The following is a 57671-nucleotide window of genomic DNA, read 5'->3' as shown; positions in this document are numbered from 1 at the left end:
TGTTTTTTTGTCTGGGATAAGGAGAAGGCCCTAAAGGCGCTGCGCTTGCCGATCCAGCGTCCAGCCGAACAAAAGGGCTGCTCAGGTCTCGTTGTCCGAAAATACTTCTGCAATATCCAGATCTTGTTCCAGAGACAGATCGATGAAGCGGTCGCTGACCCGGATCAGAGGTCTGAAAAAGTCGGTCGGATGGTTCATTACGATGTAGCCGTATTCCCCGTTCGTCAGCCGAACTTTCTTGTTGATGAAATAAGGAAGCATATTGCGGATAAAAGTATGGGTCGGTTCCGGAGCCAATTGTCCGAAGCTGAGCGCGTACAGTTCCTTAAGGACGTTGATCAGCTCCTGTTTGTCCTGATAGACGCGATTGCTCGTCATGGCGCTGTAAACGTCGGCTACCGCGATAATCTTCGACCAAGGATGCATTTCGTCTTCTTTGATTCCGTAAGGGTAGCCGCTGCCGTCGCCGCGTTCGTGATGCTGCAGCGCCGCCGTCGCCGCGATCGTATCGCCCAGCGAGTTGCGGATGATCTCATAACCGTTTACGGTATGCGTTTTGATGATCTCGTATTCTTCGTTGGTCAGTCGGCCCGGTTTATTCAGAATCTCGCCCGGAACCGTCGATTTGCCGATATCGTGCAGATACCCGGCCTGACAGATCGCGGATGCCTGATCGTGGGGATAACCCAGCCAGAGAGCAAGGTAATACGACAGCATGCCTACCTGCATCGAGTGCACGTACGTATAGTTGGCGTCCCGGTTCAGCAGCAGAAGCAGGGCGACGGCATCTTTTTGGGAAGCCAGCACGTTAAACAGCGGCTGCATGATGTCTTCGACCAATTCGCTGTCGAACTTGCCTGTGGTCATCGATTCATGGAAAAGGGATTCGAACATAAGTACCGCATCGTCAAACGTAGATTTGATTTCCGGGAAAAGGAAGGCGTTCAAAGGAGCGGAGGGAGAAGGCACCTCCTCGATCTGCTGAACTTCGACATAATCGATGCTGTGCTGAACCAGCCGTGCGATTTCAGCGTCATGCAGAGCGGTACCTTTGGCGAGAATATGCACGCCGTGCCGATTGAAGGTATCGGCGAGCAGGCGGTCACCGGTTTTGAGATCGGTCACATGAACTTTCAAAAGCGATGTCTCCTTTCTGTAACGAACGAATACTGTGAGCAAACGAGGATCCGATCCGGGAACACCGATTCCGGACGGTTTCGTCAACCTCCGGAATTCCGGTATGCAGATCGGCACAATCTGGCCGCTCGGGCACGTCGCCCGATTCGAGTCGAAAAAACCCGGTCGGGGAGCGTTTTGGGCGCAGAATAGAGGATAACTTCGACCCCGGGTCGGTAGACGCAGGGATCGTTTGATTCGTATATCGGCAGAATAGGTCCAATTTGTTTGCGACTTCACTCTTTCCGTAAATTGGGATACTGACCCTATTAATATAGCATACTCCGCCTTCGAAATGGTGCACAACGAACCAGACAATTTTATCACACAAGTGCAAAATATCCTTATTTTTCATCGTGATTGCTAAGCAAGCTGGCGATAATTTGAATCAAACAAGCGGCTTATTCTTTTCGGGGACCCGGAGGCATGTTAAAATACTTGCATAGGCCGCGCAAGCGCCTCGGCATTTCCTGGGCTCGACGCTGCTTCCCGACCGGAATCGCGCTTGTCCGTTTGCGGGTAAGGCTTTATGATCGAAAGAAGGAACGAATACGATTTCGCAGCGAACAGACCCGCACAGGCGGATTTTGCGCTGTACAGGATGCAGGGTCCGAAGGAGGACGGCTTCAATGGTCTCAAAGACGCAAGAGCGGGATACGCTGATTCTGCTGCATACCAACGACCTTCACAGCCACTTTGAGCAGATGGGCCGGATTGCCGCGTTTATCGCTGCCGAAAAAGCGCAGGGGAAGCCAGTATGCACACTCGATGTCGGCGATCATATGGATCGTATGGCGATCGAGACGGAAGGCAGTTTGGGAGCGGCCAATGTCGACATTTTGAATCGTTCCGGGTACAATGCCGTAACGATCGGAAATAATGAAGGATTGACCTTTACACCGGAACGTCTCGGGGAAGTGTACGCGTCGCTGAAGTGTCCGGTCGTCTGCAGCAACGTCCGTATGCAAGACGGCTCCCTGCCCGAATGGCTGCACGAAACGGCGGTAGTGGAAACGGGCGGATTCAAAGTCGGAATACTGGGTCTGACCGCTCCGTTTTCGGATTTTTACCGGCTGCTGGGAGTCGAAGTATCCGATCCGTTCGCCGGGCTGCAGGATCGCGTGAACGAGATGCGCGGACGGGCCGACATTGTGGTGCTGCTGTCTCACCTAGGCCTTGCTTCCGATGAGCGGATTGCCGCAATGACAAACGGGCTCGACCTGATTCTGGGCGGTCATACGCATCATCTTCTGCCGGAGCCGGCTGTGATCGGAGGAGCTGTCGTATGTGCGGCCGGCAAGTTCGGCCGCCATATCGGCCGGATCGTGGTTGAACGCGATCCGCTCTCGGGTCTGTGCAGCGTCCGGGAAGCCGGATTGGTCGAGCTGACCGATACCGACCCTTCGGATGCCTCGATCGACCATGCGATTGCGCGGCATCACGAAGAAGCGGCGGAGCGGCTGCGAAGGGTGGCTGCCGTATCCGAATGCGAACTGCCCATCGATTATGAGAAAGAATCGCAGCTCGGCAATTTGCTTGCCCAGTCGGTTCGGAACTTTGCAGGGGGGGAGTTCTCGCTGGTCAATTCCGGACAGGTACTCGGTCCGCTGCCGCCGGGCGAGATCACGGAGGGGATGCTGCATGCCCTCTGTCCATCTCCGATTAATCCGTGCGTGGTGACGCTGCGGGGCAGCGATATTCTGCATAGTCTCGAACAATCGCTGCTGCCGGAATATACAGGCAAGAAGCTGACCGGTTTCGGTTTTCGGGGCGAAAGGCTGGGCGGACTGTGCGCCGACGGCTTGACGATCCGCTATGATCCGCAGGCGCCTCCGCATGCCCGGATTATAGAAGCCCGGACGTCCGAGAGAACGATCGAGCCCGACGGCGAATACCGGGTGGGTACGCTGGACATGTTCACTTTCGGCGCGGGTTACGAATCATTGAGCCGCGGAACGGACAAAAGCTTTATGCTGCCCGAATTTTTGCGGGACCTGCTTCGTCTGGAATTGGGTCGTCCCGGCGCTGTCGAAGAGGCTTTTGTCCTGCGCTGGACGGAAGCCTAAAGGATCTTTGTGCCCAGTGCCTGCTTTTGTAAGGTTCAAAATATCAACGGCCCTCGCCGACGTGAACGCCAAGCAGCACGGTCCGGATGACGAGACGGCTTAAATGGAGTGGAAGTTTGTGCGCCTGCTGTCGATCGGACAAATACGCCCGGGCATGAAGCTGGGCAAACGCATTTACAATGAAGAGGGTCTGACGTTATTGGCCGAAGGGGCGGAGCTTACGGCTTCGATTCTTCGCAGGTTGGAAAAGATCGGAATCGACATGCTGTATATCCGGGACGAAGTGACGGACGATATCATTGTGCCGGAGATGGTGGCCGACGAAACGCGCCGCCAGGCGGTCAAGCAGATTCGGACGGTTTACCGGACGATGATGAACGATACGATGGGGCGGATGTCTTATCCTCATCTCGGCTATAGTTTTCGCAAAATGACCGAGGAAATTCTGGATGATCTGGGTTCGCGCGAAGACGTTCTGATTATGCTCGGCGATATCCATACCACGGATCATTATTTGTACACCCATTCGTTTAACGTTTGTCTGTACACACTCACGCTCGGCATGGCGGCCGGCCATTCCCGGGACGATTTGTTTACGCTTGGGATGGGTTCGATGCTGCACGATATCGGCAAGACCAAAATCTCTCCCAAAGTGCTGCTCAAACCGGGCCGGCTGGACGACGAAGAATTTGCCGAGATGAAAAAGCATACCGAATTCGGGTTTGCGATTTTGAAAGACGAACCGTTTGTGCCGCTGCTTGCCGCGCACTGCGCGTTTCAGCATCATGAACGGTTGGATGGCAGCGGGTACCCGAGAGGGATTCAAGGCGGCGAGATTCATGATTTTGCCAAGTGGATCGCCATTACGGACTCGTACGATGCCATGACGACCAATCGAGTCTATCGCCGGGGCATGCTGCCTCATCAGGCGGTAGACATTCTCTACGGAGGCTCCTGTATCCAATACGACCAGCGCAAGCTGGAAGTGTTCCGCGACAAGGTGGCGCTGTATCCCGTCGGCTTGACCGTCAAGCTCAGTACGGGCGAGACGGGCGTGGTGACCTCGGTACCTCCTAAAACGCCGAATCGGCCGATCGTTCGCGTGATCGAAGATGAAGAAGGCGCGACCGTGCAGCCTTACGAAATCGATCTTTCGCACCATCTGTCGGTTATGGTCGAGCAGATCGCGGATAAATAAATTCCGCGATTCCGCGCAAAATGCGGGGATACGGTTAATAACAAGAAAGAAACGGGTTATATCCTTGAGGGCCGTTCCGGCAGCTGCCGGCGATTCCAAGGAAGTTCTTAATCATAAAGGTGGTCAACATGACAGTAATCAACAACGGTGTTCCCCGGCTTCCCGATTTATCCCCAAGCTACGATCCGTGGGACCCGATTCGCTCGCTGCGCAAACACGGACGGCACCGTCTGACGAGTGTGGAAATGACGGTAACCAATCTGTGCAATATGCGCTGCGAACACTGTGCGGTAGGCGATACGCTCGTATTGAACGAGCCGGATATGATTCCGCTCGATCTGATGCTTCGTCGACTGGACGAGGTGGAACATTTGGAGACGATCAGCATTACGGGCGGAGAGCCTTCTTTCCGCCGTCAGACCGTCGACAATGTCATCGTGCCGCTTCTGCGATACGCGCGTGAGCGCGGGATCCGTTCGCAGATCAACTCCAACCTGACGCTGGATCTGGAGCGCTACGAGAAGCTGCTTCCTTACTTAGACGTCATGCATATTTCGTTCAACTATACGGGCCCGGAGAGTTTTCACCAGACGGGCTTCGCCAACAGCGGTCATCCCGTTCCTTTTGCGGCGGCCGAGAAAATGTACAATCGGATGATCGACAATGCCAAAAGCCTCAGCAAATCGGGCATGCTGATTTCGGCGGAAACGATGATCAATTTCCGCACGCATAACCATCTGCCGCAGATGCACGAGACGATTCTGGAAATGGGCTGCCGCCGTCACGAGGTGCACCCGATGTATCCGTCGGCTTTTGCCGCCAATCTGCCTGTACTGTCGCTCGACGAGATGCGCCTGGCGATCCACGATCTGCTCGACCATCGCAATGAAGACATCTGGATGCTGTTTGGCACGCTGCCCTTTTTTGCCTGCGGCAGCACGGACGAAGAACGCGAACTGCTGCGCAGACTTCGCAGTGCGAAGAACGTGACCGTTCGCAACGACCCGGACGGTCGCAGCCGCGTCAATGTGAACATGTTCACCGGCGATGTATTCGTGACCGACTTTGCGGCGATCCCTTCGTTCGGAAGCGTGTACCAAGACAGCCTGGACTCGATCTTCGAAGAATGGACGACCCGTCATCCGTTGAACCGGACCGTGGACTGCCACTGCGATGCGGCAGCCTGCTGCGGGCCGAATCTGTTGGTGGCCGACATGTACTACAAAGGAATCGATTTCAAATCACGCCGTGCGATCATGGATTGAACCGGCCGCGGGTTTCGGCGAGCCGCCGTATATCGGGATCGCGGAAACCCTGCGCTGAAGAAAAGGGGAGATTTCATTGGGCCACGAGATAGAACTGGGAACCTTGGCGATTAATTTATTTTTGGTCCTGCTTCTGGTTCTCTTGAACGGTGTATTCGTCGCCGCGGAATTTTCGCTCGTCAAAGTTCGCCATTCCCGGCTGACCCAGCTGAACAGCGAAGGGAACCGGCTGGCTCCCTACGCACTCAAAGTAGCCGGCCGGCTTGATGCTTACCTGTCCGCGACCCAACTCGGCATTACTTTGACGTCGCTCGGACTCGGTTGGCTCGGCGAGCCGGCCGTTTCCGAACTGTTGGTCGAACCTCTGATGTATCAGATGGGCTTTACGGATGAAGGACTGATCTCGGGCGTGTCCGTGGCTATCGGGTTTGCGATCATCACCTTTTTGCATATCGTGCTCGGAGAGCTTGCGCCCAAATCGCTGGCGATCCAGAAGTCCGAAGGGACGTCGCTTGTGCTGGCCGGGCCGCTGCTGGTATTCTATTACGTATTCCTGCCGGTCATCTGGCTGCTCAACCATGCCGCGAATGCGTTCCTGCGGTTGTTCGGTATTCAGCCGGCCGGCGAAGCGGATGCGGCCCATTCGGAAGAAGAAATCCGGATCCTTATGAACCAGAGTGCCAAAAGCGGCGCGATCGATCTGGAAGAAGTCAAATTGATGGACAATATCTTTGATTTTTCGGATATGCTGGCGCGCGAGGTTATGCTTCCGCGGACGGATATGGACTGCCTGTATGTGAATCTTCCGCTAAAAGAAAATTTGAAGATCATTACGGAAACGCGGCATTCGCGGTATCCGGTAGCGATCGAAGACAAAGACCGGATTATCGGTTTCGTACATATCACCGATATTCTGCTCTGGCCGCAGGGAACGGAACCGAACTTGCGCAAACTGGTCCGGCCGATCCTGAATGTGCCCGAGTCGATGGAAATCAGCCATGTGCTTCGATTGATGCAGCAAAAAAGAGCGCAGCTGACGCTCGTCGTGGATGAATACGGCGGAACCGCAGGTCTGCTGACGGCGGAAGAAATTCTGGAAGAAATCGTAGGCGACCTGTATGACGAATTCGAGAACGAACGTCCCGAAATCGAAATGATCGGCGATCTGATCTCGGTGGATGGCCGGCTGCTGATCGAAGACGTCAACGATCTGACGGGTGCCGAGATCGATGACGAAGAGGTCGATTCGATCGGCGGCTGGATGTTTAAGGAGCTTGAAGGCAATCCGCTGCCGGGACAGACGGTCGAATTCGGAGGCATCACGTTCGAAGTCGCCGAAGCCGAGCGGCTGCGCATTACCCGGGTCCATATCCACAAACCGCACACAGAAGCGGAGCAGGGCGAAGAAGACGAAGAAGAAAACGGCCGGGGCGATGATTGATCGCCCCGCCTCGTTTTTGGGGGAGGATGAAAGGTAACTATGCCAAACGAAACACGTCTGTACAAACCGGAAGCGATGATTTTTGATATGGACGGCACGCTGTTCCAGACGGAAACGGCACTGCTGCCGGCCTATCATCAAATGTTCGATATTCTGCGGGCCGAAGGGCTCTACACGGGGGAAACGCCGCCGGAGCGTCTGATTCTCGGAAGTCTGGGGATGCTGCTCGAAGAAATCTGGAAGATTGTGATTCCCGATGCCGACGAGAACGTACGCAGCCGGGCGAACGATCTGCTGCTCGACCTGCAGTTGGAAGTGCTCAAAGGCGGAGAAGCATTGCTGTACCCGGATGTCAAGGAAACGCTGGAGCAGCTGCGGGAACGCGGCGTGCGCCTGTTCGTAGCCAGCAACGGCCTGGAAGGCTACGTAAAAGGCGTGTCCGACGCACTGGGAATTGCGTCGCTGTTCGAATCGCAGTACAGCGCGGGCGAATATCAGACCGCGACCAAAGTGCTGCTGGTCGAAATGCTGCTCAAGAACCACGGTGTGAACAGCGCCTGGATGGTCGGGGACCGTTCGTCGGACGTTCAGGCAGGCCGCGGAAACGGCTTGGGTGTGATCGGCTGCGCATATGCCGATTTCGGAGCCAACAAAGAGCTGGAAGACGCGGATGTGAAAATCACGAAGTTTGGGCAGCTGCTCGAACTGTACGATAACGCTCCATCCGCTTAAGCGAATTGCAGCACGCAGATCCACAAATCGAACAACCAGAGGAGACGAAACGAAATGACGAACATTTACGATAAAGCGCACGATCTTGCAAAATCGCTTCAAGAAAGCCAGGAAGTTCAGGATATCACTTCGGCACTGAAACTGATCGAAGCCGATGCCGAGAGCAAACGCATGCTCGACGATTTCCGTACCCGGCAGATGACGATCCAGCAGCGGATCATGAGCGGCGATATGCCTCCCCAGGACGAGATGGAACAAATGGAGAAGCTGTTCGAAGTGCTCAGCCTGAATTTGAATATCCGCCGCCTTTTTGATGCCGAGCAGCGTCTGAGCGTCATCATCCAGGACGTGAACAAGATTATTTCCGACAGCTTGGCCAACATGTACGGCCAAGGCTGAATCAACGGCTCCGCCGCTTGAACCGGCCAAGACCGGGCTCCGGTTTCCTTTTTGGGAATCGGGGCTTTTTGTTGTCACTTCGCTCCAGTCGGACTGATTTCCAATACCGATATTTGTGATATAATATAGGTACAGTCTAATACAGATTTCTGGAGAGGAGTACAACAGTTGGAAGGGCATGAGCAAACCGTGACGAAACACGAACAACTGCTGCAGCATATCGAGCAGCTCAAGGTCGGCACCAAGATCTCGGTCCGTAAGCTGGCCAAAGAAATGGGCGTCAGCGAAGGGACTGCCTATCGGGCCGTCAAAGAAGCGGAAACGCTCGGCATCGTGATTACCAAAGAACGGATCGGCACCGTTCGCGTCGAGAAAAAACCGCGCAATATCACGGACCAGCTGACCTTTGCGGATGTGGTCGATATTGTGGAAGGGCATGTACTGGGCGGTGTCGAAGGGCTGTCCATTACGCTGAATAAATACGTGATCGGCGCTATGAAAGTGGACGCAATGGCCCGTTATATCGATATGGGAAGCCTATTGATCGTCGGCAACCGGGAAAATGCGCACTCGCTTGCCATCGAGCACGGAGCGGGCGTCCTGATTACCGGCGGATTCGGAACAAGCCGCGAAGTCAAAAGCCTGGCCGACCGTCTCGGTCTGCCGATCATCTCTTCGCGGCACGATACGTTTACGGTCGCCTCGATGATCAACCGGGCGATCTTCGACCGTCTGATCAAAAAGAAAATTATGCTGGTGGAAGATTTGGTAGGCCTGAAATCCAAACCGTATTCGCTGAAAGCGACCAGTACGGCGGAAGATTTCCGGCGCGTGGCGGAGCGGACCGGCGAGAACAGCTTCCCGGTGACCGACGAATGGAACCGGGTTCTCGGTATCGTGAGCCGCAAAGACATCGAGAGCGTAGAACCGGGACATACGATCGAACGGGCAATGGTGCGCAGTCCGGTAACGGCCGGCATGCTGACCTCCCTGGCTTCTGCGGCGCAGATCATGACCTGGGAAGGTATCGATTTTCTGCCGGTCGTCGACCGCAACCGCAAGCTGGCCGGGGTACTGACGCGGCGCGAAGTGCTTCAGGCGATGCGCGATGCGCGCGAGCAGAGCAGCCTCGGCGAGACGTTCGACCACCTGATCTGGAACGGGTTTGCGGAAGAGCGGGACGCGGACGGCCGACTCTTTTTCCATGGATTCATCACCCCGCAGATGGCGACGGACCTCGGCACGATCTCGGAAGGGATCATGACTTCGGTCATGATTCAGGCCGCGCTGCGTATGGCCAAAGATCACAGCGGCAACGATTATGTCGTAGACAATATGAGCACGTATTTTATCCGCCCTGTCCAGATTGAAGATGCCGTATCGGTCATGCCGATCGTTCTGGAAGTCGGCCGCCGGATCTGCCGTTTGGAAATCGCGATTTCGCACGAAGAACAGACGGTAGCCAAAGCGATGATGACGCTGCATTCGATCGAAAACGGCTGAACGATACAAACTCAACCCAAATATAAAGCCCAAACGGCGACAACGAACGGAAAAGGGGGAACGCCCGCATGAACGATTTTGTCCATCTGCATGTGCACAGCGAATACAGCCTGCTCGACGGAGCGGCGAGGATCAAGGAACTGGTGGGCCGTGCGGCCGAGCTTGGCATGAAGTCGCTCGCGCTGACCGACCACGGCGTCATGTACGGCGCCATTCCGTTTTACAAAGCCTGCCGGGCCGCCGGGATCAAGCCGATCATCGGTTTCGAGGCTTATTACACGTCGGCCTCGCGGCATGAACGGGCCAGCCGCAAAGAACAGCCGATCTACCACCTGCTTCTCCTGGCCAAAAACGAGACGGGTTACCGCAACCTGATGAAGATCTGCTCGGCCGGCCATCTCGAAGGCTTCCACTACAAACCGAGAATCGACCGAGAAGTGCTGAAGCGCTACAGCGAAGGCATCGTCTGTACGAGCGCATGTATCGGCGGCGAGATTCCGCAGCATTTCCTGAACGGGCGTCCCGAAGAAGCCAAAGCGGCGGCGCTGCGCTACCAAGAGATTTTCGGGGAGAACTTCTATATCGAGCTGCAGGATCACGGATTGGCCGAACAGAAAAAAGTCAATCCGATGCTGATCGCGCTGGCCCAGGAAATCGGCGTGGAGCTGATTGCGACCAACGATTCGCATTATCTGTCCGAACCGGATGCCGAGATCCAAGACGTTCTGATCTGTATCGGTACCGGCAAAACGATGGAGGACGAAGAACGGTTCCGTATTCCGACGCGCCAGCTCTATCTCAAGACCGGCGAAGAAATGGCGCGGCTGTTCCCGCATCTGCCGCAGGCGCTGGCCAACACGGCGAAGATTGCGGAGGAATGCGAACTGGAGATCGAACTCGGCCGCTCGATCCTGCCGGAATACCAGCCGCTGCCGGAAGGCAAATCGCCGCAGCAGTATTTGATCGATCTGTGCCAAGAAGGCTTGGAGCGCCGTTACGCGCACCTGCCGGGCTGGGAAGACGCCGCCCATCGGAGCAAACTGGACGAACGGCTGGAGTATGAGCTTGGCGTCATTGGAACGATGGGATTTTCCGATTATTTCCTGATCGTCTGGGACTTTATCCGCTACGCGCATGAGCAGGGGATTGTCACGGGTCCGGGCCGGGGTTCGTCCGCGGGCAGCCTCGTGGCCTACGCGCTGAACATTACGGATGTCGATCCGATCAAATACAATCTGCTGTTCGAACGGTTCCTGAATCCGGCACGGATCACGATGCCCGATATCGATATCGATTTCAGCGACGAACGCCGCGACGAAGTCATCGCTTACGTGACCGACAAATACGGATCGGACCGTGTCGCACAGATTATCACCTTCGGTACGCTGGCCGCCCGCGCGGCGGTGCGCGACGTCGGCCGCGTATTGGCGCTGCCTTACGGCGAAGTCGACAAGACGGCCAAACTGATTCCGGTACAGGTCGGCATGACGATCGAGCGTGCCCTGACCCAGAATGCGGCGCTGCGCGATAGACTGGAAGCGTCTCCCGACGCGAAACGTCTGATCGAGACGGCGCGGCGGGTCGAAGGCATGCCGCGGCATGCTTCGACGCACGCCGCCGGCGTCGTGATCGCGCGGGGACCTCTGACGGATTACGTCCCGCTGCAGGAAGGCGGAGAGAAGACGGCGCTGACCCAGTATCCGATGGAAAGTCTGGAAGCGGTCGGCCTGCTCAAAATGGACTTCCTCGGACTGCGCACGCTGTCGATCATCGAACGCTGCCAGAAATGGATCGCCGAGCGTACCGGAGCGGCGGTCGATTTCAAAGCCGTGTCCGAGAACGATCCCGGCACTTATGAACTGCTGGGCCGGGGCGATACGACCGGCGTATTCCAGCTCGAGTCGCCGGGGATTCGCAGGGTGATGAAAGAGATGAAACCTTCGGTAATCGAGGATATTATCTCGGTTGTGGCGCTGTACCGTCCGGGCCCGATGGAATTCATCCCGAACTATATCCAGGTCAAGCACGGCCTGGTCGCCGCGGATTATCCGCACGAAGACCTCAAGCCGATTCTGGAAGATACGCACGGCATTATCGTGTATCAGGAACAAATCATGCAGATCGCTTCGACGATGGCCGGATTCTCGCTCGGCGAAGCGGATCTGCTGCGCCGGGCCGTCTCGAAGAAAAAGCGCGAGACGCTCGACGAAGAACGCGGCCACTTCGTGCGCGGCAGCCTGGGGCAGGACTACAGCGAAGAAGACGCCAACAAAGTGTACGACATGATCGTACGCTTCGCCGATTACGGCTTCCCGCGTGCCCATGCTGCCGCCTACGGCGTGCTGGCGTTCCAGACCGCCTATCTCAAAGCGCATTACCCGGTCGAATTCATGGCATCGATGCTCGCCGCCGTGACCGGCAACCACCGCAAGGTGGCCGAATACGTCGTCGAGACGCGCCGGATGAATATTCCGGTGCTGCCGCCCGACGTGAACAAGAGCGGCATGCTGTTCACGCCTTCCGACGAAGACGGCGCGGCAAGTCTGCGCTTTGGCCTTGCCGCGATCAAGAACGTCGGCACGAACGCGATTCGAAACGTGATGGACGAACGCGCGGAGCGCCCGTTCGACAGCCTGCTCGACTTTTGCCGCCGCGTCGATCCCAAGACCTGCAACCGGCGCGTGATCGAAGCGCTGATCCAGGCTGGCGCGTTCGATTCGCTGCCCGGTCACCGGGCACAGCTGCTCGCCATGCTGGACGAAGCGCTCGACGCCGCCGCCAAATGGCGAAAAGAGCGCGAAGATTTCCAGATCCAGATGTTCGATTTCGTGGAGACGCCGAACTGGGAGATCGAATACCCCGACGTACGCGATTACACGTCGTCGGAACAGCTCGATCTAGAGCGCGAGCTGCTTGGCTTGTATTTGTCCGGCCATCCGCTGGACGATTACGAAACGCTGCTCGGCGAGCCCGGCGTGCAGAAGCTGATGGAACTCGGCGAGGCGCCGGACGAGAGCCACACGGTGACCGCCGGTATGGTCGTCAGCTTGAAGACGATCACAACCAAGCAGGGCAAGGCGATGGCTTTCGCGGAGATCGAAGACCAGATCGAGCGCTGCGAGCTCGTGATGTTCCCCGAAGTGTGGAAACGAAGTCAGGAAATCATGCAGCCGGGCGCGCTGGTCGCACTGCGGGCGAAGGTCCAACAGCAGGATGAAGGCTTCAAGCTGCTCGCGGATACCGTCCTGCCGCTCGGCGAAGACTCCGTACGCAGCCTGCTGGCCCGCGGCGAATCGCGCGGCGGCGGCCCGAGCCGTCCGGCCCGATCTTCCCGCAGCGGCCCGAAGGCTTCGGCGGGAAACGCCGCAGCACCTGCGCCTGCAGGTGCAAAGTCCGGCGCCGCGGGCGGCAAAGCGCCGGCCCCAACCGGCGGTACGCCGCAGCGCGTCTTCGTCAAGATTGCGTCGGACCGCCGCAGTTCCGAGCTGCTCGAGACGCTCAAGACCATGCTGCAGACCCATCCGGGCACGATGCCGACCGTACTGTTCTATGAAGATACGCAGAAGCTGATGGCCTTGAGCGACGCCTACCGGATCGAACCTTCGCCGGAGCTGTTCAGCCAGATGGAAGAACTGCTCGGCAGCGGAACCGTCCGGGTCAAATAGAGAATTTAACCGTTCCTTCTTCGCATTGGACCGGACCTGCGCATCCCCCGATGCGCGGATCCGGTCTGTGCGTTTTTGTTCCGGCGGCGAGGCTCTAGCCAGACCGGCCGCCGATTCTGTTGCTAAAAAAAAGAGCCTTATGGTATCATTAAGCCATTATGCAGAGGAAACGGGTTCATACGGACAGTCGACAAGGGGGACATATTGTTCATGTGGACGGTGATCTATATCGCCTCTACCGCCAAGTTGGCGGAGAAGCTTGAGCGCAGGCTTACCGAAGAAGGATTTCTCGTCAAAATCCGCCCCGTCAACATGTCCAAGCAGCAGTTCGAGATTCTGGTTCCTTCCGGTGAACTCGAGGAGGTCCAGGAGGTGCTGAATCATATTCTGCACCCTTGACCCGAGCCGATCCGGCCGGGCTGGAAGCGAGAGAGCAGTGCGGTTTGTCAGAAGCGAACTTCAAGGCGAGGCCCGCCAAATAACGGCTGAAGAGGTGTAGTGGTGTTCAAGGATTTATTTCAGAAAAAAAGAAAGTACGCAACCCTTCCTCCCGATCGCAGCGCCGGAGGCGGCGATGCGGAAACGCAGCAGCGCCCCAAGCGGGAGATCCCGGAAGGGCTCATGAATAAATGCAGCAAGTGCGGAGCGATACAGTACAGCAAGGAACTCGAGAAAAACCTGAAAGTATGCACATCCTGCGGCCATCATATGCGTCTGAACGCGGGGGAACGTATCGCAATGACCCTGGACGAAGGCAGCTTCGTGGAACACGACAACGATGTGGTGTCTATCGATCCGCTGCAGTTTCCCGGTTACGCCGGCAAGCTCGCGGAGCAGAAGCTGAAGTCCGGGCTGAATGAAGCGGTCGTGACCGGAGAAGGCGCGATCAACGGCCAGCCGGTTGCGGTAGCCGTCATGAGTTTTGACTTTTTCAGCGGCAGTATGGGATCGGCCGTCGGCGAGAAGATCACACGGATCATCGAGCATGCGGGCGAATACGGCCTGCCGCTGATCATTTTCTCGACTTCGGGCGGAGCGCGGATGCAGGAGAGCATTCTCAGTCTGATGCAGATGGCGAAGACCAGTGCGGCTTTGGGCCAGTTCGCGGAAAAAGGCGGATTGTATCTCTCGGTGATTACCGATCCGACGATGGGCGGAGTATCGGCCAGTTTTGCGATGCTCGGAGACATCATCATTGCGGAGCCGAGCACGACCTTCGGTTTTGCCGGACGGCTCGTGATCGAGCAGACCATCCGCCAGAAACTGCCGGACGATTTCCAGACGGCAGAATTCAATATGCAGCACGGACAGCTCGATTTGGTCGTGCACCGCAAAGAAATGAAAACGATGCTGGGCAAACTGATCGGCATGCACAGTAAAAAGGAGGAGCTCTAGACGAATGGCGGGAGAATTAGCGTTTGAGCAGCCTCTGGTAGAGCTGCGCAAGAAGATCGACGAGCTCAAACAGTTCGGACAGGAAAAAGGAATCGATTTCGGCGACGAAATTTCCCGGCTGGAAGAACGTTATGTCGAGCTGCAGCAGGATATTTACACAAATGTCACTCCGGCGCAAAAAATGCACCTGGCGCGCCATCACCAGCGTCCGACCACGCTTGATTTGATTCCGTACGTGTTCAGCGATTTCGTCGAACTGCACGGCGACCGCATGTACGGCGACGATATGGCGATTGTAGCCGGTATTGCGCGTTTTGGCGGCCGTCCGGTTACGGTCATCGGCCACCAGCGCGGCAAGGATACCAAAGACAATATCGCCCGCTTCTTCGGCAGTCCCCATCCGGAAGGCTACCGCAAAGCGCAGCGCTTGATGAAACAGGCCGAGAAATTCGGCCGTCCGGTCGTGACTTTTATCGATACAAAAGGCGCTTATCCCGGCAATACGGCGGAAGAACGCGGGCAATCGGAAGCGATCGCCCGCAGCATGATGGATATGGCCATGCTCAAAGTTCCCGTCATCTGCATCGTGATCGGAGAAGGCGGCAGCGGCGGAGCGATAGCGGTCGGCGTGGGCAACCGCGTGCTGATGCTGGAAAATGCCATCTATTCGGTTATTTCTCCGAACGGAGCCGCTTCGATTCTGTGGAAAGACGCTTCCAAAGCCGACCAGGCGGCGGAAGCGATGAAGATCACCGCACCCGATCTGCTGGACTTCAAGGTGATCGAAGAAGTCATTCCCGAACCGAGAGGCGGCGCACACCGCGACTATGAAGCGACGGGACTTGCGATCCGCGAAGCGCTGGAACGCCACCTGGGCGAGATCGGCGGGCTGGATGCCCAAACGCTGATTGCCCAGCGGTATGAGAAATTCCGCCGGATGGGTCAGTATGCGTCCGGACCGGCTTTACCGAACTCTTGAGCAGTTTTTACCTTAAAAACCTATACAAAACCGCGAATTTAGTGTAGATTTAATTGTTGGTGAGGATTTTATAACCATCCGAAAAACCGACTTCCACACGCGGATTACAGAGGTCGGAGCACCGCAAACCGGTCTCTTTTTGTGCGGTGACGCGGAAGGGTGCGCATGTATTTCCTTTTTGGAACACGCTAGTACCTTGACCGAATTAAATCTAAGGTTTGCGTTCATCGGAAACACGTATGTTTCAAGCGGGTTTTCGAGGGGCGTAACCTAACATCATTATCGGTCAAGGTACTAGTACCTTGTCAACACTAAAGGTAAGGTTACGCTCCCCTGAGATTTCGTACCTGAAGCGTGTACGAAGTCTCCGACGGAATCGCATCTAAAGCGTGCACGTTTCAGGAAAACGTAAACCTCTGATTAAGAGTTGAAAGGGTACTGGTCGACAGAGAAAGCCTCCATCGAGAGGCCAAGCAGAGATCGCAGAGATCAAAAAACGGAGGAACCCAAATGCGTAAAACAAAAATCGTATGTACAATCGGTCCGGCAAGTGAGTCGCTGGAGAACACAAAAAAACTGATCATGGCGGGCATGAACGTCGCTCGAATGAACTTCTCCCACGGTGATTTCGAAGAGCACGGCAACCGCGTTAAAAATATTCGTCAAGCCTGCCAGGAGCTCGGCAAGAGCGTTGCCCTGCTGCTGGACACCAAAGGTCCGGAGATCCGTACCGGCAAAATCGCTGTTGAGCCGCTCGACCTGGTCGAAGACGAGTTCATCACGCTGACGACCGAAGAAATCGCCGGCGACAAAAACCGCCTGTCCGTTTCTTACGTCGATCTTCCAAAAGACGTATCGGTCGGCTCCACGATCCTGATCGATGACGGCTTGATCGGTCTGACCGTTACCGAAGTCGAAGGTACGGAAATCACGTGCCGCATCGTCAACGGCGGACAAATCAAAAGCCGCAAAGGCGTAAACGTACCGGGCGTAAGCATCTCGCTGCCGGGCATCACGGAGAAGGACACCAACGATATCGTTTTCGGTATCGAACAGGGTGTAGACTTCATCGCTGCTTCGTTCGTACGCAAAGCAAGCGACGTTCTGGAAATCCGCGAACTGCTGAAAAAGCATAACGCCGAGCATATCCAGATCATCTCCAAGATCGAAAACCAGGAAGGCGTCGACAACCTTGACGAAATTCTTGAAGTTTCCGACGGCCTGATGGTTGCCCGCGGCGATCTCGGCGTAGAAATCCCTGCCGAAGAAGTACCCCTGGTACAAAAGCAAATGATCGAGAAGTGCAACCGTGCCGGCAAACCGGTGATCACGGCTACGCAAATGCTCGATTCGATGCAGCGCAACCCGCGTCCGACACGCGCCGAAGCGAGTGACGTGGCAAACGCGATCCTCGACGGTACAGATGCGATCATGCTGTCCGGCGAAACGGCTGCCGGCAAATATCCGACAGAATCGGTACTGACGATGGCCCGTATCGCGGAGAAAGCGGAGTCCGCAATGGCTAACCGCGAGATTCTGAAGAAACAAAGCGAAGCGCAGCAGAAATCCGTAACCGAATCGATCAGCCAATCGGTCGCTCACGCGGCATGGAACCTGGACGTCAAAGCGATCGTGACTTCGACCCAATCGGGTACGACGGCTCGCATGATCTCCAAGTACCGCCCGATCGCTCCGATCATCGCGGTAACGACGCAGGAACAGACGCTTCGTCGTCTGGCTCTGGCATGGGGCGTTATCCCGGTCAAAGGCGAAGTGGCCGAAACGACTGACGAACTGTTCGAAAGTGCGATCCAGGGCGCCAAAAAGTCCGGTATCGTACAAGAAGGCGATCTGGTCGTCATCACGGCGGGCGTACCATTGGGACGTTCCGGTTCGACGAACCTGATCAAAGTTGACCACGTTCACTAGGATCGCACCCGCACACCGTTCCTTTTTTGACAAAAGCCGCCTTCCGGCCGTTTGGTTCGTCGCTTCATTCGACGTTCCAAGCCGCCGTCCGGGCGGCTTTTTTGTTTTGCCAAGGCAGCGGCGCGGGACATAGGCCCGGGTTGGCAATCGGGTCCTCTTTTCGTATACAATGAATAGACAAGGCTTAAGGCGGAGGACGAAAGATTCACTTTTCGGCATCTGTCCGATAACAAGGAGTGGAAAGGCATGATCAGAAGCAATCCGGGAACGAAAAGTTCCGACTCACCAAGCCGCTGGTTTCGAACGGGCTTGAATGTACGCTATCAGGAAACCGACAAAATGGCGGTCGTTTATCACGCCAATTATTTGAACTGGTTTGAAATTGCGCGGACCGAGATGATCCGCACGATCGGATTGTCCTACCGGGAGATCGAGGAGCAGGGCATCTATCTGCCTGTACTCGAAGTCCGCTCCCGCTTCGTCAGCCCGGCCCGGTACGACGACCGAATCTGGGTCTACGCGCGCATCCGCGGATTTTCGCCGCTGCGTCTGGAGTACGAATACGAAGTCCGCCGCTGCGAAGATCCGGCGGCGTGGAGCGTCGAAGCGGCCGAATTCGGCCCGGAAGAAGACCGTCCCGGCACGCTGCTGAATACGGGAGAGACCGATCATGTCTGGCTCAGCTCCGAGTGGAAGCCGGTTCGCTTGAATAAAGCCGCCCCGGACATCTACGGACGAATCGACAGTTGGTTTTCCGCGCATGCGAGTATACAAGGAGGAGACCCCCATGAAAAATAAAATGGCTATCCTGTTCATTCTGGCCGTCATCCTCGAAGCGGCCGTGTTCGCCTGGCTGATCGAATATTTCGGCTTTTTCAAGACTTTCGTTCTGGTTCTCGCCACGACGGTAATCGGGATTGCGATGGTACAGTTCGAAGGCAGAAAAGCGATGAGCGATCTCAAAGCTCTCGCCGAGAGCGGTCAGCCGCCCGGCCGCAAGCTGGTCGACGGCGTCTGTATTATGGCCGGAGGCGCCCTGCTGATCGCACCGGGATTTCTTACCGACCTGATCGGTTTTACCTTGGTCTTTCCGCTGACTCGCCCGCTTTATCACCGGGCCGCCATGCGCTGGATCGAAAAACGGATGAAAAAAGGCGGCGGCATCACCTTTTACCGACGTTGATTACAGACTTCCTTGCCGAGCCGTTCGCCTTAGGCGAACGGTTTTTGACCATTTACCGAACTTGCAAACGCTTGCTCACTCCTGTAACATATATCACTGTAAGGGGTTTCAAATGTATTTTATCGGACCGATAAAACAATTTGATTCCTCAGAGATTCATAGAAATGTTCAAAAAAATGACAAAATCCGGTATGATGGCTAAGAGTAAGGTTACATGTCTTGTTGTTTTTGAGCAAGATGTCGAGACCGGGGCCCAAACGTTTGTAAATCGCTAAAAACGGTTACAAATATTTGGGGTGTGTTTCAAACCCGAAGGCCTGCCAAAAGTCTGCGGGTTGCAAACACATCGCGTGCTCCTGAGAATTACCGCCTGCATTTATCCGTTCCATTCTAAGAGGAGTGATGTACGATGACAGCGACTAAAGGTCTGGAAGGCATTGTAGCCGCAACTTCTTCGATCAGTTCGATCGTGGACGGCGTGCTTACATATCGGGGGTACAACATCGACGATCTGGCTGAAAACGCTTCGTTCGACGAAGTGGCCTACCTGCTATGGCACGGTGCGCTTCCGAATGAGGAACAGTTGGCGAAATTGAGAAGCAATCTGCAGCAGTATTCGGCCGTTCCGGCGCAGCTGATCGAGCAGATGAAGTTGTATCCAAAAGATATGAACATGATGGCTGCGCTGAGAACCGCCGTATCGGGCCTTGCCCTGTACGATCCTTCAGCGGACGAAATGACCCGTGAATCGAATCTGACCAAAGCGGAGCGCCTGCAGGCGCAGCTGCCGACACTGGTTGCCGCATTGGCCCGGATCGCCGAAGGCCAGGAGCCGATCGCACCGAAGGAAGGCCTGGGTCTTACCGAGAACTTCCTGTACATGATGAGCGGCGAGCTGCCGGAACAAACGGCTATCGAAGCGTTGGACAAAGCGCTTGTGCTGCACGCCGACCACGAGCTGAATGCTTCGACATTCGCTTCCCGCGTTACCGTGGCGACGCTGTCGGATATTTATTCCGGGGTAACGTCGGCTATCGGCGCACTCAAAGGCCCTCTGCACGGCGGAGCGAACGAAGCCGTCATGCGGATGCTGGAAGAGATCGGTTCCCTCGAAAAAGTGGAGCCTTACGTTCAAGACAAGCTGGACAACAAAGTCAAAATCATGGGCTTTGGCCACCGTGTCTATAAGAACGGCGATCCGCGCGCGAAGCATCTGATGGAAATGTCGCGCCGTTTGGGCGAGGCCAAAGGCGATTCGTCGCTGTACGAGATGTCGGTCAAGATCGAAGAACTGGTGACTTCGCAAAAAGGTCTGAAACCGAATGTCGATTTCTATTCGGCTTCCGTGTACACGCTGCTGGGCATTTCCCGCAAGCTGTTCACTCCGATCTTCGCGATCAGCCGTGTATCCGGATGGACCGCGCATATTCTCGAACAGTACGAAGACAACCGTCTGATCCGTCCGCGTGCCGAGTATGTCGGCGAGCTGGATCTGACGTACTTGCCGATCGCGCAGCGCTAAACGCTTTTTGTCGGGTACCGCCCGGAAGCTTTATAAGCCACGGGCGGTTTTTTTCGGCAAAAGATTCACGTTTTGTTCAAAATTCATCCGTCATAAGCTACAATAGAAGAGATTGCGGGCGCAGGTTGTTTCCATACGGCATGCCCCGAAACCGTACCAACACTTCGAAGGAGGAATTCCATTCATGTCTAAATTTGAAAAATTCACTGCACCGACTGAGGGAGAACAAATTCAGATCGAAAACGGTACACTCGTCGTTCCGAATAACCCGGTTATTCCGTTTATCGAAGGCGACGGCACAGGCCGTGACATCTGGAAAGCTTCCAAACGCGTATTTGACGCAGCCGTTGAAAAAGCTTACGGCGGCAGCAAAAAGATCGCCTGGTATGAAGTGTTTGCGGGCGAGAAAGCTTTCAATACATACGGAGAGTGGCTGCCGGCCGATACGCTGACTGCAATCCGTCAATATATCGTAGCGATCAAAGGACCTTTGACGACGCCAATCGGCGGGGGCATCCGTTCGCTTAACGTAGCGCTGCGTCAGGAGCTTGACCTGTACGTCTGCCTGCGCCCGGTTCGTTACTTCACGGGCGTACCTTCACCGGTTAAGCGTCCTGAACTGGTCGACATGGTTATTTTCCGCGAGAACACGGAAGATATCTATGCGGGCATCGAGTATCAGGAAGGCACCGAAGAAGTCAAAAAAGTGCTGGAATTCCTGAAAAACGAAATGGGAGTCAATAAGATCCGTTTCCCGGAAACGTCCGGAATCGGCATCAAGCCGGTATCCGAAGAAGGCTCCAAGCGTCTCGTTCGCGCAGCGGTTCAATACGCGATCGACAACAACCGCAAAACGGTTACGCTGGTGCATAAAGGCAACATCATGAAGTTCACCGAAGGCGCCTTCAAGAACTGGGGTTACGAAGTGGCGGAAGCGGAATTCGGCGACAAAGTGTTCACTTGGGCACAATATGACGTAATCAAAGAAAAAGACGGTACCGATGCGGCAAACGCGGCTCAAAAAGCGGCTGAAGACGCAGGCAAGATCATCGTGAAGGACGCTATTGCGGACATCGCGCTGCAGCAGGTCCTGACCCGTCCGACCGACTTCGACGTTATCGCAACGTTGAACCTGAACGGCGACTACCTGTCCGATGCCCTGGCGGCACAAGTCGGCGGTATCGGGATCGCTCCGGGCGCCAACATCAACTACGTCACAGGCCATGCGATCTTCGAAGCGACCCACGGTACGGCTCCGAAGTATGCGGACAAAGACGTCGTGAACCCGGGTTCGGTGATTCTGTCCGGCGTTATGATGCTTGAGCATCTGGGTTGGCAGGAAGCGGCCGACCTGATCTACAAAGGTTTAGAAGCGTCGATCAACAACAAAACGGTCACTTACGATTTCGCCCGTCTGATGGAAGGCGCAACCGAAGTGAAATGCTCGGCGTTCGCCGACGAAGTCATTCGCAATATGCAATAATAGCCTTACCGCGTACGGGCGGAAAAGGAGCCTGGAACGGCTCTTTTTCCGCCCGTTCTTTTTTTGGGCATCGACACCCGAGTTACCCATTTCCGAAAAGGGAGGCACAACCGCCATGACCCATGCACGCAAAAAGATTACGATTGTCGGAGCCGGTTTTACCGGCGCGACGACCGCATTGATGATCGCGCAAAAAGAACTGGGAGACGTCGTGCTGCTCGATATTCCGCAGTTGGAGAATCCGACCAAAGGCAAAGCGCTCGACCTGCTGGAAACTTCTCCGGTACAAGGCTTTGATGCCCGAGTCACCGGGACGTCGAATTACGACGAAGCGGCAGATTCCGACCTGGTGATCATCACGGCCGGTATTGCACGCAAACCCGGCATGAGCCGCGACGATTTGGTGAGCACGAACGCGGGCATTATCCGTTCGGTCTGCGAACAGATTCGCCGGGTGGCTCCGGAAACCACCGTGTTGATTCTGAGCAATCCGGTCGACGCGATGACCTATGCCGCTTATCAGACACTCGGTTTTCCGAAGAACCGCGTGATCGGACAATCGGGGGTATTGGATACCGCACGCTACTGTACCTTTATCGCCGAAGAATTGAACGTATCGGTCGAAGACGTACGCGGCTTCGTTCTGGGCGGCCACGGTGACGATATGGTGCCGCTGGTCCGCTATTCCAGCGTCGGAGGAATCCCGATCGAATCGCTGATTGCCAAAGAACGGATTGCCGAGATCGTCCAGCGCACGCGTGTAGGCGGCGGAGAGATCGTCAATCTGCTGGGCAGCGGCAGCGCCTATTATGCGCCGGCCGCTTCGCTGGTCCAGATGGCCGAAGCCATTTTGAAAGACAAGAAGCGGGTTCTGCCTGTGATTGCGCTGCTGGAAGGCGAGTACGGTTATCGGGACCTGTTCCTGGGAGTACCGGCAGTATTGGGCGGAGACGGCATCGAGAAGATATTCGAGCTCGAATTGACGCCCGAGGAGAAGGCGGCACTCGACAAGTCGGCCGATTCGGTCCGCGGCGTGATTGCCGTTGCCGCTTCGGGACTGCCGGAGTAAACGTAAGGTTGAAGAGTCTACCGCAGGGCGGAACCTTCTTCATGTCCAATTTTGGCGTCCACAGCCGCAGCGGCGGCGTGGGCGTCTTTTTGCCTTATGCCGGCCTCACGCAAAAGTCCTATTTGAAAATTGGGGATTTGCTCCTTTTTTTGGATTGAACTGTTTGGCTGTTCGCGCAGAGTGGTAAGTATCCAACGGAAGCTAAAGACACCTCAAGACCTACACGAAGGGAGTTTTCGACAATGCCAACCAACGAACAGCAAGCCAATGAACAAAGACCCCAAAGTCCTCCTGCCCAGCAGCTTGACGGGCATGGAACAGAATCGGAAATGACGCCGAGACCCGAGTATATTTCTCCTACCTACAAAGCGGCAGGCAAGCTTGAAGGCATGACCGCCGTTATTTCCGGAGCCGACAGCGGCATCGGCCGCGCGGTAGCGGTCCATTATGCGCGCGAAGGCGCGGACGTAGCCGTTTTGTATTTCAGCGAACACGAAGACGCGGAAGAAACGAAGCGTCTGATCGAAGCGGAAGGCAAACAGTGCCTGTTGATTGTCGGCGATTTGGGCGACGAGTCGTTTGCCCAGGAAGCGATCAAGCGGACGATCGACAAGTTTGGCAAACTTGATATCGTCGTCAACAATGCGGCAGAGCAGCATCCTCAAGAATCGCTGATCGATATCACAGCCGATCAGCTGGAGCGGACGTTTAGAACGAATATTTTCAGTATGTTCTTCCTGACCAAAGCGGCTCTGCCGCATCTGAAAGCAGGAAGCTCGATCATCAACACGACTTCGATTACGGCTTATCGCGGCAGCCCGGAACTGCTCGATTACTCGTCGACCAAAGGGGCGATCGTCAGCTTCACCCGCTCGCTGTCGATGAGCCTGGCGGAGCAGAAGATTCGTGTCAACGGCGTGGCACCGGGGCCGATCTGGACCCCGCTGATCCCGTCGACTTTCCCGGAAGAAAAAGTCGAGTCGTTTGGCGAATCGCAGCCGCTCGGCCGAATGGGACAGCCTTCCGAACTGGCTCCGGCTTACGTCTATCTGGCTTCTCCGGATTCTTCCTACGTCAGCGGCCAAGTTATTCATGTCAACGGCGGCGAAGTCATCAACGGGTAAAGCCGCAGCGGGACAAGAAAGCTTTTTTCCTTAATGCTTTTGTTTTTCGCCTATGCCAAAAGCCGTTTCATCCCGCGCGGACGCGCCGGATGAAACGGCTTTTTTTGTTGATTTTTTTCGAGAATCGATTCTGATTCCTGCCGGGACTGCGGAAGCGGCAGCCGAAAGCGGATGCGCTCACGGAAACGGTCCGGTTGGACTCAGCGGACTTCCGGCCGCTGCGTTTCCTCGCCGAGCTGGGTCGACAACTCGTCGAGCGTCATTTCGAAAGCCGGCGCCAGATGCTTGAGGAAGTATTCCACTTCCGGCATTGCCGACTCGGCCAGCTTTTCTTCGGTCTGGTGCTTGGCTACCGCGAATTCGCGGTTGCCGGCGGCCACTTCCCACGCGCACTTGAGATAGGCGTCGATCCGGTCGGCCGCTTTGACATAGGCATGCAGAACTTTGTCTTCTTCGTTGGGTTCGGTCGTGCCGATCAGGGAAGCATAGACCGGCTGCAGCGCTTCCGGCGCCATATCGTTCAGACGCTGGGCACCCATTTGTTCGATCAGACGGAAGTTGGTCAGCAGCGTCTCGTTGTGATGCTTGACGGGGGTCGGAATATCTCCGGTAAACACTTCGGGAGCATCATGGAACAGAGCCAGCGAGGAGGCACGGTCCGCATTGAGCGACTTGCCGTACAATTCGTTGCCGATCGTGCACAGCAGATGGGAGAGCAGCGCCACGTGATACGAATGTTCGGCGACGTTCTCGGTCATCGTACTGCGCATCAGGCTCCATCGTTTGATATGTTTAAGACGGTATAAATAAGCGGAGAACGGATAAATGGTCAATGCAGGCACCCTTCCTTTTGCGCGTTTCGCGGCTTTCGGTCTCTAAACTTTGTGGTAAGATGAAGAAGACACGGTATCCATTATAGCAAACCGGAGAGGAAGGAACGCAAGTGAAAATCGCAGGATTAAAGCGGCAGCGGGAGATCCGATGAGAAACGGGGCTCTGGCGTTCAGCAGTTGGGTAGACCGGAATCTGTTCTGGTTGACACCCTTGATGCTGGCGGCGGGCCTGGTGTTCTCCAAGCCTCTGCTGCCGCTGGTTCCCTCCATCGCCTATCTGTTCGCCTATATCACTTTTGTGATGGGCGTAGGCTGCGGCCGGGATCATCTCAAGCAGGTGTTCGCCCGTCCGCTGCCGATTGTACTGACGTTGGCGCTGAGCCATCTGGTCGCTCCTGTCGCCGCGTTTGGTCTGGGATGTGCGCTGTTCGGCGCCGATTCGCCTTATACGGTAGGGCTGGTGCTGTTTACCGTCATCCCGCTGGGCGTGTCTTCCGTACTCTGGATCGAGCTGTCCGGAGGCAGTTTGGCATTGGGGCTGGCCATGGTGCTGCTCGACTCGGCGCTCAGTCCGATTGTCGTGCCCGGATTGATCCGGATCTTTTTTGGCGCGGAACTGGGGTTCGATACGATCGGGCTGATGCGGGATCTGCTGCTGATGGTCGTCGTGCCGACGGCGCTTGGGGTCGTGATCTACGAACGTTCCGGCGGAAAGTTCAAACAGCGCGCCGCTCCCGTTCTGCTGCCGATTTCAAAGATCTTTTTTATGCTGGTGATTTTGCTGAATGCGGCGGGGATCGCTCCTTACGCTTATGAGCTTCGCGGCGACCTGGTCTCGGTGGTGCCGGCGGTTCTGGTGCTGGTCGCTCTCGGGTATCTGCTTGGCTATTACGCCCCGCTGCTGCTTCGCGAACGCACGCCCGAGCTGTCGGTTACGGTCTCGTTTGCAGCCGGGATGCGCAACAACTCGCTCGGACTGGTTCTTGCCCTCGGTTATTTCTCGCCGCAGGCGGCCGTTCCCGTCGTGCTGGCTATTCTGGTTCAGCAGCCGCTTGCGACCCTGCATCAGTTTGTATTAAGAAAATTCAAACCGTATCCGCTGAAGGAGAACTTTCACTCATGAAACCATTTCGTTCCCGCCTGACGCTGATTCTGCTGGTGCTAGTCGGCGTTTCGGTGCTGGCCGCCGGCCTGACGATGGCCAAAGTATTTCGGGATTCGCATATTCATTCTCTCGAAGACTATATGGGCCGGGAAATCGCTCTGCTGGAAGAGCTGCTGAAACTGCCTGACGCCCCGCAAAAAGGCGAGCCGATCGCGCCGATGTTCGGCATCGAAGCGAAGCGGCTTGCCGATCTGACCGATTCCCGGGTGACTTTTATCTCGAAGGACGGCAGGGTTATCGGAGATTCGCAGAGCGATGCGGCTTCGATGGACAATCACCTGGATCGTGAAGAAATCCGTACATCCGGTCCGGGTATTCCCGGTCATTCCGTACGATACAGTCATACACTTGGACGGGATATGCTCTATGTGGCAGCCCCGATTGTTTCTTCCGACGGGTTCGAGGGGTATATTCGTCTGTCGATGAGTCTCGGCATCGTGGAGGAAGGGCTGCAGCGGGGCTGGATCATCATGGGCAGTGCGTTGGCCGTCCTGTTCCTGTTCGCCGCCGCGGTCAGCTATCGTCTGGCCAAAGGGCTTACCCGTCCGATCGAACATATCATGGATACGGCCAACCGGATCTCCAAGCTCGATTACGATGCGAGAGTCGGTCCGATGCGCCGCGACGAGATCGGCCAGCTGGGCGCTTCGATCGACAATATGGCCGACAGTCTTCAAGCGCAGATGCATACGATCCGGGATAATGAGAGCCTGCTGCAAAATGTGCTGGACAATATGACCGGCGGCATCATTATGGTCGACGAAGCGGAGAAAATCGGGCTCGTCAACCGCCAGGCGGAGCGGATGCTCGGGATTCGTTCCGACCGAGTGGTGGGACGCCCCTACGTGGAGCTGAAGCGGTTCTACGAGCTGACCCGTTTTATCGAGGAAGGGCTGCATCGCAAGATGCGCATGCACGACGAATTGACGCTGTTCGTGCCGGAAGAAAGACTGATTACGCTGGACGGAGTACCGATGACCGTCCGGGACGAGTCTTATCACGGCATGCTGTTTCTGTTTCAGGACATCTCGGATATCCGGCGTCTGGAGCGGATGCGCAGCGAATTTGTGGCGAATGTGTCCCATGAGCTGAAAACGCCGGTCGCCGCGGTCCAGGGATTTGCCGAGACGCTGCTGGCCGGCGGCGTAAAAGACGAAGACACGGCACGTTCTTTCCTCAAGATCATCTACGACGAAGGAGAGCGGCTGAACCGGCTGATCGGCGATATTCTCGATTTGTCCAAGATCGAATCCCGCCGTATCCAGCTCGACTATGCACCCGTTCATGTGCTGACACTGTTCCAGTCGGTCAGTAAGGTGCTGGAAGGGGCTGCCGAACATAAACGGATCGAGATTCGCCTGGAGGTGCCGGAAGAGCTGTTTATCGAAGCGGACGAAGATCGGCTGAGGCAAATTTTTATCAACCTGGTCGGCAACGGAATCAGTTATACGCCCGAAGGCGGCCGCGTATCGATCAAAGCGGAAGAATTCGTGGACGGAGAATATGAAGACGAACGGGTCCGGTTCAGCGTATCGGATAACGGGATCGGTATTCCCAAAAAGGATCTGCCGCGGATCTTCGAGCGCTTCTACCGGGTAGACAAAGCGCGTTCGCGCAGTTCGGGCGGTACGGGGCTTGGGCTGTCGATCGTCAAACATCTGGTGGAACTGCACCGGGGATCGATTTCGGTCGAGAGCGTACTTGGCGTCGGAAGCACTTTTAACGTGGAACTGCCGGTGCTTCAGGAAAATCCTTAATTTTTTACACAGCGTTAACAATGCCATGATATGCTGATGGAGGTCAAAACAAGGCGAGGGCATAAACCTGTCGATTCATGCCGAAAAACGGTGAATCCGCTTGCGGGGATTACACCGGATAAACATACAAAGCGTGAAAGACAGCGGTCTTGTGCAAGCGCCGCAGGCAAACGAAATGGGGGATCGAGCCAATGGCTAGGAAATTGCTCGTCATCGAAGATGAGCCGACGCTGTCCCGGTTGATTTCTTACAATCTGTCGCAGGACGGTTATGAGGTTGTGCTTGAAGAGCACGGAACGGGCGGGTACGAACGGGCTCGCAGGGAAGCCTTCGATTTGATTTTGCTCGATTTGATGCTGCCCGGCATGAGCGGAATCGAAATTCTCGAGAAGCTGCGCGCTTCCGGCGTCAAGACGCCGATCGTGATTCTGACCGCAAAAAATGCGGAAGAAGATATCGTGCTGGGATTGAAACTTGGCGCGGACGACTATGTCACAAAACCGTTTGGCGTATCGGAAATGCTGGCGCGCGTCGGGGCGGTCATCAGACGTACCTCCGGCGAAGAATCGGAATACGCGGCTCCCGCCGTGTCCGAGTCGAAGATCAGCCTGGGTGCGCTGACCATTTATCCGGATAAATATGAAGTGACACTCGGCCAGCAGTCGATCAACCTGCGGCCGAAGGAATTCGAAGTCCTGCTCTATCTGGCGCGCAAACCCGGCGTCGTGATGACCCGCGACGATCTGATGAACGCGGTGTGGGGCTTCGATTATATCGGCGGACAGCGCACGGTTGATGTTCATGTCAGCTCTTTGCGCAAAAAGCTGGAGCTTGACCCCGGTTCGGTGCATATCGATTCGATCCGAGGTGTCGGCTACAAGTTGGTCGTGGCTCAAGCGAAAATGGACTCTCGTTCTTCCCTGTAAGGGGGGACCGGAGTCCTTTTTTTTGCGTATTTTTACCTCGACTTAACGGAGCGTTAACATCTGTCGAACGCGGCATAGGTATAATGAAGGAAAAAGACAGGGGAGAAACGTGAATGCCGGGAGCGGGCACGCTGGAAAAGGAAAGTTTGGGTCTGGAGTCGCAAAGGTTCGCAGAGGAATGGGAAGGACAAGACGAGGAGCGGCTGCCGTTCGAACAGGAAAGCGGCGGCGACAACGAGCCGCTGCTCTCGGATTACGCCAGGCAGGTTCCGATCATAGGTCCCGAACTGACCTGCTTCGAAGCGCTGCAGGTATTCAAACGGGAACCGGCCGCTCCCTGCATCGTGGTCTGCTCGCCGGATGGACGGCCTCTGCTTCTGCTGATGCGGGATGCTTTCTACCGCAAGCTGACTGGCCGCTTCGCTCCCGAACTGTTCTACGACCGTTCGGTGATGGGAGCGTCGGGTACTCTTCCGCTGACGGCCGAATCCGTCATGTGTCCGGCCGAACTGATCGATACCGCGCTGACCAGAGAAGACGAGTCCTTCTCGGATTGTGTGGTTCTGACCCGGCAGGGCCGCTGTGAAGGCGTATTGACCGTGCGCGATCTCATTCGGCTGTCCCGGGATCTGCAGGGACGTTCTGCGCTTGAACGCCAGAAGCAGGTCGCCGGCAGCCGCCGGATGCTGGAAGGCGTATCGGGCTCGCTTGCCGAGATCCACGATGCGGCGGGCAGCGTAGTGCGGGAAGCGGAGACCATGAACCGCCGCACCAAAGAAGGCCGCCGCGCGCTGTCGGAAGCCGGAACGGCTTTTGCGCAGGCTTCGGAAGCCATTGCGCAGCAGCGCGGTTCGATCGGCGGCCTGGTCGCCTGCGCCCGGGAGATCGCGGAAGCGACAGGTTCGATCCGCGGCATAGCCGGAACCAGTTCGCTGCTGGCACTGAACGCTTCGATCGAAGCGGCGCGGGCGGGAGAGTCCGGCCGCGGATTTGCCGTGGTGGCCGGAGAAGTCCGGACTTTGGCCGAGTCTACCCGTCTGCTGTCGGACGGGATCGCCGCTCTGCTGGAACGCATGCATACGCTCAGTCTGAATGCGGCGAGCGGGATGGAAGAAGCCGAGACGCGGATTCGGGGAGCGGCGGACCGGATGGGGGCGGCCGACGAAGAGTTCCTCAAGGTATCGAGATCGGCCGACGGTTCCGAACAGGGAGGGCGGTTTACTTACGGTTTGACGGAAAGCGCCCTGCAGGAGATCGGAACGGTTCGCAAAACGCTGGAAAATTCGCTCGATTCCGTATAAACAGACGCAATAAGCGTGTATCGGACAAATTTTACGCTGCGTTTACAATTCTTCTTAACGTGTTTAACATTCCGGGGATAAACTGGCTTGAGGAGAACCGCGAAGGAGACTCAGAAGAATGGAACCGATTATTCGTACCGAAAAGCTGGATCTGTATTACGAGCAGTTTCATGCACTCAAGAACGTTAACCTGGATATTCCCGAAAAAGCGGCAACCGCCTTTATTGGACCTTCGGGCTGCGGCAAGTCGACGCTGCTTCGGACGTTGAACCGAATGAACGACCAAATCGCCGGCACCCGGATCGAAGGACTCGTGTCGCTCGCGGGCGACGATATTTACGATAAAAACATGGAAGTCGAATCGCTGCGCAAACGTGTCGGCATGGTATTCCAGCAGCCGAATCCGTTTCCGAAGTCTATCTACGAGAACGTGGCTTACGGCCCGCGTCTCAAAGGGATCAGCAAAAAGCAGGAGCTGGACGAGATTGTCGAGGAAAGTCTGAAGCAGGCCGCGCTCTGGGATGAAGTGAAAGATCTGCAGAAGCATTCGGCATTCGGACTGTCCGGCGGACAGCAGCAGCGTCTATGTATCGCACGCGCTCTTGCGGTCAAGCCCGACGTTCTGCTGATGGACGAATCCACTTCCGCACTCGATCCGATTTCGACGGCGAAGATCGAAGAACTGATCCGCGAAATCAAGCACCGCTACACGATCGTCATGGTGACGCACAATATGCACCAAGCGGCACGTGTGTCCGACAAAACGGTCTTTTTCCTGAACGGCGAAGTCATAGAAGCGGCGGAGACGAAAACTTTATTTTCCACGCCGGAAGATTCGCGCACGGAAGATTACATTTCCGGCCGGTTTGGTTAATCACAAATAAAGGAGGTCGTTTCCATATGGTCCGCAGAACAGATTTTGACATGGGATTGAACCAGCTTCGCGAACTGCTTATCAAGATGGGTACGCGCATGGACGAAGCTCTAAAAGAAGCGGTAGAGTCGCTTAAGACCGCCGATCTGGTCAAGGCGGAAGAAGTAATCCGACGTGACGGAGAGCTGAACGTACTCGAAGAGGAAATTCTGGAACTGGGTTCGCAGCTGATTATCACGCAGCAGCCGGTTGCCAAAGATCTTCGGCGCATTATCGTGGCTTTCAAAATTTCGAGCGACCTGGAGCGGATGGGCGATCTGGCCCGCGATATCGCCAAAGTGACCGTGCGCCTGGATGGGCAAACGGCGGTCAAGCCTCTGGTGGATATCCCGCATATGGCAGGCATCGCTTCGTCCATGATCTCCGAATCGCTTCGTTCTTACATGGACGAGAATACGGATCTGGCTTACAAAATGGCCAAGGACGATGACGAAGTCGATGAACTGTACGGCTCCATGCTGCGCGAATTGTACGCGCTGCTGCTCGAAAAGCCGGAAGCGGCACCGCAGATGATGCTGCTCCAGATGGTCGGCCGCTATATCGAGCGGATTGCCGATCACGCGACGAATATCGGCGAGAATGTCGTGTTCCTCGTGACCGGACACCGTCCGGATCTGAATTCCTGATATTCCCCGCCTGTCGCCCTGATCCCCCCGTTCAGGAGGCATCTTCGTTCAGTTTGTCTGATCGGAACCAAGTCCGCATACGATCCGAAGCGCTCTCGCTTCGAATCGTCGCGGGCTTTTTTTTGCCTGTTCGGGATCGGGAACCCCGCTTCGTCCAATGTGACGACAATGTCACGATTTTCTCCTGCTTGTCATCCGGATCGGGCGACCGGGTCTGCTTCCTCTTCTACAATGGAGAAACGGGAATAACCGAAGGACAGTACGGCTTCCCCGAATTCGAAAAGCAGGGAGAGGATAGAAATGACAGGGCAGCAGGCAAACGGGAAGCCGAATCAAGGTCCGAAGCATCGGAATGACCGGGAGGTCCGATCGGAACCAAACGACCGACAGCGGAAAAAGGGCCGCAGCCCGGAACGGATCGGAAAGAAAGCACGCAGGGCTGGGCGAATAGGGAAGCTGACGGCGTCGCTGCTGCTGATCCTGCCGATCCTCCCGATACACGGCGGATCCGTCTTCGCGGTTTCCGCCGCAGACCGGGCATCCGGATCTTCCGCTCCCGCCGCCAAAGCCGGACAGGGGCCGCGCGATGCGGCGGAAGTCCAGGCTTTTCTGGACGATTTCTTCGCCCGCGACGATATCGCCAAGCCTGGAGGGGCGGCCGCCGTGTCGGTCGTACAAAACGGCAGAGTGCTGGCTTCCCGGACTTACGGCGAAGCCGCGCAGATGCCGGGCGGTACAACCGAAGCACGGGATCGGTTCCGGATCGGTTCCGTGTCGAAAGTGTTTACCGCCGCGGCCGTTATGCAGCTGGTGGATCAGGGGCGAATTTCGCTCGACGACGATATCGAATTGTATCTGGATGGCTATACATTGAACAATCCGTACGGGAAAAAGGTGACCGTGGGAGACCTGCTGACGCATACGACGGGATTCGAAGTCCGGGAACCGCCGGACGCCGGTTATGTGACGGATCGGTCCCGAAAGCCGGTTTCTCTTGCGGAGAGCGTGTTCGAAGTGTTCCCTCCGGTTGTCCGCGAGCCGGGGACTTCCTACATGTACGATAATTTTGCTTCAAGGCTTCAGGGCTATCTCGTACAGCAGGTCAGCGGAGAATCGTTCGGCAGTTATATGGACAACCATCTGTTCCGACCGCTTGGCATGACCTCCAGCGATTTCAGTCTGACCGAAGCCGACGAGCGGCATCTCGTGCCTTCTTACGGGCCGGATGCCGAAGCGATTCCGGTGTACCGATTCTCGCCGGAAGAATGGCCGGAAGGAAGTATGGTCTCGACGGCTGACGATATGGCGAGCTTTATCCAAATGCTTCAAAACGGCGGCCGTACAAAAACGGGAGAGACCGTCTTGTCGCCCGAATCGGTCCAAGCCATGATGACCTACCAGGCCGCGATCCATCCTTCGCTGCCGGACACGACCTACGGCTTGGAAGGAGCCGTCGTTCCGTCCAAGACGAACGGCGAGCGGGTTGTTTCCAAAGGAGGCGATATTCAGGGTTACAGTTCGCTGCTGTGGCTGCTGCCGGATCGGAGCACGGGCGTATTCGTGTCGTATAACGCAAACAGCGAACTCCGTTCGGAGCTGTTCACGGCTTTTATGGATCGCTATTATCCGGGCAAATCGATCTACCGTGCGGCTCCGGGATTTCAGCCGAACTCCCGGCAGGAATTGGCCCGCTTTACGGGGCTGTATTCCGATCTGCGTATCAAGCTGTTTACACGGATCGAAACGGACGGCGACGGATCGCTTGTCGTGAGCGATCTGTTCAGCCGGCATCGTCTGAAGCAGATCGGCGAGCTGCTGTTTGTGGACGAGCAGGGGGCTCCGCTTGCGTTCAAGGCCGACCCGGACGGACAGATCATCGATATGAAATACTCCAATCTGTTCAGCTATTCGGTCAAGGTGCCCGAGCATCCTGCCGCGTTCCTGGATGTGCCTGCGGAGCATCCTTACGCTCCTTATATTCTCCCTCTCAAATCGCTCGGGTATACCGGCGGAGAGGCTTCGCAGCCGTTTCGCCCCGAAGAGACCGTATCCCGCGGCGCGTTCATCCAGGCGTTCAATGCGGTCTGGAGCCTTCCGCCTTCCCCGAACCCGCCGCTGTTCAAAGACACCGTCCGTTCGCCTTATGGCAGAGATATTCAAGCCGCCGTGGAAGCCGGTCTGCTGAGCGGGACAGGCAGCGGACTGTTCGAACCCGACCGGCCGATTCGGCGCGAAGAAGCCGCTTCGATCGTCGTCCGACTGCTTGCGGTGACCGGTATCCGTCAGCCCGATCCGTCGGCCCGCCTGAAGCCGGGCGCCTCGGACTGGGCGGCCCAGGCGGTCAGCTCCGCCGTCCTGTGGAAGCTGCACGGACCGGAAGTGACCGAATCCGCCGGAAAGTCCGATTATAAGCCGCAGCAGCCGCTGCTCAAGCAGGAACTGGCGGCTCTGCTGTTCACAATGCTGGAGCCGCAATAAGATCGAAGCGGGAGGAGCGGCTTTGGCCGCTTCTTTTTGGTATACGCTTCGGGCCAAGGTGGTATGATGAACGCATCGGAAGCAGGATCGGCGGCTGGCTTGGATCGCCGCGAATCGCTGAAAGGAGAGAAAGCCGGTGGAAGCGACCATTTTGATCATCGAAGACGATACAGCTATCTTCCGTGCGCTGAAAGAACGGCTGGAGCAGTGGTCTTTTCGCGTGGAAGGACCGGAACGTTACGACGATATCATGAGCACCTATATTCGCGTGCAGCCCCAGCTGGTCATCATCGATATCCAGCTGCCCATGTACGACGGTTTTCATTGGTGCCGGGAGATCCGGGCCGTATCCAAAGTGCCTATCTTGTTCCTCTCCTCCCGCGATCATCCGCTGGACATGGTGATGGCGATGAATATGGGCGCGGACGATTACATCCAGAAGCCTTTTCATATGGATGTTCTGCTGGCCCAGATTCAAGCGGTTCTTCGCCGGACTTACTCTTACCGGGAAGAAGCGGACGAACTGATCGAATGGAACGGAGCGGTATTGGACATAAATCGGGGACTGATCCGCAGGGAAGGACAGGAAGCTGCGTTGACCCGCAACGAATTTTTCATTCTTGTCCTGCTTGTCAAATCGGGGGATACGATCGTCTCGCGCCGCGATTTGATTCGCAGGCTGTGGGACGATGAACAATTTGTCAACGACAATACGCTCACCGCGAATATCACAAGGCTGCGGCAGAAGCTGGCGGTATTCGGACTGGAAGAAGCGATAGTCACCAAAAAAGGACTGGGTTATATGGCGGCGACGCTGTGAGGAGTGAGGAGGAGACGGCGTGGTATTTCGTTATTTGTATGACCGTAAAAGCTGGATTCTGTTCGGAGTCTCTTCGCCCTTCTGTTCACGGATCTGCTGATCTGGATCGACAGCGGCATCGCGCTTCGTCCGGAGTCGCTCCTGTATCTGAATCTGGTGCTGGCGGCCGCTTTTGCCGGATTTCTCGGTTGGCGCTTTGTGCGGGAAACGAAACATGCCCGGAGGCTGCTGGAACTGGCCGAATCCCCGGAGGCGGACTGGGCGCAGGTTCTTCCGGCTGCCCGTTTCCTGGATGAACAAGCGGCCAACCGGATGCTGCAAGCGGTAGACCTCTGGCATGCGCAGCAGATGTCCGGCAGCTTCTCCGCACGTTCTTCGGATCGGGACGATATGGCCGCCTGGGTACACGAAGTCAAGACGCCGCTGACTGCAATGAAGCTGCTGATCGATGCGGACCGAAGCAGTCCGGCCGTACGCCGCCTCGAGTCCGAATGGCTGCGGGTACATCTGCTGGTCGACCGCCGTTTGTATATGTCCCGGCTGCCTTCCCTTGAAGCCGACTGTGTGATGGAGCGGACCGAACTCCGCCGACTGGCCGCCCGGGAAGTGCGCGATCTGGCCGCCTGGTGCGTGGAGAAAAATATCGCGGTGGAATTTGCAGGAGAAGACGCCGAGGTTCGGACCGATCTCAAATGGTGCCGGTTCGTTCTCCGGCAGCTGCTGACGAATGCGGTCAAGTACAGTCCGGACGGCGGCTTGATTACCCTGAATATCGTTTCCCTGCCGAACGGGGCCGCGGCGTTGACCGTCCGGGACGAAGGACCCGGCATTGCGCCGCACGATCTGCCGCGTATTTTTGACAAAGGATTTACGGGAGGCAACGGAAGACTGCAAAATGCGGCGACGGGTCTTGGCCTGTATCTGGCCCGGACCGTCGCAGACAAGATCGGTCTGGCGCTGGAAGTCCGTTCCAAGCCGGATGCCGGCACTTCGGCAAGCCTGAATTTCCCGGCCGCGAACCCTCTTCAAACGCTCCGGGGCGAAACGGCTCCCAAAGAGACGATTCCCAGCGAGACGGACCTAAGCGAGACGGTTCCCGGCGAGACGGTCCCAAGCGAACGGCCGCCGCTTCGCGGGCAGCCCGAATCCGGCTGACCGTATTCCAACCGAAAGGAGGTCGTTCCTATCGATTTCGAAGATTTGATATTCGCCGGCGGCATCGCTTCATCCGCAGCGGCGCTGCATGCCGAGAAAGTCCGCAAGTCCTTCGGGGTCAGAGGCAATATCCAGCAGGTGCTGAGAGGTATCGATCTTCGCATCGCGCATGGGGAATTCGTCGGGATTATGGGTCCTTCCGGTTCCGGCAAATCGACGCTGCTGAATGTACTGGCCGCGATCGACCGGGCGACCGAAGGCCGAATCCGGATCGGGGGCACGGAGATCACGGCGATGGGGAACAGCCCGGCTGGCCGAGTTCCGCCGGCAGCGGCTGGGGCTTATTTTTCAGGATTACAATCTGCTGGACATGCTGACGGTCAAAGAAAACGTGCTGCTTCCCGTCTCGCTGGGCCGTATGCCAAAAGCGGAGGCGGAAGAAAGGTTCCGGCGTATTGCCGCAGAACTTGAACTTCTGGATCTTGCGGCCCGCTACCCGTCCGAGTTGTCCGGCGGCCAGCGCCAGCGGACGTCCGCGGCCCGGGCGCTGATCCGGGAGCCTTCGATCGTATTCGCCGATGAACCGACGGGAGCACTCGATTCCAAGTCCGCGTCTTCGCTGCTCGGGCTGATGGAGCGGCTGAACCGCGTTCAAGGCGTGACGTTCCTGATGGCGACCCACGACCCGGCGGTGTCGAGCTACTGCAGCCGCGTGGTTTTTCTCAGAGACGGAGCGATCTACTCCGAAGTGTACAAAGGCGAGCGGTCGCGCCAGGCTTTTTTTAAAGAAATTCTTAATGTGCAGGCCGTGCTCGGAGGCGACCATGTGGACACGCTTTGATTGGATCGTGCGCAGTATGCGAGCAAACGCTTCTTCTTACGTATTTTATGGTTTTGCGCTTGCGTGCAGCGCGGCTCTGTATTTTATTTTTGCTTTTTTGCAGAATGAAGCTCCTGCCGAGTCCGCAGCTGTAGGCGGTTTCCGCTCTGCCGAGGTGTTCCAGGCGGCCGGTATCCTGACGGTGCTGATCGGAGGAGCTTTTGTTTTTCGGGCAAACCGGCTTTTCCTGAAGCGGCGCAGCCGGGAGATCGGTTTGTACCAGCTGGCGGGTCTAAGCCGACTCGAAGTGGCGAGGCTGCTGCTTGCGGAGCAAGCGCTGCTGGGCGCGGCGGCTCTTCTGATGGGTACGTGTGCCGGAGCGCTCGCTTCGCGTTTTTTTTGGCTTCTGCTGCTGAAACTCATCGACGCCGGGCGCGAAGTGCCGCTTTCTTTTTCCGGGACTGCCGCTCTCCAGACGATAGGCGTCTTCGCGGGGCTGATCGTGCTCGCGCTGGTGCAGATCGGGATCGGCATCCTGCGTTCGCCTCTGCCGAGGTTTGAAGCGGTCGCTCGGAGCCTTCCTGCGAAAGAAACAGAAGGCCGGGCCGCCTTGGCGGGTCTGGCTTCCGCTGCGCTGATTGCCGCCGGCTACTCGCTTGCGGACCGAATCGCGAGGCCGCAGGGGCTGGCGATTCTGCCTATCGTTCTCGGCGCTGCCTTGGCAGGCACGTATTTGCTGCTGCGTGTCGCGATCGGCGGGCTGCTCGCCTATATCCGTTCCCGACAGAACGGACATTTGAGTATCGCCCAAAGTCTGTCGCTGGCTCCCATCATGCACCGGATGAAGAGTACCGCCAATTCGCTGACCTGGATTACGATTCTGTCCGCATTGATGCTGACCCTGCTCGCCCTTGCGTCTTCGCTGTATTATTCGGCGGAAACCGAGTCGAGGGCGATGATGCCCGACGATTTTGTTTTTGAGAATATGCCGCACCAGGCGCAAGCTTTCGAGGCACGGCTGGAGCAAAAAGCTTTGGTCTTCACACACCGGTCCGTGCCTGCGCTTCGCGTGCGGGGCGCAGGCGACACGCCGCAGAACGCGGGAAGTCTGCTGCTGCCGGCCGAGTCGCTGGTTTACGCCGGGGAGGAAGCCGCCGCTTGGCATATATCCGGTGCAGACCCGGGCGGAGCGCTGCCCGATCTGCCCGGTCCCGGAGAAGCTTTCGCTTACCGGGGACTGGAGCGGCAGCCGCTTCGGGAAGGAAGGGACGCCGGCAGAGTCTGGAACCCGCTTCATCCGGGTATGGATACGGAAGAAAGAGCAGGACGCGGCGAAACGGGACTCAGCGGCGGCGGTCTGCGGATCGCACGCAGCCTGGATCGCTATGCGGTGAATTACAGCGTGCGCGGCCGACAGTTCGTCGTCCGCGCAGCCGGGGTGCAGGAGCTGCGCATGCAGTGCCGGAACTCTGCCTTGTGCGAAGAAGTTCGGCTCGACCTTTACCGGATCGCCGACCCGAATCGGCGTGCGGCCGCTTCGGAAGCCTATGCCGACGATGGCGCAAGGCCGGGCATGCATCCGTATTTTGTCTTCTTCTATAGAGAGTCGCTGCACAAATTCGGACTGCTGCTGTTTATCGCCGCTTTTCTGGGGTTTGTCTTCCTGGTTTCCACGGGCAGTCTGCTGTATCTTCGGCAGATGGCCGAAGCTGACGCGGAGAAGCCGGATTATGCCGTGCTGCGCAGGCTTGGGATCGACGAACGCGAGATGATGGCGGGCGCGGTCCGCAAGCAGCTGTTCGTATTCGCCGTCCCGCTTGCGATCGGACTGCTCCATTCGATCTTCGCCGTCCGGGCCGCATCCGCCTTGGCGCTGTCGAATCTGTTCGTTCCGGCTGCCGCCGCCCTGCTGCTCTACACGCTGACCTATCTGAGCTTCGCGGCCTTGTCGGTAAGAGGCTACCGGCGAATGATCCGCGAAACCGCTGAGCGCGATATGGTATGATAATCTGCAGACAGGCCCAGGCCGGGCCGATGCGAAACCAACAGACGGAGGATGGACATGCAGGAAAACAAAGCGGATAACCGGAGCGAAGAGTGGCGCTGGTACCGATTGCGGGATATACAGGAAGCATCGGAGCATACGGACTTCGGAGCTTCCGTGAAAGAATGGCTGACGGAAAGCGTAAGCCGTGTACATAACCGGACGCGGGCCGTTTCGCATCTGCAGGAAGGGCCTGTATTAAGCGGAACGCTGGCGCTTGGCATGAACCCGGAGAATCAGGGCCGGAGACTGCTGCTGCATTACTATGTGACCGAGCGGCAGCTGATTACGATCGGTTCCCTGGACGAAGTGCCGGTCCGGATGAACCTCTCCGAGCTGTACGAAGCGGTAGAGCGCTGTCCGCACCCGGTGGAAGGGCTGCTTACGCTTGCCGGCGAAGTGCTGGAGACCTTTTTTATCAAAGTGGACGAAATCGAAAAGCGGGTCACCGAAGTGGAAGAAGCGATGAGCCGCCGCAACGACAAATTCATGCTCAAACGGATCATCGGCCTGCGCAGCGATCTGACGTACTGGAATTCGCAGGTTGTTCCGGTCAAGGAAATCCGCTTTGCGGCGGAAGAAGTCTTTCACGAAACGCTGGGCGAATCGGGAATTATGCACCGTCTGCAGCTGCGCCTGAACCGGGTCGGCATGCTGCAGAGGGAATACGGCGACGAGATCGATTCGCTGCTGCGGGTCGACGACAATCTGACCAACTATCGTTCGAACGATATCATGAAAGCCCTGACCGTCTATACGGTGATGCTGACGCCGACCACGGCGCTGGGCGCGATCTGGGGAATGAATTTCGAACACATGCCCGAGTTGGGCTGGAAGTGGGGATATGCCGCGTCGCTGCTTTTCATTTTGGGTTCCACGGTGGCGACCTATCTCTGGTTGAAGCGTCGTCAGCTGACCGGCGATCTGCTTCGGATGGATATGCGCAGCGGCAAAGACGACTCCGATTTTTGATCGGGATTAGGAAGCGTGGGGTTCCGGCGCACAGCCGGGCGAAGACAGCGAAAAGGCCGAACCCTGTTCGGTTTTTTTGTCGTTTGATGGTATCATAGAAATACGAAGATTCCAGCGAAACGAGGTTGCGAAGATGACGAAATTGATGATGCTCGATGGCAACAACCTGATTTATCGCGCTTTCTACGGCATTACCGCTCCGTTGACCACGGCCGACGGCAAACCGATCAACGCCGTATACGGGTTCATGCTGATGCTCACCCGTTTGATTGCGGACGAGAATCCGACACATATCATGGTCGCGTTCGACGCGGGCAAAGTTACTTTCCGGCATGGCGATTATACCGCCTACAAAGCCGGCAGACAGAAGACGCCGCAGGAGCTGTCGGGACAGTTCCCGATGCTCAAGGAATTGATCGATGCGCTCGGCATTGCCCGCTACGAACTGGACAGCTACGAAGCCGACGATATCATCGGAACGCTCGCCGCGAGAGCCGAAAGCGAAGGGATCGATACGGTCATCGTCAGCGGCGACCAGGATATGCTGCAGCTCGCTTCAGAACGGGTTCGCATCAATATGCTCAAAGGCAAGGGAGTCGGCGACGTCATTTCCTACGGCCCCGAAGAAATCATGGAACGCTACGGACTGAAGCCGCAGCAGATCATCGATCTCAAAGGACTGATGGGCGATACGTCTGACAATATTCCGGGTATTCCCGGCGTCGGCGAGAAGACGGCGCTCAAGTATCTGCATGAATACGGCAGTGTCGAGAGCCTGCTGGAACATACGGCGGATATCAAAGGCAAGATCAAAGAGAAGATCGAAGCCCATGCCGAAGACGCCAGACTCAGCAAGAAGCTTGCGACCATTTTCCGCGAAGTGCCGTTGACCCAATCGCTGGACGATCTGGCGTTTGAGGGAATCAAGCGTTCGACGGCGGTTCCGGAACTGCAGAAACTTCAGTTCGCGTCGCTGATCGACAAACTGAAGTATGCGTCGGACGGCGAACAAGAAGATCCTTTCGCAGAGCCGGAACCGGAAGCGGCGCCGATCGATGTGCGGATTGCCGACGAAGGGAATATGGAGGAGCTGGTGGGATTCCTGCCGCAGGTCGAGATTCTGCATGTGGAGAGCCGGGGAGACAATCCGCACCATGCGGCCGGAATCGGCCTGATTCTGCACGGGGGCGACCGGTATTATTACCTGCCGTTCGAACGGCTCAAATCGCCGGAAGCCGCTCCGATCGTCGCGTGGCTGGCCGATAAGGATGTGCCGAAGACCGGCTACGATCTGCATCGGGCCGACCTTGTGCTGCATTGGCACGGCGTACCGTTCGCGGGCGCGTCGTTCGACGTACAGCTGGCCGCCTATCTGATCGATCCGACGGAGACGGCGCAGAACGTCAGCGGACTTGCCGCCAAGTACGAACTGCCTTCCCTGACCGACGACGAACAGGTCTTCGGCCGCGGAGCGCGTTTTGCCCTGCCGGACGAGCAGACGCTGAGCATGCATCTTGCGCGCAAAGCGGAAGCGATCGCGGCGATCGTGCCGAAGCAGCGCGAGCTGTTGGAAGAATACGAGATGAACGGCTTGTTCTACGATCTGGAGATGCCGCTGTCGCGTATTCTGGCCGATATGGAAAAGCAGGGCATTACGGTCAATCCGGAAGACCTGCGTGCGCTCGGCCGGGAGTTCGAAGAAGAAATCGCCCGGTTGACGACGGAGATCTACGAGATGGCGGGGACGGAATTCAATATCAATTCGCCCAAGCAGCTCGGAGAGATCCTGTTCGAGAAAATGGGGCTGCCCTCCGGCAAAAAAACCAAAACCGGTTATTCCACCGACGCCAAAGTGCTGGAGGAACTGGCCGGACACAGCGATATCGTGCGCCTGATTCTGCACTACCGCCAGGTCTCCAAACTGCAGTCGACTTATATTGAAGGACTGCTCAAAGAAATCCGCGAAGAGACGGGCAAGGTCCATACCTACTTCCGTCAGGCGCTTACCGCGACAGGCCGGTTGAGCAGCCAGTTCCCGAATCTGCAAAATATTCCGATCCGGCTCGAAGAAGGACGCAAGATCCGCAAAGCGTTCGTCCCTTCCCAGCCGGGTTGGAGCATCCTGGCCGCCGACTATTCGCAGATCGAACTGCGCGTGCTGGCCCATATTTCCGACGATGAACGCTTGAAGGATGCTTTCCTGCACGATGCGGATATCCATACCCGCACCGCGATGGACGTGTTCGGCGTAGCCGCCGAAGAAGTCGATTCCAACATGCGCCGTTCGGCCAAAGCGGTCAACTTCGGGATCGTGTACGGAATCAGCGATTACGGACTGTCCCAGAACCTGGGCATTTCGCGCAAAAAAGCCGGCGATTTTATCGATCAGTATTTCGCCGTCTTCGGCGGAGTGCAGAAATACATGCACGATATCGTCGAACAGGCGAAGCTGGACGGCTACGTCAAGACCCTGCTCGAACGCCGGCGCTATCTGCCCGAGATCCGTTCGTCGAGTTTCAATCTGCGTTCTTTCGCCGAGCGGACGGCCATGAATACGCCGATCCAGGGCACGGCCGCCGATATCATCAAGCTGGCGATGGTCAAAGTCGATCACGAATTGTCGTCGCGCGGACTCAAGAGCCGCATGCTGCTTCAGGTCCATGACGAATTGGTATTCGAAGTGCCGGAAGACGAAATGGAACTGATGAAAACTCTTGTACCCGAAACGATGGCCCGGGCGCTGCAGCTGGCCGTGCCGCTCAAAGCGGACGTAAGCTTCGGTTCCAACTGGTACGAAGCCAAGTAATCCGCTTTGCAGGCTGTGTTTTCGCGGCGCTGCAAATCCGGTATAATCAAACGGGAACTTCTGCAATAAGCCCTCCCGGCCCGATTCGGCCGGGACGAGGCGGGAAAGGTGAGTACGCGCTATGCCCGAATTACCCGAAGTCGAAACCGTCAGACGGACTTTAAATACATTGATTGCAGGCAAACAAATCCAGCGGGTAACCGTCTCCCTGCCGCGTATCGTGCGCCGCCCGGAAGACCCGCTGCTGTTCGCGGCGCTGCTCGAAGGGCAGACGGTCCGCGGCATCGAGCGCAGCGGCAAGTTCCTGCGCTTCAATCTGGACGGATGGGTGATCGTGTCCCATCTGCGGATGGAAGGCCGATACGGCCTGTATGACTCGAGCGATCCGGTCGAGAAGCACACGCATGTCATTTTCCATTTTACCGACGGAACGGAACTTCGCTATCGCGACGTCCGGCAGTTCGGCACCATGGATCTGCTGCCTTCCGGCGAAGAGTTTGCTGGAGCGCCTCTGCACAAGTTGGGGCTTGAACCGCTGGCGCCGGAGTTCACGGCCCAGGCGCTTGGCGCCAAACTCGCAGGCAAAAAGACCCGGCTCAAAACGGTACTGCTCAATCAGGAAGTGGTCGCCGGAATCGGAAATATTTATGTCGACGAAACGCTGTTCCGTGCGGGACTTCATCCCGAACGTGCGGCGGGAAGTCTCAGTTCCGCGGAACTCGAACGGCTGCACCGCTGCATTGTGGATATTCTCACCGAAGCGGTTGCGGCGGGGGGATCCTCGGTCAAGTCGTACGTGAACGGCCAGGGTGAGTCGGGCTCGTTCCAGGATCAGCACCGGATCTACGGACGCAAAGGGCAGCCCTGCCATAACTGCGGCACTCCGATCGAACGCATGGTCGTGGGCGGCCGCGGCACGCATTACTGCCCGGAATGCCAACGTCCCGGTCAAGGAGGGGACGAAGCATGAGAATCGGACTGACCGGCGGGATCGCCACGGGCAAGAGCACCGTATCGAAACTGCTCGAAGCCCGGGGCGTGCGGATTGTGGACGCCGATGTGATTGCGCGCGAAGTGATGAACCCGGGGCAGCCGCTGCTTGACGCTGTCGCCCGGAGGTTCGGAAGCGAATTTCTGCTGCCGGACGGCGGGTTGGACCGCCGCCGGATGGCCGAGCATATATTCAACCGGCCGGAAGAGCGGCAGGCGCTTAACGCAATCGTCCATCCGGCGATCCGCGCGGAGATCCGGCGGCAGGTCGAAGCCTGCGAAGCTGCCGATCCCCAAGCGGTCGTAGCGGCCGATATTCCGCTGCTGTACGAATCGGGGCTGGAAGAATTGTACGAGCGGATCGTGGTGGTCTATGTACCGCGGGAAGTTCAGCTTGCCCGCCTGATGCTGCGCGACGGACTGTCGCCGGAGCAGGCCGAAGGGCGGCTGAATGCCCAGCTCGATATCGAAGACAAGAAGCGCAGAGCCGACTGGGTGATCGACAATTCAGGATCGCCGGAAGAAACGGAGCGCCAAGTCGATCTGCTGCTGAAGAATCTGGGGCCGCGATGAGAATGTGGAAAAAAAGATTCGCGCTGCCTTTGTTTCTGCTCGTATTGGCCGCCCTGTTCTGGAACAGCGGCTGGATGGCCTGGGTGTATCCGATCGGCTACAAAGAAGATATTCGCGAACAGTCCGAATCGTACGATATCGATCCGTTTCTGATCGCTTCGATCATTCGGGTCGAGACGAACTTCAAGCCGAGCAAAGAATCCAAAGTCGGTGCGCTGGGCATTATGCAGCTGATGCCGGATACGGCAAACTGGGCAATCGAGCAGGGACGTCTGCCGCAGGCGACACCGGAGCGGATCAAGCATGAACCGGACACGAACATCCGGATCGGCACCTGGTATCTGCGCAATCTGTCCGATCAGTTTGGCGACAACCGTCTGGCGGTCGTAGCCGCCTACAACGCCGGGCCCGGCAACGTGAAGAAATGGATACGGGAAGGGACCTGGGACGGAACGCTGGAAGACGTACGCAGCATTCCGATCGGGGAGACCCGGCACTATATACAGCGGGTCGTTTATTATTATAATCAGTATACGAAAGTTTACGAGACGTTCTGAACCGGAGAAAAAGGCGCGCGGCGCCTTGGCTGCCGATAGAAGGGAAGTGAAGAGAGTGAAATGTCCTTATTGCGATTACAGCGGTACCCGAGTGCTGGATTCAAGACCGGCCAACGAAAATAAGTCGATCCGCAGAAGGCGCGAATGCGAAAGCTGCGGCCGCAGGTTCACGACATTCGAGATGGTGGAAGAAACCCCGCTGATTGTCATCAAAAAAGACGGCAGCCGCGAGGAATTCAGCCGGGACAAGATTCTGCGGGGCCTGATTCGCGCCTGCGAGAAGCGTCCGGTATCCGTCGAGCAGCTGGAGACGATCGTTTCCCGCGTCGAACGCTCGCTGCGTAATACGGCGGTCGCCGAAGTCGAGAGCCGGAGCATCGGCGAACAGGTGATGCAGGAGCTGTACCCGGTGGACGAGGTTGCCTATGTGCGCTTTGCTTCCGTGTACCGGCAGTTCAAGGATATCAATATGTTCATGAAAGAACTCAAGACGCTGCTGTCCAGAGACGGTGGGCTGGAACGGTAAACAGCCGCGCGATCCGGCGTATGCCTATTTTTCGAAACGTCTGTTTTTCCCTCGAGGGAGAAGCGGACGTTTTTTGTTTTGCAAAAAAAGGTTTACAAGCTGCGTGTTCACGTGTACTATTTAAGTATAACACTAGTACATGGAGATTGAGCACATGACTTTGACGCAGCGGAAGATGTCGCAGGAAACGAATCACGCCGATCGGCCCGAAACCGTCCTGCAGTTGGAGAACCTGACCAAACGGATCGGCCGAAAAACGATTGTAGACCAGCTCTCGTTCGAAGTGAAGCAGGGTGAAATCGTAGGTCTGCTCGGTCCCAACGGAGCGGGCAAGACGACGGCGATCCGGATGATGACCGGTCTGATTCGGATAAGCGGCGGCGATGTACGGATTGCGGGCAAAAGTATCCGCGCTCAATTCAAGGAAGCGATCGTGCATGTCGGCGGAATTATCGAGAACCCGGAATTTTATCCGTACATGAGCGGTTTCGACAACCTGAAGCAGGCGGCCCGGATGACCGACTCGGTGACCGATACCCGTATCCGGGAAGTGATCGCGCTGCTCGGACTGGAGGAGGCCCAGCATAAGAAAGTCAAAGCCTACTCGCTGGGGATGCGACAGCGGCTTGGCATCGCCCAGGCTCTGCTTGATCGGCCCCAACTGCTTATTCTGGACGAACCAACCAACGGGCTGGACCCGGCAGGTATTCGCGAAATGCGGGATTATCTCAAGCAAATCGCTTGTTCCGAAAGGATTGCCATTCTCGTGTCCAGCCATCTGCTGTCGGAGATCGAGCAGATGTGCAGCCGCGTCGTCGTAATCCAAAACGGCAGATTGGTGACGGAGCAGTCGGTCGGGCAGCGGACAGACTCGCAGCAGCCCGCAATCCGGATTCGGGTAGACAAGCCGGAACAAGCGCAGGAAGCGCTCCGGCTGCTGGATCGGGTTCAAGTGCAGGAAGTTCGCGAAGCGGAATCCGAGCTGCTCTGCCGGGTATCCGATACCGATATCCCCGATGCGATCGATACGCTGCGTCTTGCCGGCGTTGCCGTGTACCGGATCACCGAAAATACCAAATCGCTGGAAGACGAATTCCTGCAGTGGACGGGAGGCAGCCAAATTGCGTAATTTTACAAGATTGATCCAGAACGAATGGCTGAAGCTGACGAAAAAAAGAAGCTTTTGGGTACCGGTGGCGATGTTGGCCGCGATCTCGGTCCTGGTAACGGTCATGCTGTACAAGTTTTCGGCGAATGTCGCAGAGGTAGACTCGGCTGCGCAGTATCTGGCCTCCATGCTCGGTGCTTCGGGACTGGGCCAGTTTGCGGCAATCTTGGCGGTTGTCGGGACAGCCGGAATAGTCGCCCAGGAATATTCGCAGGGAACGATCAAGTTTCTGCTGATCCGTTCGCGCAGCCGGGGAGAGATTCTGGCTTCGAAATACATCGCGGCAGCCGGCTATACGCTGATGATGACGCTGGTCGCGGGACTATCCTTATATGCGGCAGGCGGATTCGCGTTCGGCTTCGGAGGCACGGGGGCGCAGTGGGCGGATGCCCTGCAGTCGGGCATGTACGGGTTCGTGTATTCGCTCGTTTACGTAACGCTGAGCTTTATGATGGGGGCGCTGACGCGCTCGACCGGCGTGGCGATCGGGGCTGGACTTACGGGCAGCATGTTCGGCGGAATCGTCATTTTCAAAGACTTTTATAAATACTTCCTGTTCCCGAATGCGGATCTTACGATTTATGAGAAGGCGGGACCGCCCCTGCCCGGCATGTCGATCGGGTTCTCGTTGATCGTCCTGGGGGTGTACATGGCGCTGTTTCTGGCCGCGGGGTATACTGGATTCAAACGCCGCGACGTGGCCGGATAAGGAACGATCGCGGCAGCAGCGGGCGCAGGGTTAGGAGCGGACCGGCAGCGGGAAAGGTGTGAACGTCAGACGTGACTATCGAATTCGACAACAATATGCCGATCTATCTGCAGATCATGAACTATATCAAACTGCAGATCGTAACCGGCAAACTCGGCCCCGGCGAGAAGATTCCTTCCGTACGCGAATTGGCTTCTGAACTGAAGATCAATCCGAATACGATTCAGCGAACGTTTCAGGAACTGGAGCGCGAAGGGGTGGCGGAGAGCCGCAGAGGACTGGGACGGTTTGTGACAAGCGAGGATGAGAAGATCATGACGATCAAAAAGGAGATGGCGGCCGAGCTGCTGGAGCGGTTTATCGGCGGAATGCGGGAGCTGGGATTCGACAACGGAAACATTGTGAAGATCGTGTCCGATTCAGTAGAAGACGGACCGCGGGAAACGGAGGGGAATCAAAGTGGACCCACTGCTTGAGCTGGATTCGGTCAATAAACGCTACGGAAAAAAAGTGGCACTGAAAGACGTCTCGCTGTCTGTCGGCCAGGGCCGCATCATCGGTCTGCTCGGCAGCAACGGCAGCGGCAAATCGACGCTGCTGCGGATCGCGGCCGGACTGCTGGTACCCGAATCGGGCAGCGTGCGGATTAAGGGCCGGCGACCGGGACCGGGTTCCAAAGCCCTTGTGTCGTTTATGCCGGATCGTCCGCAATTCGAATCATGGATGACCGTAGGCGATGCGCTCGATTTTCAGCGGGATTTCTTCGCCGACTTCGACGCGGACAAATCGAAGCGAATTCTGGAGTTTATGAGACTCTCCCGGGCGGAGAAGACCGTGTCTTTGTCCAAAGGCATGCAGGAGCGGCTGCAGCTTACCTTGGCGCTGTCGCGCCGGGCTGCCTTGTATCTGCTGGACGAACCGATCGGCGGTGTTGATCCGGTGGCCCGGGATCATATCCTGGATGCGCTGGTGGAGTTTTACGAAGAAGACAGCAGCGTGATCGTGTCGACCCATCTGATCGCCGATATCGAACGGATCTTCGACGAAGTGCTGATGATCCGGGAGGGAAGTCTGATCCTGCAGGAAGAGGTGGAACAGATTCGTCTGAATTCCGGCAAAAGTATCGATCAGCTGTTCAAGGAGGTCTACGCCGAATGCTGAAATTGTTGAAATACGATCTGAAGCGAGATTTGTTCATGCTGCTCGGAGCAGCCGCGGCCGTGGTACTGCTGCAGCTGTGCGTCGAAATCGGCGGCAGGTACTGGGGGGCGGATGCCGGTGTCCGATTCGTTCTGAGTGTATTAACCTACATGTTTACGGCTGTGCTGGTTCTGGTTGCGGCCTGCCGGAGTTTTCGAAGCAACATCCGTTTATCCAGCCGCCGGCTGCTGCCGCTGGGCAGTCTGAATTATATCGCTTCGGCCGGGCTTTACGCGCTGTTGAACGGATTGGCAGTGGGTCTGCTGGCCGGAATTCACTTCCTGTATTATCGGCAGGGCGGCCTGCTGAACGAACTTCAGCGGCTCGGCAATCTGAATTTTAACGGATTGGATCTTCATCATCCGCTTCCTTGGACGCTCTTCCTGGCTGCGGCGACTGTGGTTTGGTCCGTGCTTCTGCTGCTGTCGATCTTGTTCCTGGTCATTTCCGTGATGGAAAGTCTGCAGGTCAAAGCCAAAGGGTTGATCGGAATCCTGCTCTTTTTTGCGATCGGCTCGGTGATGTCCTGGATCGAGGAAGCTTTTTTCGGCGGCGGAGGCAGCCAGGCGATTCCAAGATTGCAAGTGCAAAGTCAGTCTTCGCTTACGATGCAGGTGCAGGGGTTGAATGCGGGATGGGGAGCTTTTCTGTTCGAGCTTGCCGTCATTGCAGGATTCGTCTGGCTGACCGTCCGGTTGATCGACCGCCGGGTACGGATTGCCTGAAGCCGTATGTTCAAGCGGCGGCCTATATTCAAATAAACGCGCTTCGAGGTCCGTATGGACTTCGAAGCGCGTTTTGGGTTTGCGGCAGAAGCGGTTTGGCGGCTGCGGGATAAACTGTACCCATGCCTGCGTCCGATTGAACGGAGGCGGGGAAGGGTAAGCGTGTAATGTAAACGAATGAAATAAAAAACATCTTTTGCGGTTGTTTTTCACCGGAAAAGATGTTATACTAATAGCTGTCCGTAATTTAGCTGTTTATAAACAAATATATTAAAATCATAGCACGGATTGATTTTATTGTCAAATAATATTTGCGATGAATATGTGGGGGATAAAACCCCGAAGAGCAGAGAATCAGACCTCAATTTCTATTGGGAAGGGGAAAATAGATATGGATCGAAACATTGAAACCGAAACCGCCCAGATTCCGGAAGAAGCCGTTCTCACCGGTGCCGGAAGCGACGACTCCGTACGCATGTACCTGAAAGAGATCGGGCGTACGCCCCTTCTGTCCGCAAACGAAGAAATTTCCCTTGCGGAACGCATCGTACAAGGGGACGAAGAAGCAAAGCGCAGATTGGCGGAAGCGAACCTTCGTCTCGTAGTCAGCATCGCCCGCCGTTACGTAGGCCGCGGCATGATGCTGCTCGACCTGATTCAAGAAGGCAATATGGGTCTGATCAAAGCCGTAGAGAAATTCGACCATACCAAAGGCTTCAAGTTCAGTACGTATGCGACCTGGTGGATTCGTCAGGCGATCACCCGCGCGCTGGCCGACCAAGCCAGAACGATCCGGATTCCGGTGCATATGGTCGAAACGATGAACAAGTTTATGCGCGTATCGCGTCAGATGCTGCAGGAACTGGGACGCGAACCTTCGGTCGAAGAACTCGCCAAAGCGATGGAGATGACCGAGGAGAAAATCCGCGATATCATGAAGATTGCCCAGGATCCGGTCTCGATCGAGACGCCGATCGGCGATGAACAGGATTCCAAGCTCGGCGATTTTATCGAAGACAAAGAAGCGATCGCTCCTTCGAAGTTTGCGGAAGCCGGTCTGCTGCGCGAGCAGTTGGAAGAAGTGCTCGACACGCTGACCGAACGCGAGGAGAACGTCCTTCGTTTGCGTTTCGGTCTCCAGGACGGCCGTGCCCGTACGCTGGAAGAAGTCGGCAAGGAATTCGGCGTAACCCGCGAACGGATTCGTCAGATCGAAGCCAAAGCGCTGCGCAAGCTGAGACACCCGAGCCGCAGCAAGATTCTCAAAGGTTACTTGGAGTAGTCTTCGGACCGCTTCCAATTCGGCAGGCACAGTCAAGACCGGGACGAGCCGTCCCGGTCTTTTTGTGTGTCCGGAAGCCCGGAAGCCGCAAGAAGGTTGCGAAAGGTGCAGAAATGTTGGAGATGTGACATAGGCCAAGGAGCGGCGGCGCATCTACAATAAAAAGGAAAGGATTTCAATTTCGGGGAGGGAAAGAGTTGGGAAAAGGAAAATGGGGAATCAAAGGGGGCTTACTCGCGCTGTGTGCCGGTCTGGTACTGAGCGGATGCGGGGGAGCCGGCGGAGAAAAAGCGGCGGAAAGCGCGGATACGCCGATTATTGAAAACGCATACAAAGAAAAATACGAGCCGCCCGTTCCGATTACGACCGCTTGGGGCATCAATCCGATCGCCAAATTCAAGAACGGAGAGAGTATCGAGAACAGCGTAGCGACCCAATGGGCCAAAGAGAAATTCGGCATCGATATCAAGTCGCTGTGGTCCGTTACCGATACGAACGGGGCTTTTGTGACCAAAATGCGGTTAGCCATGTCTTCGGGTCAGGAAATGCCGGAGATTGTAACGGTTGGCGACGAACTGCTGGCGCAGGATCTGATCGACTCCGGCATGTATCAGGAAGTCGGACCGCTGTTCGATAAATATGCGTCCGACACCTGGAAAGCCGCGATGGCGCAGGATCCGAACATCTGGAATTCCTACAGCCGCGACGGCAAAAAAATGGGGATTCCGATTCTCGATTATGCGTACAACAACGATTATCTGCTCTGGATTCGTCAGGACTGGCTGGACAAGCTGAAGCTTGAAGCGCCGAAGACCCTGAGCGAACTGGAGACCGTCATGGAAGCGTTCAAGAACCAGAATCCGGACGGACTGTCGCCGGATCAGGTCGTTCCGCTGAGCATCGGCTTCAAGACTTCGATGAATACCTGGATGGGCGATCCGTCCTGGATCTTCGGCGCTTACGGTACGCTGCCGCAGCAGTGGAATATCGGCGCGGACGGCAAACTGGAATACGGTTCGGCCAATCCGGCGATGAAGCAGGGGCTGACCAAACTGAACGAATGGCTCGGCAAAGGCTATATTCCGCAGGAAGCGGCGCTGTGGGACGAGAACAAAACGGCGGAGCCGGCGGTGGCCGGAACGGCCGGCATCATTCCGGGACCTTACTGGATGAGCGGCTGGCCGCTTCAGGATACCGCCAAGAATGTCCCGGATGCGGTCTGGAAACCGATCGCGATTCCGACCGGCCCGGACGGCACGGCGATGCGGCACGGCACAAAATACTCCAACGGCGTTATTTTGATCAAAAAAGACATGCAGCATCCCGAAGCGTTCTTCACCTACCAGAATTATTTGTTCGACAACTATGCGGATCCCAAACCGGGCAGTCCGTACGATTACGGCCTGTTCGAAGGGTACGACTATCAGCTTGACGAGAAAGGCCAACCGATTCCGGGCGAGAAAATCGACGGCGGTTATGTCAATGTCACCTTGTATCTGCTGGTACACGACGGCGCACGGATTCCGGATGCCCAGATGAAGGCGCTGATGAATCTGGCCGACGGCAAAAAACCGGTAACCAAGCTCGAGAAAGATGTAGCACTCAACTATGGCCCGGAAACGCCGGCGGCGGCGAAAGTGCTGCTGAGCCAGGAAGAGATTTCCCGCAAAAATCAATTTACCGGACCGACTACGGAAACGATGAAGTCCAGACTCGATTACCTGAACAAGATGGAAAATCAGGTATTCAACGAAATCATTTACGGGAAAAGCCCGATCGATGCTTTTGATACGTTTGCCGAATCGTGGAAATCCGGCGGCGGCGACAAGATCACCGCGGAAGTCAACGCCTGGTATGACAGCGTCAAGTAATTCTACTAGCGCTGCCCCGAAAAGCATACGGCTGAATCCGGTACACAAGAATGGAGGACTTACATGTTGACTACCCGCAGGGAGACATTTATTACGGGAATGGATCTTTCTTTTATGGATGAAATCGAACACGGAGGCGGCCGTTATTACGATGCGTCGGGCCGGGAACGGGAGCTGCTCGAACTGCTTGGGGAAAACGGCGTCAACGCCGTACGCCTGCGGATCTGGAACGATCCGGCGGGCGGGTTCTGCAACCTGGAGCGCACGCTTGCCGTCGCTCGGAGGATCAAGCGGCAGGGCATGGGCTTTTTGCTCGATTTTCATTATTCCGATAAATGGGCCGATCCGGCCAACCAATGGAAACCCGCGGCATGGGAGAGTTTGTCCGATGAAGAGCTGGGTCAGGCGGTCTACGATTATACGGCGGAAGTGCTGGATGCGCTCAAGCAGGTCGACGCCCTGCCGGATACGGTGCAGGTCGGCAACGAGATTACGCCGGGCATGCTGTGGAACGAAGCCCGCGTCGGCGGCGAAGGGTTCGATACGGACGAGCAGTGGAGCCGTTTCGCCGGGTTGGTCAAACGGGGCATCGAAGCGGTTCGGGCGGCAAGCCCGGATATCGCGGTCATGATCCATATCGACCGGGGCGGCGATAACGCCTCCAGCCGCAAGTTCTTCGACCGGTTCGCGGAACTCGGCGTCGATTACGACGTGATCGGCCAATCGTTCTATCCCTGGTGGCATGGCACCCTGGAAGATCTGCGCGGCAATCTGCACGACCTCGCGCAGCGTTACGGCAAGCCGATCAATGTGGTGGAGACCGCCTATCCCTGGACGCTGGAAGAGCCGGAAGGTTCGAAGTGGGTCATGAACGGCAGGGAAGGGCTGCTGCCTCTGCCGGAATATCCGGCTTCCGTCGAAGGTCAGCGCCGGTACCTGGAAGAGCTGATCGCGATCGTGCGCGAAGTGCCGGGCGGCTTGGGCGAAGGTTTCTATTATTGGGAACCCGCGTGGATTCCGTCGCAGCAGGAATGGTCGGTCGGCCATCCGAACAACTGGGCCAATCTGACCCTGTTCGATTTTGAAGGCCGGGCGCTGGCATCACTGGACGCCTTGAAGCCGCCTGCGAGATAAGAAGATGCCTAACCACAACGTCCAATAACGAGCAGTCCGCGTTGATAGACGAATTTTGACTTGGGGAGGATCATACATGAATCACAGAAGAGGGTTCAAAACCGCTGCGCTCACCATGCTGTGCATGCTGCTTCTGCTGCCGGCCTGGACGGTTGGCGGAACGAACAGCGTTTCGGCCGCCGCGCCGGCTTTTGCCAAAGGAGCCGATATCAGTTGGGTTGCGGGGCTTGAAGCGAAAGGGCAGACCTGGAAAGACAAGACCGGCAGGCAGAAAGACATCTTGCAAATTCTGCGCGACGATTACCAGATCAACTCGGTTCGGATCCGCGTATGGGTCAATCCGAATATGAGCGACTACGCAAGCGGATATCTCAATGCGGAGAAAGCGGCCGAACTTGCGTCACGTGCCAAGAAACTCGGCATGAGCGTCATGCTGACTTTGCATTACAGCGATTCGTGGGCGGATCCGGGGCAGCAGACCAAACCTTACGCCTGGCGAAACCTGAACTTCACCCAACTCATGGACGCGGTATGGAGCCATACAGTCTACGTCATGAACACGATGAAAACCAAAGGCGTCACGCCGGATTGGGTACAGATCGGCAATGAGACGAGCGACGGTATGCTGTGGCCCGACGGAAGAGCTTCCCAGGGCGGGATGAAAAATTACGCCTGGCTGGTGAATACGGGACATAACGCGGTCAAATCGGTCAGCAGCGGCACTAAAACGATCGTGCACCTGGCGAGCGGCCACGATTCGGCGCTGTTCGAATGGAATATCGGCGGTCTGATCGACAACGGCGCCACATTCGACATGGTCGCGATGTCGCTCTATCCGACGACGTCCGACTGGCAGGCGAAAGTCAATCAAGCCGTCCAGAATGCAAACAATATCGTCGCCAAGTACAACAAAGACGTGATCGTCACGGAGATCGGACTGGAATACGACCAGGCCGCCGTGACCAAAAGCTTTATCGCGGACATCAAACAGAAGATCCGCAGCCTGCCAAACGGACGCGGCAAAGGCGTGTTCTATTGGGAACCGGAAGCGCCTCCGGGCTACAACGGCGGTTACAACAAAGGCGCTTGGGGAGCCGACGGCAAACCGACGCAGGCATTGGAAGGATTCCTGAACTGAGATCATCCGTCACAAGAAAAGCGCACGAATCGACCCGATACGAGAACGGGCGGTTTGTGCGCGTTTTTTGGCTTCCAGGCAGGGGTCACTTGATCAGATCCGCAAAAGACGCCTGCGCCGCCGAAGCCAGATCGCCGGGTGCAAGCTTCATCTGCAGTCCGATCTTCCCGGCACTGACCGCCAGCGATTCCAGCGGCTCTCCGCCGGCTTCGATAAAAGTGGGAAAATGCTTTTTCATGCCGATCGGCGAACAGCCGCCGCGTACGTAACCTGTCCATTTCTGCAGGTCTTTCAGCGGCAGCATTTCGATTTTCTTTTCACCCGCGGACCGGGCCGCTTTCTTGAGATCCAGTTCTTCGCCAACCGGGATCACGAAGACGTAACCGTTGTTTCCCGCATGGGCGACCAGGGTCTTGAATACCGTTTCCGGGGCCAGCCCTATTTTTTCCGCGACGGCCGTGCCGTGGATCTGCCCGTCCTCGTTGTCGTAACTGAAGGTTTCGTAACCGATGCCGAGTTCTTCGAGCCTGCGCATTGCATTCGTTTTGTGCATTTTGGTTGCAGCCATGCCTTGTTCCTCCTTCGTTTTCTCTATATCCATTGTAGCCAACCCGTTAGGGCTGCGCAAAAAGGTTTCCCGGCGCCGCGTTTCTTGACATGAAATTTCAACAGTGCTATAAATGGAATTGGATTAGCACTCCGTTAAAACGAGTGCTAACAATCTTGACCCAACGGAGGGGAAATCACATATGGAAAAGAAGCAGTTCCAGGCCGAATCGAAACGCCTGCTCGAAATGATGATCAACTCCATCTACACGCAAAAGGAAATCTTCCTGCGCGAACTGATTTCGAACTCGAGCGACGCGATCGACAAGATCTATTATCGGGCGCTGACCGACGAGAATCTCTCGTTCGATCCGGAAAATTACTACATTAAATTGTCCGTCGACAAAGAAAATCGTACGCTGACGCTGACCGACACCGGTATCGGCATGACCCGCGAAGATCTGGAGAACAATCTCGGTGTGATCGCCAAGAGCGGATCGCTTGCTTTTAAAAAGGAAAACGAAGCCAAAGACGGCCACGATATTATCGGCCAATTCGGCGTCGGCTTCTATTCGGCATTCATGGTCGCGGACCACGTCGCCGTCACGAGCCGCGCGCTCGGCGAGACCCAAGCTTACAAATGGGAATCCGACGGTGCGGACGGCTACACGATCGAACCGGCGGAGAAAGCCGAAGTCGGTACGCAGATCGTTCTGACGATCAAGACCAACACGGAAGACGAGAGCTACGACGAATTCCTCGAAGATTACCGTCTACGCTCGATCGTCAAGAAATATTCCGACTTTATCCGCTACCCGATCAAAATGGACAATACCGTCCGGGTATCGAAAGAAGACGCCGAAGGCGAATTCGAAGAGCGGATCGAAGAAGAACAAGTGAACAGCATGGTGCCGATCTGGCGCAAAAACAAAAGCGAGCTGACCGAAGCGGACTACGAGAACTTCTATGCCGAGAAGCATTACGGATTCGACAAGCCGCTGTCGCACGTACACATCAATGCCGACGGCGCCGTCGTGTACCGCTCGATCCTGTTTATCCCGGAAACGCCTCCGTTCGATTTCTATTCCCGCGAATACGAAAAAGGGCTGGAACTGTATGCGAACGGCGTACTGATCATGAACAAATGCGCCGACCTGCTGCCGGATTATTTCAGCTTCGTCAAAGGGATGGTCGATTCCGAGAGCCTGTCGCTGAACATTTCCCGGGAAATGCTGCAGCATGACCGCCAGCTCAAACTGATCGCCAAAAATATCGAAAGCAAAGTCAAAAGCCAGCTCAAATCGCTGCAAAAAGACGACCGCGAGAAGTACGACAAGTTCTTCGAAGCGTTCGGCCGCCAGTTGAAATACGGCGTATACAGCGATTACGGCACGCACAAAGACGCTCTGCAGGATCTGCTTATGTTCTACTCTTCGACCGAGAAGAAGCTGGTCACGCTGGACGAATACGTCTCCCGCATGCCGGAAGAACAGAAGTATATCTACTATGCGGCAGGCGCTTCGCATTCGCGGATCGAGAAGCTGCCGCAGACCGAAATGGTCGCGGACAAAGGCTACGAGATTCTGTACTTTACGGACGATATCGATGAATTTGCCGTGAAAATGCTGATGAATTACAAGGAAAAAGAGTTCCGCTCCGTCTCTTCGGGCGATCTGGGTATCGAAGAAACCGAAGAAGAGAAGCAGGATGAAGCGGAAGCGGCAGGCGATCAGGAGCTGTTCAGCTACATGAAAGAACGCCTGGCCGGCAAAGTATCGAACGTGCGCGCTTCCAAGCGTCTGCGTTCGCACCCGGTCTGCCTCAGCTCCGACGGCGAAGTGTCGATCGAGATGGAGAAAATCCTCAGCATGATGCCGGACAATCCGAACGTCAAAGCGGAGAAGGTCTTGGAAGTGAACGTCAACCACGACGTGTTCGCTTCGCTCAAGTCTTCGCTTGAAAGCGACAAGTCCAAGCTAGATCTGTACACGGACCTGCTGTACAATCAGGCGCTGCTGATCGAAGGACTGCCGATCGAAGATCCGGTCGAGTTTACGAATCAGATGTGCAGAATTATGGTGTAAGGGGAAAAGATCGGGCGGCTCCGGGAAAGATCGGTTCCGGTCGCTGTTTCGATCGGGAAGCTGAATTGGATTTCAAGGAGGCTTCCCGATCTCAAAGGCGAACACTGTCGTTCCCGCACCCGATCTTTCCCTCCGCCGCCCGATCTTTTCTTGGATTGGAAAGGGAAGAGAGAAGGGCGGAAGAAAAAACGGACCGGTTTCCTTCGGGGAAACGGTCCGTTTTTTTGTTGAAGAAATGGAGGGAAGAAGGATGAAGCATAGGCGAGCTTTAAACCGGCTTCGGTTCGATTATCCCGGGAATCCGTAACCAACCGGGCATTTTCGATCGTTTTTCGACATCAACCCGGACGTAAGACCTCGACCATCCGATCAAACGAGCAAGCTTTGGGACCAAAGCCCGTC

At 56.5% G+C, this 57671-nt stretch carries 47 protein-coding genes and 1 pseudogene; 45 read left to right on the top strand and 3 right to left on the bottom strand.

All coding sequences use genetic code 11. The features are described from left to right. Positions 1–81 precede the first annotated feature (81 nt). On the bottom strand, positions 82–1137 hold the full coding sequence (locus HRQ60_RS09240; protein ID WP_172195519.1) for an HD-GYP domain-containing protein: 1056 nt from the start codon (positions 1135–1137) through the stop codon (positions 82–84). Between the two features lie 668 nt (positions 1138–1805). On the opposite strand from HRQ60_RS09240, the gene HRQ60_RS09235 reads away from it, so the two are divergent. The 18 genes from HRQ60_RS09235 (at position 1806) to HRQ60_RS09150 (ending at position 24129) form a co-directional block, all read left to right on the top strand. After that, the gene (locus HRQ60_RS09235) at positions 1806–3242 is read left to right on the top strand and encodes a bifunctional metallophosphatase/5'-nucleotidase (RefSeq protein WP_172195518.1); all 1437 of its coding nucleotides are present in this window, start codon (positions 1806–1808) and stop codon (positions 3240–3242) included. 103 nt (positions 3243–3345) lie between these two features. Further along, positions 3346–4440, top strand: coding sequence for an HD-GYP domain-containing protein (locus HRQ60_RS09230; RefSeq protein ID WP_172195517.1), 1095 nt, complete (start codon positions 3346–3348; stop codon positions 4438–4440). Positions 4441–4568: 128 nt separating this feature from the next. After that, positions 4569–5705, top strand: coding sequence for a radical SAM/CxCxxxxC motif protein YfkAB (gene yfkAB / locus HRQ60_RS09225; RefSeq protein ID WP_172195516.1), 1137 nt, complete (start codon positions 4569–4571; stop codon positions 5703–5705). A 76-nt stretch (positions 5706–5781) separates the two neighbouring features. Further along, a complete protein-coding gene (locus HRQ60_RS09220) occupies positions 5782–7146 on the top strand; it encodes a hemolysin family protein (RefSeq protein WP_172195515.1) in 1365 nt (454 codons plus the stop codon). 39 nt (positions 7147–7185) lie between these two features. Beyond that, positions 7186–7878 (top strand): HAD family hydrolase, encoded by a 693-nt coding sequence (locus HRQ60_RS09215; RefSeq protein ID WP_172195514.1) that lies wholly within the window; start codon positions 7186–7188, stop codon positions 7876–7878. Positions 7879–7932: 54 nt separating this feature from the next. After that, positions 7933–8277 carry a YlbF/YmcA family competence regulator gene (locus HRQ60_RS09210; protein WP_172195513.1) on the top strand — a complete coding sequence of 115 codons (345 nt, stop codon included), beginning with the start codon at positions 7933–7935 and terminating at the stop codon, positions 8275–8277. A 168-nt stretch (positions 8278–8445) separates the two neighbouring features. Next, the gene (locus HRQ60_RS09205) at positions 8446–9780 is read left to right on the top strand and encodes a DRTGG domain-containing protein (RefSeq protein ID WP_172195512.1); all 1335 of its coding nucleotides are present in this window, start codon (positions 8446–8448) and stop codon (positions 9778–9780) included. Positions 9781–9848: 68 nt separating this feature from the next. Beyond that, entirely contained in the window at positions 9849–13445 is a 3597-nt protein-coding gene (locus tag HRQ60_RS09200) for a DNA polymerase III subunit alpha (RefSeq protein WP_172195511.1), read from the top strand. A gap of 210 nt (positions 13446–13655) precedes the next feature. Then, entirely contained in the window at positions 13656–13844 is a 189-nt protein-coding gene (locus tag HRQ60_RS09195) for a glutamate decarboxylase (protein WP_172195510.1), read from the top strand. A gap of 102 nt (positions 13845–13946) precedes the next feature. Then, positions 13947–14840 (top strand): acetyl-CoA carboxylase, carboxyltransferase subunit beta, encoded by an 894-nt coding sequence (gene accD / locus HRQ60_RS09190; protein ID WP_172195509.1) that lies wholly within the window; start codon positions 13947–13949, stop codon positions 14838–14840. 4 nt (positions 14841–14844) lie between these two features. Continuing rightward, complete coding sequence (locus HRQ60_RS09185) at positions 14845–15819, top strand: acetyl-CoA carboxylase carboxyltransferase subunit alpha (RefSeq protein WP_172195508.1); 975 nt, start codon at positions 14845–14847, stop codon at positions 15817–15819. A gap of 510 nt (positions 15820–16329) precedes the next feature. Continuing rightward, on the top strand, positions 16330–17748 hold the full coding sequence (pyk, locus tag HRQ60_RS09180) for a pyruvate kinase (RefSeq protein ID WP_172195507.1): 1419 nt from the start codon (positions 16330–16332) through the stop codon (positions 17746–17748). A gap of 246 nt (positions 17749–17994) precedes the next feature. After that, positions 17995–18546, top strand: coding sequence for an acyl-CoA thioesterase (locus HRQ60_RS09175; RefSeq protein ID WP_172195506.1), 552 nt, complete (start codon positions 17995–17997; stop codon positions 18544–18546). Then, positions 18536–18931 (top strand): FxsA family protein, encoded by a 396-nt coding sequence (locus tag HRQ60_RS09170; protein ID WP_172195505.1) that lies wholly within the window; start codon positions 18536–18538, stop codon positions 18929–18931. Before HRQ60_RS09175 ends, HRQ60_RS09170 begins: the two co-directional genes overlap by 11 nt. 409 nt (positions 18932–19340) lie before the next feature. Next, positions 19341–20453 (top strand): citrate synthase, encoded by a 1113-nt coding sequence (gene citZ, locus HRQ60_RS09165; protein ID WP_172195504.1) that lies wholly within the window; start codon positions 19341–19343, stop codon positions 20451–20453. Positions 20454–20637: 184 nt separating this feature from the next. Next, positions 20638–21936, top strand: a complete 1299-nt coding sequence (gene icd, locus HRQ60_RS09160; protein WP_172195503.1) for an NADP-dependent isocitrate dehydrogenase — start codon at positions 20638–20640, stop codon at positions 21934–21936. Between the two features lie 115 nt (positions 21937–22051). Beyond that, positions 22052–23005 carry a malate dehydrogenase gene (gene mdh, locus HRQ60_RS09155; RefSeq protein WP_172195502.1) on the top strand — a complete coding sequence of 318 codons (954 nt, stop codon included), beginning with the start codon at positions 22052–22054 and terminating at the stop codon, positions 23003–23005. 242 nt (positions 23006–23247) lie between these two features. Then, complete coding sequence (locus tag HRQ60_RS09150; RefSeq protein ID WP_172195501.1) at positions 23248–24129, top strand: SDR family oxidoreductase; 882 nt, start codon at positions 23248–23250, stop codon at positions 24127–24129. Between the two features lie 200 nt (positions 24130–24329). On the opposite strand, the gene yfbR is transcribed toward HRQ60_RS09150, so the two are convergent. Next, positions 24330–24956, bottom strand: a complete 627-nt coding sequence (gene yfbR / locus HRQ60_RS09145) for a 5'-deoxynucleotidase (RefSeq protein ID WP_172195594.1) — start codon at positions 24954–24956, stop codon at positions 24330–24332. 154 nt (positions 24957–25110) lie between these two features. Here yfbR and HRQ60_RS09140 point away from each other — a divergent pair, with 154 nt between their 5' ends. The 26 genes and pseudogenes from HRQ60_RS09140 to HRQ60_RS09015 all read left to right on the top strand — a co-directional run bounded on the left by HRQ60_RS09140 (position 25111) and on the right by HRQ60_RS09015 (position 54639). Next, the gene (locus HRQ60_RS09140) at positions 25111–26085 is read left to right on the top strand and encodes a bile acid:sodium symporter family protein (protein ID WP_172195500.1); all 975 of its coding nucleotides are present in this window, start codon (positions 25111–25113) and stop codon (positions 26083–26085) included. After that, positions 26082–27884: a two-component system histidine kinase PnpS gene (pnpS, locus tag HRQ60_RS09135; protein ID WP_172195499.1), complete on the top strand. Its 1803-nt coding sequence runs from the start codon at positions 26082–26084 to the stop codon at positions 27882–27884. The genes HRQ60_RS09140 and pnpS overlap by 4 nt, the downstream gene beginning before the upstream one ends. Before the next feature lie 191 nt (positions 27885–28075). Further along, the gene (locus tag HRQ60_RS09130; protein ID WP_172195498.1) at positions 28076–28810 is read left to right on the top strand and encodes a response regulator transcription factor; all 735 of its coding nucleotides are present in this window, start codon (positions 28076–28078) and stop codon (positions 28808–28810) included. 113 nt (positions 28811–28923) lie between these two features. Beyond that, positions 28924–30111: a methyl-accepting chemotaxis protein gene (locus HRQ60_RS23895; protein WP_172195497.1), complete on the top strand. Its 1188-nt coding sequence runs from the start codon at positions 28924–28926 to the stop codon at positions 30109–30111. Positions 30112–30229: 118 nt separating this feature from the next. Next, positions 30230–30985, top strand: coding sequence for a phosphate ABC transporter ATP-binding protein PstB (gene pstB / locus HRQ60_RS09120; RefSeq protein WP_172195496.1), 756 nt, complete (start codon positions 30230–30232; stop codon positions 30983–30985). Positions 30986–31011: 26 nt separating this feature from the next. Then, entirely contained in the window at positions 31012–31671 is a 660-nt protein-coding gene (gene phoU / locus HRQ60_RS09115) for a phosphate signaling complex protein PhoU (protein WP_172195495.1), read from the top strand. A 300-nt stretch (positions 31672–31971) separates the two neighbouring features. Further along, positions 31972–34149 carry a serine hydrolase domain-containing protein gene (locus HRQ60_RS09110; RefSeq protein ID WP_172195494.1) on the top strand — a complete coding sequence of 726 codons (2178 nt, stop codon included), beginning with the start codon at positions 31972–31974 and terminating at the stop codon, positions 34147–34149. A gap of 136 nt (positions 34150–34285) precedes the next feature. Beyond that, complete coding sequence (locus HRQ60_RS09105; protein WP_172195493.1) at positions 34286–34969, top strand: response regulator; 684 nt, start codon at positions 34286–34288, stop codon at positions 34967–34969. A 198-nt stretch (positions 34970–35167) separates the two neighbouring features. Further along, positions 35168–36124 (top strand): sensor histidine kinase, encoded by a 957-nt coding sequence (locus tag HRQ60_RS09100; protein ID WP_343044652.1) that lies wholly within the window; start codon positions 35168–35170, stop codon positions 36122–36124. Between the two features lie 63 nt (positions 36125–36187). Continuing rightward, positions 36188–36965 (top strand): annotated as a pseudogene (locus HRQ60_RS09095) (ABC transporter ATP-binding protein). Next, the gene (locus HRQ60_RS09090; protein ID WP_172195492.1) at positions 36949–38949 is read left to right on the top strand and encodes an ABC transporter permease; all 2001 of its coding nucleotides are present in this window, start codon (positions 36949–36951) and stop codon (positions 38947–38949) included. The pseudogene HRQ60_RS09095 and the gene HRQ60_RS09090 overlap by 17 nt, the downstream one beginning before the upstream one ends. 57 nt (positions 38950–39006) lie before the next feature. Then, positions 39007–39960 (top strand): magnesium transporter CorA family protein, encoded by a 954-nt coding sequence (locus HRQ60_RS09085; RefSeq protein ID WP_172195491.1) that lies wholly within the window; start codon positions 39007–39009, stop codon positions 39958–39960. A gap of 133 nt (positions 39961–40093) precedes the next feature. Further along, positions 40094–42766, top strand: coding sequence for a DNA polymerase I (gene polA, locus HRQ60_RS09080; protein WP_172195490.1), 2673 nt, complete (start codon positions 40094–40096; stop codon positions 42764–42766). A 121-nt stretch (positions 42767–42887) separates the two neighbouring features. Next, complete coding sequence (gene mutM, locus HRQ60_RS09075) at positions 42888–43736, top strand: DNA-formamidopyrimidine glycosylase (RefSeq protein ID WP_172195489.1); 849 nt, start codon at positions 42888–42890, stop codon at positions 43734–43736. Then, positions 43733–44329 carry a dephospho-CoA kinase gene (gene coaE, locus HRQ60_RS09070; protein ID WP_172195488.1) on the top strand — a complete coding sequence of 199 codons (597 nt, stop codon included), beginning with the start codon at positions 43733–43735 and terminating at the stop codon, positions 44327–44329. Before mutM ends, coaE begins: the two co-directional genes overlap by 4 nt. After that, on the top strand, positions 44326–44886 hold the full coding sequence (locus HRQ60_RS09065) for a lytic transglycosylase domain-containing protein (protein ID WP_172195487.1): 561 nt from the start codon (positions 44326–44328) through the stop codon (positions 44884–44886). Before coaE ends, HRQ60_RS09065 begins: the two co-directional genes overlap by 4 nt. 55 nt (positions 44887–44941) lie before the next feature. Further along, positions 44942–45412 carry a transcriptional regulator NrdR gene (gene nrdR, locus HRQ60_RS09060; protein WP_172195486.1) on the top strand — a complete coding sequence of 157 codons (471 nt, stop codon included), beginning with the start codon at positions 44942–44944 and terminating at the stop codon, positions 45410–45412. Between the two features lie 154 nt (positions 45413–45566). Beyond that, the gene (locus HRQ60_RS09055; protein WP_172195485.1) at positions 45567–46541 is read left to right on the top strand and encodes an ABC transporter ATP-binding protein; all 975 of its coding nucleotides are present in this window, start codon (positions 45567–45569) and stop codon (positions 46539–46541) included. Next, entirely contained in the window at positions 46534–47289 is a 756-nt protein-coding gene (locus HRQ60_RS09050) for an ABC transporter permease (RefSeq protein WP_172195484.1), read from the top strand. Before HRQ60_RS09055 ends, HRQ60_RS09050 begins: the two co-directional genes overlap by 8 nt. 71 nt (positions 47290–47360) lie before the next feature. Continuing rightward, entirely contained in the window at positions 47361–47765 is a 405-nt protein-coding gene (locus HRQ60_RS09045; protein WP_172195483.1) for a GntR family transcriptional regulator, read from the top strand. Next, positions 47749–48450, top strand: coding sequence for an ATP-binding cassette domain-containing protein (locus HRQ60_RS09040; protein WP_172195482.1), 702 nt, complete (start codon positions 47749–47751; stop codon positions 48448–48450). Before HRQ60_RS09045 ends, HRQ60_RS09040 begins: the two co-directional genes overlap by 17 nt. Further along, positions 48444–49214 (top strand): hypothetical protein, encoded by a 771-nt coding sequence (locus HRQ60_RS09035; protein WP_172195481.1) that lies wholly within the window; start codon positions 48444–48446, stop codon positions 49212–49214. Before HRQ60_RS09040 ends, HRQ60_RS09035 begins: the two co-directional genes overlap by 7 nt. Positions 49215–49605: 391 nt before the next feature. After that, on the top strand, positions 49606–50496 hold the full coding sequence (gene rpoD / locus HRQ60_RS09030) for an RNA polymerase sigma factor RpoD (protein WP_172195480.1): 891 nt from the start codon (positions 49606–49608) through the stop codon (positions 50494–50496). 197 nt (positions 50497–50693) lie between these two features. After that, a complete protein-coding gene (locus HRQ60_RS09025; protein WP_216671529.1) occupies positions 50694–52367 on the top strand; it encodes a type 2 periplasmic-binding domain-containing protein in 1674 nt (557 codons plus the stop codon). Positions 52368–52430: 63 nt separating this feature from the next. After that, entirely contained in the window at positions 52431–53501 is a 1071-nt protein-coding gene (locus HRQ60_RS09020; RefSeq protein WP_172195479.1) for a glycoside hydrolase family 53 protein, read from the top strand. A gap of 76 nt (positions 53502–53577) precedes the next feature. Further along, positions 53578–54639, top strand: coding sequence for a glycoside hydrolase family 53 protein (locus tag HRQ60_RS09015; protein WP_425501639.1), 1062 nt, complete (start codon positions 53578–53580; stop codon positions 54637–54639). Between the two features lie 85 nt (positions 54640–54724). Here HRQ60_RS09015 and ybaK read toward each other — a convergent pair whose 3' ends face one another. After that, the gene (gene ybaK, locus HRQ60_RS09010) at positions 54725–55207 is read right to left on the bottom strand and encodes a Cys-tRNA(Pro) deacylase (RefSeq protein WP_172195478.1); all 483 of its coding nucleotides are present in this window, start codon (positions 55205–55207) and stop codon (positions 54725–54727) included. Positions 55208–55388: 181 nt separating this feature from the next. On the opposite strand from ybaK, the gene htpG reads away from it, so the two are divergent. Beyond that, positions 55389–57269 (top strand): molecular chaperone HtpG, encoded by a 1881-nt coding sequence (htpG, locus tag HRQ60_RS09005; RefSeq protein WP_172195477.1) that lies wholly within the window; start codon positions 55389–55391, stop codon positions 57267–57269. The last annotated feature ends 402 nt before the right edge of the window (positions 57270–57671 follow it).

The sequence above is a fragment of the Saccharibacillus qingshengii genome (genome assembly GCF_013185195.1).
In the GTDB taxonomy this organism is placed as follows: Bacteria; Bacillota; Bacilli; order Paenibacillales; family Paenibacillaceae; genus Saccharibacillus; species Saccharibacillus qingshengii.
This window is presented reverse-complemented; position numbering and strand designations above follow the sequence as displayed.

Excerpts from the sequence above, each read along its gene's own strand:
- HRQ60_RS09235 (WP_172195518.1), top strand. The coding sequence starts at position 1,806 with ATGGTCTCAAAGACGCAAGAGCGGGATACGCTGATTCTGCTGCATACC.
- HRQ60_RS09230 (WP_172195517.1), top strand. The coding sequence starts at position 3,346 with ATGGAGTGGAAGTTTGTGCGCCTGCTGTCGATCGGACAAATACGCCCG.
- yfkAB (WP_172195516.1), top strand. The coding sequence starts at position 4,569 with ATGACAGTAATCAACAACGGTGTTCCCCGGCTTCCCGATTTATCCCCA.
- HRQ60_RS09215 (WP_172195514.1), top strand. The coding sequence starts at position 7,186 with ATGCCAAACGAAACACGTCTGTACAAACCGGAAGCGATGATTTTTGAT.
- HRQ60_RS09210 (WP_172195513.1), top strand. The coding sequence starts at position 7,933 with ATGACGAACATTTACGATAAAGCGCACGATCTTGCAAAATCGCTTCAA.
- HRQ60_RS09200 (WP_172195511.1), top strand. The coding sequence starts at position 9,849 with ATGAACGATTTTGTCCATCTGCATGTGCACAGCGAATACAGCCTGCTC.
- HRQ60_RS09195 (WP_172195510.1), top strand. The coding sequence starts at position 13,656 with ATGTGGACGGTGATCTATATCGCCTCTACCGCCAAGTTGGCGGAGAAG.
- HRQ60_RS09185 (WP_172195508.1), top strand. The coding sequence starts at position 14,845 with ATGGCGGGAGAATTAGCGTTTGAGCAGCCTCTGGTAGAGCTGCGCAAG.
- pyk (WP_172195507.1), top strand. The coding sequence starts at position 16,330 with ATGCGTAAAACAAAAATCGTATGTACAATCGGTCCGGCAAGTGAGTCG.
- HRQ60_RS09175 (WP_172195506.1), top strand. The coding sequence starts at position 17,995 with ATGATCAGAAGCAATCCGGGAACGAAAAGTTCCGACTCACCAAGCCGC.
- HRQ60_RS09170 (WP_172195505.1), top strand. The coding sequence starts at position 18,536 with ATGAAAAATAAAATGGCTATCCTGTTCATTCTGGCCGTCATCCTCGAA.
- citZ (WP_172195504.1), top strand. The coding sequence starts at position 19,341 with ATGACAGCGACTAAAGGTCTGGAAGGCATTGTAGCCGCAACTTCTTCG.
- icd (WP_172195503.1), top strand. The coding sequence starts at position 20,638 with ATGTCTAAATTTGAAAAATTCACTGCACCGACTGAGGGAGAACAAATT.
- mdh (WP_172195502.1), top strand. The coding sequence starts at position 22,052 with ATGACCCATGCACGCAAAAAGATTACGATTGTCGGAGCCGGTTTTACC.
- HRQ60_RS09150 (WP_172195501.1), top strand. The coding sequence starts at position 23,248 with ATGCCAACCAACGAACAGCAAGCCAATGAACAAAGACCCCAAAGTCCT.
- HRQ60_RS09140 (WP_172195500.1), top strand. The coding sequence starts at position 25,111 with ATGAGAAACGGGGCTCTGGCGTTCAGCAGTTGGGTAGACCGGAATCTG.
- pnpS (WP_172195499.1), top strand. The coding sequence starts at position 26,082 with ATGAAACCATTTCGTTCCCGCCTGACGCTGATTCTGCTGGTGCTAGTC.
- HRQ60_RS09130 (WP_172195498.1), top strand. The coding sequence starts at position 28,076 with ATGGCTAGGAAATTGCTCGTCATCGAAGATGAGCCGACGCTGTCCCGG.
- HRQ60_RS23895 (WP_172195497.1), top strand. The coding sequence starts at position 28,924 with ATGCCGGGAGCGGGCACGCTGGAAAAGGAAAGTTTGGGTCTGGAGTCG.
- pstB (WP_172195496.1), top strand. The coding sequence starts at position 30,230 with ATGGAACCGATTATTCGTACCGAAAAGCTGGATCTGTATTACGAGCAG.
- phoU (WP_172195495.1), top strand. The coding sequence starts at position 31,012 with ATGGTCCGCAGAACAGATTTTGACATGGGATTGAACCAGCTTCGCGAA.
- HRQ60_RS09110 (WP_172195494.1), top strand. The coding sequence starts at position 31,972 with ATGACAGGGCAGCAGGCAAACGGGAAGCCGAATCAAGGTCCGAAGCAT.
- HRQ60_RS09090 (WP_172195492.1), top strand. The coding sequence starts at position 36,949 with ATGTGGACACGCTTTGATTGGATCGTGCGCAGTATGCGAGCAAACGCT.
- HRQ60_RS09085 (WP_172195491.1), top strand. The coding sequence starts at position 39,007 with ATGCAGGAAAACAAAGCGGATAACCGGAGCGAAGAGTGGCGCTGGTAC.
- polA (WP_172195490.1), top strand. The coding sequence starts at position 40,094 with ATGACGAAATTGATGATGCTCGATGGCAACAACCTGATTTATCGCGCT.
- mutM (WP_172195489.1), top strand. The coding sequence starts at position 42,888 with ATGCCCGAATTACCCGAAGTCGAAACCGTCAGACGGACTTTAAATACA.
- coaE (WP_172195488.1), top strand. The coding sequence starts at position 43,733 with ATGAGAATCGGACTGACCGGCGGGATCGCCACGGGCAAGAGCACCGTA.
- HRQ60_RS09065 (WP_172195487.1), top strand. The coding sequence starts at position 44,326 with ATGAGAATGTGGAAAAAAAGATTCGCGCTGCCTTTGTTTCTGCTCGTA.
- HRQ60_RS09055 (WP_172195485.1), top strand. The coding sequence starts at position 45,567 with ATGACTTTGACGCAGCGGAAGATGTCGCAGGAAACGAATCACGCCGAT.
- HRQ60_RS09035 (WP_172195481.1), top strand. The coding sequence starts at position 48,444 with ATGCTGAAATTGTTGAAATACGATCTGAAGCGAGATTTGTTCATGCTG.
- rpoD (WP_172195480.1), top strand. The coding sequence starts at position 49,606 with ATGGATCGAAACATTGAAACCGAAACCGCCCAGATTCCGGAAGAAGCC.
- HRQ60_RS09020 (WP_172195479.1), top strand. The coding sequence starts at position 52,431 with ATGTTGACTACCCGCAGGGAGACATTTATTACGGGAATGGATCTTTCT.
- HRQ60_RS09015 (WP_425501639.1), top strand. The coding sequence starts at position 53,578 with ATGAATCACAGAAGAGGGTTCAAAACCGCTGCGCTCACCATGCTGTGC.
- ybaK (WP_172195478.1), bottom strand. The coding sequence starts at position 55,207 with ATGGCTGCAACCAAAATGCACAAAACGAATGCAATGCGCAGGCTCGAA.
- htpG (WP_172195477.1), top strand. The coding sequence starts at position 55,389 with ATGGAAAAGAAGCAGTTCCAGGCCGAATCGAAACGCCTGCTCGAAATG.